The organism is Nocardiopsis sp. NPDC006832 (assembly GCF_040635885.1).
In the GTDB taxonomy this organism is placed as follows: domain Bacteria; phylum Actinomycetota; class Actinomycetes; order Streptosporangiales; family Streptosporangiaceae; genus Nocardiopsis.
On record NZ_JBEYLC010000013.1, the window covers coordinates 1 to 57,524 of the forward strand.

At 70.5% G+C, this 57,524-nt stretch carries 52 protein-coding genes, 1 pseudogene and 2 riboswitches (1 of these 55 running past the window's edge); of the genes and pseudogenes, 38 read left to right on the top strand and 15 right to left on the bottom strand.

Features of this window, described 5'->3' with window-relative positions:
* Window positions 1-229: 229 nt before the first annotated feature.
* From ABZ717_RS08845 to ABZ717_RS08860, 4 genes are all read left to right on the top strand, one after another.
* Window positions 230-1,624 carry a GH1 family beta-glucosidase gene (locus ABZ717_RS08845; protein WP_358507459.1) on the top strand — a complete coding sequence of 465 codons (1,395 nt, stop codon included), beginning with the start codon at window positions 230-232 and terminating at the stop codon, window positions 1,622-1,624.
* A 144-nt stretch (window positions 1,625-1,768) separates the two neighbouring features.
* On the top strand, window positions 1,769-2,800 hold the full coding sequence (locus tag ABZ717_RS08850; RefSeq protein WP_358507461.1) for a LacI family DNA-binding transcriptional regulator: 1,032 nt from the start codon (window positions 1,769-1,771) through the stop codon (window positions 2,798-2,800).
* 128 nt (window positions 2,801-2,928) lie between these two features.
* Window positions 2,929-3,153, top strand: coding sequence for a hypothetical protein (locus ABZ717_RS08855; RefSeq protein WP_358507463.1), 225 nt, complete (start codon window positions 2,929-2,931; stop codon window positions 3,151-3,153).
* An 87-nt stretch (window positions 3,154-3,240) separates the two neighbouring features.
* A complete protein-coding gene (locus ABZ717_RS08860; protein ID WP_358507465.1) occupies window positions 3,241-3,906 on the top strand; it encodes a hypothetical protein in 666 nt (221 codons plus the stop codon).
* A gap of 8 nt (window positions 3,907-3,914) precedes the next feature.
* Here ABZ717_RS08860 and ABZ717_RS08865 read toward each other — a convergent pair whose 3' ends face one another.
* On the bottom strand, window positions 3,915-5,039 hold the full coding sequence (locus ABZ717_RS08865; protein WP_358507466.1) for a D-alanyl-D-alanine carboxypeptidase family protein: 1,125 nt from the start codon (window positions 5,037-5,039) through the stop codon (window positions 3,915-3,917).
* 642 nt (window positions 5,040-5,681) lie between these two features.
* Here ABZ717_RS08865 and ABZ717_RS08870 point away from each other — a divergent pair.
* The 13 genes from ABZ717_RS08870 (at window position 5,682) to ABZ717_RS08930 (ending at window position 19,228) form a co-directional block, all read left to right on the top strand.
* On the top strand, window positions 5,682-8,918 hold the full coding sequence (locus tag ABZ717_RS08870) for a nitrate- and nitrite sensing domain-containing protein (RefSeq protein ID WP_358507625.1): 3,237 nt from the start codon (window positions 5,682-5,684) through the stop codon (window positions 8,916-8,918).
* 232 nt (window positions 8,919-9,150) lie between these two features.
* Complete coding sequence (locus ABZ717_RS08875; protein WP_067600806.1) at window positions 9,151-9,552, top strand: roadblock/LC7 domain-containing protein; 402 nt, start codon at window positions 9,151-9,153, stop codon at window positions 9,550-9,552.
* Between the two features lie 98 nt (window positions 9,553-9,650).
* Window positions 9,651-10,067, top strand: a complete 417-nt coding sequence (locus ABZ717_RS08880; RefSeq protein ID WP_223809137.1) for a DUF742 domain-containing protein — start codon at window positions 9,651-9,653, stop codon at window positions 10,065-10,067.
* 34 nt (window positions 10,068-10,101) lie between these two features.
* Window positions 10,102-10,698 carry an ATP/GTP-binding protein gene (locus ABZ717_RS08885; protein ID WP_067600800.1) on the top strand — a complete coding sequence of 199 codons (597 nt, stop codon included), beginning with the start codon at window positions 10,102-10,104 and terminating at the stop codon, window positions 10,696-10,698.
* An 88-nt stretch (window positions 10,699-10,786) separates the two neighbouring features.
* Entirely contained in the window at window positions 10,787-12,484 is a 1,698-nt protein-coding gene (locus ABZ717_RS08890; RefSeq protein ID WP_358507468.1) for a DUF885 domain-containing protein, read from the top strand.
* 121 nt (window positions 12,485-12,605) lie between these two features.
* Window positions 12,606-13,175, top strand: a complete 570-nt coding sequence (locus tag ABZ717_RS08895) for an HIT domain-containing protein (RefSeq protein WP_358507470.1) — start codon at window positions 12,606-12,608, stop codon at window positions 13,173-13,175.
* 135 nt (window positions 13,176-13,310) lie between these two features.
* Entirely contained in the window at window positions 13,311-13,946 is a 636-nt protein-coding gene (gene pgsA, locus ABZ717_RS08900) for a phosphatidylinositol phosphate synthase (RefSeq protein WP_358507627.1), read from the top strand.
* Between the two features lie 55 nt (window positions 13,947-14,001).
* On the top strand, window positions 14,002-14,901 hold the full coding sequence (locus ABZ717_RS08905) for a phosphatidylinositol mannoside acyltransferase (RefSeq protein WP_358507472.1): 900 nt from the start codon (window positions 14,002-14,004) through the stop codon (window positions 14,899-14,901).
* Window positions 14,894-16,090 carry a glycosyltransferase family 4 protein gene (locus tag ABZ717_RS08910; RefSeq protein ID WP_358507474.1) on the top strand — a complete coding sequence of 399 codons (1,197 nt, stop codon included), beginning with the start codon at window positions 14,894-14,896 and terminating at the stop codon, window positions 16,088-16,090. The genes ABZ717_RS08905 and ABZ717_RS08910 overlap by 8 nt, the downstream gene beginning before the upstream one ends.
* 17 nt (window positions 16,091-16,107) lie before the next feature.
* A complete protein-coding gene (locus tag ABZ717_RS08915) occupies window positions 16,108-16,623 on the top strand; it encodes a hypothetical protein (RefSeq protein WP_358507476.1) in 516 nt (171 codons plus the stop codon).
* 232 nt (window positions 16,624-16,855) lie between these two features.
* The gene (gene pdxS / locus ABZ717_RS08920; protein WP_358507478.1) at window positions 16,856-17,767 is read left to right on the top strand and encodes a pyridoxal 5'-phosphate synthase lyase subunit PdxS; all 912 of its coding nucleotides are present in this window, start codon (window positions 16,856-16,858) and stop codon (window positions 17,765-17,767) included.
* A 109-nt stretch (window positions 17,768-17,876) separates the two neighbouring features.
* On the top strand, window positions 17,877-18,485 hold the full coding sequence (gene pdxT / locus ABZ717_RS08925) for a pyridoxal 5'-phosphate synthase glutaminase subunit PdxT (protein ID WP_358507479.1): 609 nt from the start codon (window positions 17,877-17,879) through the stop codon (window positions 18,483-18,485).
* On the top strand, window positions 18,482-19,228 hold the full coding sequence (locus ABZ717_RS08930; RefSeq protein WP_358507481.1) for a YebC/PmpR family DNA-binding transcriptional regulator: 747 nt from the start codon (window positions 18,482-18,484) through the stop codon (window positions 19,226-19,228). Before pdxT ends, ABZ717_RS08930 begins: the two co-directional genes overlap by 4 nt.
* A 72-nt stretch (window positions 19,229-19,300) precedes the next feature.
* On the opposite strand, the gene ABZ717_RS08935 is transcribed toward ABZ717_RS08930, so the two are convergent.
* The 5 genes from ABZ717_RS08935 to ABZ717_RS08955 are packed head-to-tail and all read right to left on the bottom strand — an operon-like array spanning window position 19,301 to window position 24,025.
* Window positions 19,301-19,726: a PPOX class F420-dependent oxidoreductase gene (locus ABZ717_RS08935; RefSeq protein WP_358507483.1), complete on the bottom strand. Its 426-nt coding sequence runs from the start codon at window positions 19,724-19,726 to the stop codon at window positions 19,301-19,303.
* A gap of 4 nt (window positions 19,727-19,730) precedes the next feature.
* Window positions 19,731-21,086, bottom strand: coding sequence for an adenylosuccinate synthetase (locus ABZ717_RS08940; protein WP_358507484.1), 1,356 nt, complete (start codon window positions 21,084-21,086; stop codon window positions 19,731-19,733).
* Window positions 21,083-22,069: a hypothetical protein gene (locus ABZ717_RS08945; protein ID WP_358507486.1), complete on the bottom strand. Its 987-nt coding sequence runs from the start codon at window positions 22,067-22,069 to the stop codon at window positions 21,083-21,085. The genes ABZ717_RS08940 and ABZ717_RS08945 overlap by 4 nt, the downstream gene beginning before the upstream one ends.
* Window positions 22,070-22,115: 46 nt before the next feature.
* Window positions 22,116-23,213 carry a molecular chaperone DnaJ gene (locus ABZ717_RS08950; protein WP_358507487.1) on the bottom strand — a complete coding sequence of 366 codons (1,098 nt, stop codon included), beginning with the start codon at window positions 23,211-23,213 and terminating at the stop codon, window positions 22,116-22,118.
* A gap of 35 nt (window positions 23,214-23,248) precedes the next feature.
* On the bottom strand, window positions 23,249-24,025 hold the full coding sequence (locus ABZ717_RS08955) for an NUDIX domain-containing protein (RefSeq protein ID WP_358507488.1): 777 nt from the start codon (window positions 24,023-24,025) through the stop codon (window positions 23,249-23,251).
* 191 nt (window positions 24,026-24,216) lie between these two features.
* Here ABZ717_RS08955 and ruvC point away from each other — a divergent pair, with 191 nt between their 5' ends.
* From ruvC to ABZ717_RS08990, 7 genes are all read left to right on the top strand, one after another.
* A complete protein-coding gene (gene ruvC, locus ABZ717_RS08960; RefSeq protein ID WP_358507490.1) occupies window positions 24,217-24,765 on the top strand; it encodes a crossover junction endodeoxyribonuclease RuvC in 549 nt (182 codons plus the stop codon).
* Between the two features lie 48 nt (window positions 24,766-24,813).
* A complete protein-coding gene (ruvA, locus tag ABZ717_RS08965) occupies window positions 24,814-25,431 on the top strand; it encodes a Holliday junction branch migration protein RuvA (RefSeq protein WP_358507492.1) in 618 nt (205 codons plus the stop codon).
* Between the two features lie 18 nt (window positions 25,432-25,449).
* Window positions 25,450-26,523 (top strand): Holliday junction branch migration DNA helicase RuvB, encoded by a 1,074-nt coding sequence (ruvB, locus tag ABZ717_RS08970; RefSeq protein WP_358507494.1) that lies wholly within the window; start codon window positions 25,450-25,452, stop codon window positions 26,521-26,523.
* A 314-nt stretch (window positions 26,524-26,837) separates the two neighbouring features.
* A complete protein-coding gene (gene yajC, locus ABZ717_RS08975; protein WP_067600762.1) occupies window positions 26,838-27,206 on the top strand; it encodes a preprotein translocase subunit YajC in 369 nt (122 codons plus the stop codon).
* A gap of 143 nt (window positions 27,207-27,349) precedes the next feature.
* The gene (locus ABZ717_RS08980) at window positions 27,350-27,898 is read left to right on the top strand and encodes an adenine phosphoribosyltransferase (RefSeq protein WP_358507496.1); all 549 of its coding nucleotides are present in this window, start codon (window positions 27,350-27,352) and stop codon (window positions 27,896-27,898) included.
* 659 nt (window positions 27,899-28,557) lie between these two features.
* Window positions 28,558-30,738, top strand: a complete 2,181-nt coding sequence (locus ABZ717_RS08985) for a bifunctional (p)ppGpp synthetase/guanosine-3',5'-bis(diphosphate) 3'-pyrophosphohydrolase (RefSeq protein ID WP_358507629.1) — start codon at window positions 28,558-28,560, stop codon at window positions 30,736-30,738.
* 98 nt (window positions 30,739-30,836) lie between these two features.
* Window positions 30,837-31,748 carry a GNAT family N-acetyltransferase gene (locus ABZ717_RS08990; protein WP_358507498.1) on the top strand — a complete coding sequence of 304 codons (912 nt, stop codon included), beginning with the start codon at window positions 30,837-30,839 and terminating at the stop codon, window positions 31,746-31,748.
* Between the two features lie 84 nt (window positions 31,749-31,832).
* Here ABZ717_RS08990 and ABZ717_RS08995 read toward each other — a convergent pair whose 3' ends face one another.
* The 4 genes from ABZ717_RS08995 to ABZ717_RS09010 all read right to left on the bottom strand — a co-directional run bounded on the left by ABZ717_RS08995 (window position 31,833) and on the right by ABZ717_RS09010 (window position 35,345).
* Window positions 31,833-32,300: a nitroreductase/quinone reductase family protein gene (locus ABZ717_RS08995; protein ID WP_358507500.1), complete on the bottom strand. Its 468-nt coding sequence runs from the start codon at window positions 32,298-32,300 to the stop codon at window positions 31,833-31,835.
* A gap of 140 nt (window positions 32,301-32,440) precedes the next feature.
* Complete coding sequence (locus ABZ717_RS09000; RefSeq protein ID WP_358507502.1) at window positions 32,441-33,631, bottom strand: acyl-CoA dehydrogenase family protein; 1,191 nt, start codon at window positions 33,629-33,631, stop codon at window positions 32,441-32,443.
* Between the two features lie 43 nt (window positions 33,632-33,674).
* Window positions 33,675-34,958 carry a CoA transferase gene (locus tag ABZ717_RS09005; protein WP_358507504.1) on the bottom strand — a complete coding sequence of 428 codons (1,284 nt, stop codon included), beginning with the start codon at window positions 34,956-34,958 and terminating at the stop codon, window positions 33,675-33,677.
* Between the two features lie 3 nt (window positions 34,959-34,961).
* Window positions 34,962-35,345: a DUF3870 domain-containing protein gene (locus ABZ717_RS09010; protein ID WP_358507506.1), complete on the bottom strand. Its 384-nt coding sequence runs from the start codon at window positions 35,343-35,345 to the stop codon at window positions 34,962-34,964.
* 215 nt (window positions 35,346-35,560) lie between these two features.
* A riboswitch (SAM riboswitch) is annotated at window positions 35,561-35,675 on the top strand.
* A gap of 64 nt (window positions 35,676-35,739) precedes the next feature.
* Between ABZ717_RS09010 and ABZ717_RS09015 the strand changes: the two genes are divergently transcribed.
* From ABZ717_RS09015 to ABZ717_RS09030, 4 genes are all read left to right on the top strand, one after another.
* Window positions 35,740-37,131: an aminotransferase class V-fold PLP-dependent enzyme gene (locus ABZ717_RS09015; protein ID WP_358507508.1), complete on the top strand. Its 1,392-nt coding sequence runs from the start codon at window positions 35,740-35,742 to the stop codon at window positions 37,129-37,131.
* A gap of 134 nt (window positions 37,132-37,265) precedes the next feature.
* Window positions 37,266-38,066 carry an SAM-dependent methyltransferase gene (locus ABZ717_RS09020; RefSeq protein WP_358507510.1) on the top strand — a complete coding sequence of 267 codons (801 nt, stop codon included), beginning with the start codon at window positions 37,266-37,268 and terminating at the stop codon, window positions 38,064-38,066.
* A gap of 293 nt (window positions 38,067-38,359) precedes the next feature.
* Window positions 38,360-39,076: an SAM-dependent methyltransferase gene (locus ABZ717_RS09025; RefSeq protein ID WP_358507512.1), complete on the top strand. Its 717-nt coding sequence runs from the start codon at window positions 38,360-38,362 to the stop codon at window positions 39,074-39,076.
* Entirely contained in the window at window positions 39,067-39,597 is a 531-nt protein-coding gene (locus ABZ717_RS09030) for a DinB family protein (protein ID WP_358507514.1), read from the top strand. The genes ABZ717_RS09025 and ABZ717_RS09030 overlap by 10 nt, the downstream gene beginning before the upstream one ends.
* On the opposite strand, the gene ABZ717_RS09035 is transcribed toward ABZ717_RS09030, so the two are convergent.
* Window positions 39,594-41,756: a primosomal protein N' gene (locus ABZ717_RS09035; protein ID WP_358507516.1), complete on the bottom strand. Its 2,163-nt coding sequence runs from the start codon at window positions 41,754-41,756 to the stop codon at window positions 39,594-39,596. The two genes, ABZ717_RS09030 and ABZ717_RS09035, sit on opposite strands and share 4 nt — an antisense overlap.
* A gap of 125 nt (window positions 41,757-41,881) precedes the next feature.
* On the opposite strand from ABZ717_RS09035, the gene fmt reads away from it, so the two are divergent.
* From fmt to ABZ717_RS09085, 10 genes are all read left to right on the top strand, one after another.
* Window positions 41,882-42,817 (top strand): methionyl-tRNA formyltransferase, encoded by a 936-nt coding sequence (gene fmt, locus ABZ717_RS09040; protein WP_358507518.1) that lies wholly within the window; start codon window positions 41,882-41,884, stop codon window positions 42,815-42,817.
* Window positions 42,818-42,893: 76 nt separating this feature from the next.
* Entirely contained in the window at window positions 42,894-44,357 is a 1,464-nt protein-coding gene (locus tag ABZ717_RS09045; protein ID WP_358507520.1) for a transcription antitermination factor NusB, read from the top strand.
* A gap of 136 nt (window positions 44,358-44,493) precedes the next feature.
* Window positions 44,494-45,162: a ribulose-phosphate 3-epimerase gene (gene rpe, locus ABZ717_RS09050; RefSeq protein ID WP_358507522.1), complete on the top strand. Its 669-nt coding sequence runs from the start codon at window positions 44,494-44,496 to the stop codon at window positions 45,160-45,162.
* A 282-nt stretch (window positions 45,163-45,444) separates the two neighbouring features.
* On the top strand, window positions 45,445-46,446 hold the full coding sequence (locus ABZ717_RS09055; protein WP_358507631.1) for a phosphatase PAP2 family protein: 1,002 nt from the start codon (window positions 45,445-45,447) through the stop codon (window positions 46,444-46,446).
* Between the two features lie 67 nt (window positions 46,447-46,513).
* Window positions 46,514-46,644, top strand: a riboswitch (FMN riboswitch).
* Window positions 46,645-46,760: 116 nt separating this feature from the next.
* Window positions 46,761-47,399, top strand: coding sequence for a riboflavin synthase (locus tag ABZ717_RS09060; RefSeq protein ID WP_358507524.1), 639 nt, complete (start codon window positions 46,761-46,763; stop codon window positions 47,397-47,399).
* Window positions 47,400-47,464: 65 nt separating this feature from the next.
* Window positions 47,465-48,769, top strand: coding sequence for a bifunctional 3,4-dihydroxy-2-butanone-4-phosphate synthase/GTP cyclohydrolase II (locus tag ABZ717_RS09065; protein ID WP_358507526.1), 1,305 nt, complete (start codon window positions 47,465-47,467; stop codon window positions 48,767-48,769).
* Between the two features lie 75 nt (window positions 48,770-48,844).
* Window positions 48,845-49,318 (top strand): 6,7-dimethyl-8-ribityllumazine synthase, encoded by a 474-nt coding sequence (ribH, locus tag ABZ717_RS09070; RefSeq protein ID WP_358507528.1) that lies wholly within the window; start codon window positions 48,845-48,847, stop codon window positions 49,316-49,318.
* A gap of 94 nt (window positions 49,319-49,412) precedes the next feature.
* Window positions 49,413-49,874: a PH domain-containing protein gene (locus ABZ717_RS09075; protein ID WP_358507530.1), complete on the top strand. Its 462-nt coding sequence runs from the start codon at window positions 49,413-49,415 to the stop codon at window positions 49,872-49,874.
* 185 nt (window positions 49,875-50,059) lie between these two features.
* Window positions 50,060-51,226: an XdhC family protein gene (locus ABZ717_RS09080; RefSeq protein WP_358507532.1), complete on the top strand. Its 1,167-nt coding sequence runs from the start codon at window positions 50,060-50,062 to the stop codon at window positions 51,224-51,226.
* 140 nt (window positions 51,227-51,366) lie between these two features.
* Entirely contained in the window at window positions 51,367-51,990 is a 624-nt protein-coding gene (locus ABZ717_RS09085; RefSeq protein ID WP_358507633.1) for a nucleotidyltransferase family protein, read from the top strand.
* A 39-nt stretch (window positions 51,991-52,029) separates the two neighbouring features.
* On the opposite strand, the gene ABZ717_RS09090 is transcribed toward ABZ717_RS09085, so the two are convergent.
* The 4 genes and pseudogenes from ABZ717_RS09090 to ABZ717_RS09105 all read right to left on the bottom strand — a co-directional run.
* Window positions 52,030-52,956 carry an aldose 1-epimerase family protein gene (locus ABZ717_RS09090; protein WP_358507534.1) on the bottom strand — a complete coding sequence of 309 codons (927 nt, stop codon included), beginning with the start codon at window positions 52,954-52,956 and terminating at the stop codon, window positions 52,030-52,032.
* Between the two features lie 98 nt (window positions 52,957-53,054).
* Window positions 53,055-55,769 (bottom strand): protein kinase, encoded by a 2,715-nt coding sequence (locus ABZ717_RS09095; protein WP_358507536.1) that lies wholly within the window; start codon window positions 55,767-55,769, stop codon window positions 53,055-53,057.
* Window positions 55,770-55,983: 214 nt separating this feature from the next.
* Window positions 55,984-57,189 carry a transposase gene (locus tag ABZ717_RS09100; protein ID WP_358507538.1) on the bottom strand — a complete coding sequence of 402 codons (1,206 nt, stop codon included), beginning with the start codon at window positions 57,187-57,189 and terminating at the stop codon, window positions 55,984-55,986.
* 72 nt (window positions 57,190-57,261) lie between these two features.
* Window positions 57,262-57,524 (bottom strand): annotated as a pseudogene (locus tag ABZ717_RS09105) (hypothetical protein) (it continues 3 nt past the right edge of the window).

Consider the following 57,524-nt stretch of genomic DNA (forward strand, 5'->3'; position numbering starts at 1 on the left):
TAGTTTTCTTTTTTACATCGTTGTGCCCCTCCTTTCTGCTAATCAGGGGGAGCTTGGGGTGGTGTGGGCGGCCCTCGAAGGCGGATCCGCCTTCGACGCCCGAGCCATGTCGGTAACGGTTGGGTTTCGGGGGCCTACTGGCGAGTTGACTTGACCCGTGGCTTCTGCTTCCGTTATGGGAGCGCTCCCAAGCTGATTTCGCTCGTCATGGAAGGTGCGTAACAAAGCAGTGAGTAACCCGAACGATTTCCCCGAGGGCTTCCTCTGGGGGGCGGCCACCGCCTCTTTCCAGATCGAGGGCGCCACCACCGCCGACGGCCGAGGCCGCAGTATCTGGGACACCTTCGCCGAGACCCCGGGCAAGGTGCTCAACGGGGACACCGGTGACCCCGCGGACGACCACTACAACCGTTACACCGAGGACATCGCGCTCATGAAGCGCCTCAACCTCGGCTCCTACCGCTTCTCCGTCGCCTGGCCGAGGATCCTGCCCGAGGGCGGTGGCAAGGTGAACCAGGCGGGCATCGACTTCTACGACCGCCTCGTCGACGGTCTCCTCGAAGCCGGCATCCAGCCCTGGGCCACGCTTTACCACTGGGACCTGCCCCAGCCCTTGGAGGACGCGGGCGGCTGGCCCGAACGTGACACCGCGTTGCGCTTCGCCGACTACGCCAAGGTCGTCGCCGACGCCCTCGGCGACCGGGTCTCCCACTGGATGACCATCAACGAACCCTGGTGCTCGGCCTTCCTGGGCTACCACAACGGCCACCACGCCCCCGGACACCGGGACGCGGAGAAGGCCCTGGCCGCCACCCACCACCTGCTCCTCGGCCACGGCCTGGCGGTCGAGGCGATCCGCTCCACGGGTCACCCGGCCACCGTGGGCCTGGCCCACAACCAGGCGGTCATCCGACCGCACGGGGCCAACGCCGCCGACACCCGGGCCGCCCGACGGGCCGACGGCGTGCGCAACCGCATCTTCACCGACCCCCTGTTCAAGGGCGCCTACCCGGCGGACGTCCTGGAGGACCTCGCCGACATCAGCGACTTCTCCTTCGTCAAGGAGGGGGACCTGGCCACCATCTCCGCCCCCCTGGACTTCCTGGGGGTCAACTACTACTCGCCCGAGTTCGTCGCGGGTTCGGCCAAGGGCCTCGACCCGGCCCTGGTCAGCGGCGAGGGCGAGGCCTGGCTGGGCGCCGACCCCGAGGAGGTGCACGTCTCCCAGGGGCTGCCCGTCACCCACATGGGATGGGAGATCGACCCCAGCGGCCTGTTCGACGTCCTCCAACGACTGGCGGGCGACAGCGGCGGCATCGACCTGTACGTGACCGAGAACGGCTGCGCCTTCGAGGACACCGTGGTCGACGGCGCCGTCCACGACGTGGATCGCACCGACTACTACGAGGGTCACCTGCGGGCCGCCAAGGAGGCGATCCACGCCGGGATCCCCCTGCGCGGCTACTTCGCGTGGTCCCTACTGGATAATTTCGAATGGGCGTGGGGGTACTCCCGCCGATTCGGCATCGTGCACGTGAACTACGAGACGCAGGAGCGCATCGTCAAGGACACGGGCCACTGGTACGCCGAACTGGCCAGGACCGGGAGGTTCCCCACACGGTGAACCACGAGAGTTCGTGGGGTGTCCCTCCGGGGCATCCCACGCGCTCCGGGACGGGTTCGGCCCCGGGCACGGGACCGAACCCGTCCACGCCCGCCGTCCGGAAGGTCCGGTCGGATCGGTAGAGAACGCGCAAGGAGCCTCGAAGTGGCCAAGAGCGGCGGTCGACAGCGACCGACCCTGGAAATGGTGGCGCAGCGGGCCGGGGTCGGCCGGGGGACCGTATCCCGGGTGATCAACGGATCCTCACAGGTCAGCCCTCGTACCCGCGAGGCGGTCCACGACGCGATCTCGGAACTGGGCTACAGCCCCAACCATGCCGCGCGCACCCTGGTCACCCGACGCACCGACATGGTCGCGTTGGTCGTCTCGGAGTCCAGGGACCGACTGTTCGAAGACCCGTTCTTCGCCGACATCATCCGCGGCGTGAGTTCGGTGCTGCACGAACGCGACCTGCAGTTGATGCTCACCACCGCCCGGGGCGACGCCGAGCACAAGCGGGTGGGCGAGTACCTCAGCGGCTCGCACGTGGACGGCGCCATGCTCGTCTCCCTGCACCGGGACGACCCCCTCACCTCTCGGCTGGCCGACTCCGGCGTGCCGGTCGTGCACGGAGGCCGGCCCTACTCCGAGGCGGTGCCCGCGCGCTTCTTCGTGGACATCGACAACGTGGAGGGCGGGCGTATGGCCACGCGCCGGCTGCTGGAGACCGGACACGAACGCGTGGGGACCATCACCGGCCCCCAGGACATGAACGCCGGCATCAGCCGTCTGCGGGGCTTCCGGGAGGCCATGGCCGAGAGCGGCCGTGAGGTCGATCCGAACCTGGTGGTGCAGGGCGACTTCAGCGTCGATGGTGGGGCCGTGGCCATGGCGGAGATGCTCGACCAGGGCGGGAACCCGGACGCCCTGTTCGTGGCCTCGGACATGATGGCCATCGGCGCCATCCGTACCCTGCGCGAGCGCGGCCTGAGCGTGCCCGAGGACGTGGCCCTGGTCGGGTTCGACGACAGCATCATGGCCCAGCACAGCACCCCGGCGCTGACCACGGTCCACCAACCCACCGTCCAGATGGGTCAGGAGATGGCCCGACTCCTCGTGGACGTGGCCATCCCACGTGCCGCCGACTCCGAACGGGTCACGCTGGAGACCCACCTGGTGGTTCGCGAGTCGGCCTGAACCGGGGTCCGGATCGGTACGAGAACCCCGACAACGCCGCTGACCCGGACTTTCGTCCCTTTCGTCCCTCTGGACTCGCCGGTCCGGCCTGTGCGAGGCTGGTCCAGGTTTCGGGACGGTGGGAGCGCATGGATTCGACGGGGGAGCCCACCCACGCCCGATGCGCCATCGCCGGGTGCGGTTGGTGCGATCGGGACGGGCTGGAATGCCGGTACTGCCGTGGCACCGGATGGTGGCGGCCGGAACGGCCGTATCGGGAGCTCAGCGGTGTGATCGTCTGGTCGCGGATCGACGAGCCCTGTCGGGGCTGCGCCGGGACCGGCAAGGAACACGGCCCGGTGGTCGCCACCTGAGGGCGCGGTGGGACCATGGCCGCGTGGGATGGACGACCGCGGGGACCGACCTCGCGAGGAGCCTGACCAGCACGGGGAGTGGGCGCATTGCGTTGGGTCACCTATCTGTCGCCGAGCGGCGGCGGTACCCGAGTGGGCGCGCTCGACGACGGCGACGTGATGGGCAGCCCCGACGAGGGCGCCCTGGACCGGCTGTTGGAAGGCGGTCCGGCGGTCCTGGAGGCCGCACACGAGCGCGCCGTGGAGCACGCCATCGAGATCATCGTGGAACCGGAGACGCGAATGTGCGCCCCGGTCGCGCCCACCGCCCTGGTCCCGGTCCGGATCGGCGACCGCGAGCTGGAGATCCACCCTGAGATGGTGCGCGGCGTCGACGACGCCGTGCTCTCCGAGGCCCGCACCGCCTGTGTCGGCGTGGCCGCGCTCACCGTGGGCCGGGGCGAGGCCTTGGCCTACACGCCCGCGTGCCTGTGGCTGGACGCCACCGGGGACGCGGTGCAACTGATGTTGGGCCCGGTCCTGACCACCGCCGACGAGATCGTCGGTGGCACGGTGGAGATCGCCACCTCGGTGGAGGACGAGGAGAACGGCCGCGGCCTGGTCGACCTGGAGGACGAGGGGCTCGCCCATGGTCCCGGTCGGGTGCGGGCGCTGCTCACCGTCGTCACACCGGCTCTGGAGGTCGACGACGAGCTGTTCGTCGACGTGGGCGAGCTCGGCACCTTCGAGGTCAGGGTCGGCTCCCAGGTCTGACCGAGGGGTCAGGGCGTGTACTCCCAATGCCAGGGCTCGAACCCACCGCGCGCCCAGTCGGGGTTGTCCCATCCGTGCTCGGGGGCGTGTTCGAGCATCCAGCGATGCTCGACGGTCTCGGGTTCGTTGACGCCCCCGCACAGGTCCACGGCCATGCCCATCCCGTGCGCGCTGGTCCCGGGGTGGGCCGCCATGCCGGGCAGCATCTCCTCGAAGAGTCGCACCTGCTCGTGGTAGGGCCGGTAGGAGTCGGTCACGCACATCGGGCGGCCGAACTCGGACCGGTAGGCGCCGTCCAGTTCGATGAAGGCCTCCGCTGCGTCGGAGCGCAGGCTCTCCCCGGTCTGGGGGAGCGGGCACAGCATCGTGTCCGGGACATGACCGTTCGCCGGCCCGGTGGTGTCGCCGGGATCGCAGGCGCCCTCGCGGGCCGGCGGGGTCCCGTCACGGCGCCCCTTCTCGCCCGAGCCCCGCCCGTCGTCGGACGCGGCCAGGGCCTCCTCCAGCTCCGTCTGCTGTTCGAGTAGATCCCGAGCGCGCTCCTCCTGCCTCTCGATCGCCTCCTCGGCCTCCTTGCGGGCCTCGTCGGCGGCGTCGGTCGCCTCGGCCTGTTCCTCCTCAGCGGTACCGGCGGCCTCGGCCAGAGTGGTGGCGGCGACCTTGGCGGCCTCCGACCGGCTCACGTCGGCGGAGCGGTGCTCGCCCAGGAGGGTGAGGTAGGCGCCGCGTTCCAGGAGCCCCACGGGACCTTCGGGGCCGGCCCAGGCGCGGGTGATGCTCAGGTCGGCCCCCTTGTAGGCGCCGGCGGCCTGGCGGGCGGCGCCCAGGCGTCGGTCGTCGTGGCGCTCCGCCGCGGTTCGCGAACGTCGGTCGGCGGCCCTTCGTGTTTCGGTGGCCTCCTCCAGCCGCCCGGCCTCCTCCCTGTAGAGGTCGATCTTCTCCGTGGCCTCGTCTCGGAGGGTGGCCACCTCCGATCGGGCGGTGGCGAGTTCGACGCGCAGCGTCCGGAGCTCGTCGGCGGGCTCGGCCACGGCGGGGGCGGCGAGGGAGAGCGCGCACAGCAGGGTGACGCTCAACGGGAGCAGGCCTATGACCGAAATATGTTCGAGTGTGCCGGCCCGATCCGATTCCATAGTAGAGCCCAGAGTGCCAGAAGCATCACTCTGAGTGTTCGCATTTGAGCGTCGTGTGGTGCGCATTCCCGAAAACTCCCCCGGACCTGCATATGTGTCCTGTCAGGATGTCACGAGTCGTCGCTCTTGGTAATGGAGTGGGGGTGTGTCCAAATAGTTACCTCAATGTCTGAGGTGGTTTCGGTCTCCCCGTCTGACCTGGGTGATTGGTCATAATGTGGACGTAGGGGGCATTATGTCCCTGGGTGAACGATGATGATCTTGCGGATCGGCACCAAACGACCGAAGCGAGTGCTTCGCGCCCATTGATACGCTATCCACCGCACGCGCACCTCGAAGTTTCTAGGTGCGCGGCTCCTCTCCTCCCAGGCGAGTCCGGCGGACAGTCTTCACATCTCCCCACACTCCCACCGTTTTCTCTATCTGGTGGACCACGTGGTCTCAACCGATTTTCCGGTCCGGAGCGGTCCAACCCCTGGGTTCAACAGCCGTTCGAGGCGGTGACACGAAAGGTTGCGAGGGTCCGTGTCGACACGAGCGACGAAAAACGGGGCCGGCGCGCAGAGCGAGGCCGCGCAGGCCGACAGCGCCGATGCCAAGCCCCGGCGCAGAGCCAATTGGTGGCGGCCACGTAACTGGCGGGTGCGCTCCCGACTGGTGGCCCTCATCGTCATTCCCACCGCCGTGGCGCTCGCGCTCGGTGGTCTGAGGGTTTACGAGGCCTCGGTCTCGACCGTCACCCACGCGCACATCGAGGACAGAGCCGAGGTCGGCGTCCTCATCGTGGAGTTGGCCAACCAACTGGGCCGTGAGCGCACGGCCAGCGCGGTCTACATCTCCGACAGTGCGGACCCGAGCAATCGTTCGGACTCCCTCCGTCAGGAACTGGACGAAGAGCGGGACTCCTCCCGCGACCTCCAGAGCACACTGACCGCTCGCCTGGACGACATGGGCGAGATGGACGGGGACCTGGCCCAAGGCCGGCTCTCCACGATGCGCAGTCAGCTCGCCACTCTCGAAGCCCTGCGCACCGAGGTGGACGAGACCCGCATCACGGTCCTTCCGGTGGTCACCAAGTATCGCACCATCGTCCGGTCCCTCGCGGACTTCAACCAGACGATCGCGGACGAGACCAACGACACCGACCTGCGAGAGAGCGTCCGCGCCCTCACCGCGCTGTCGAACGCGCGAGACCAGCTCTCCTACGAGACGGCGCTCATGGGTCACTCCCTGGCGCGGAACTCGATGACCGGCGGTATCTCCGAGGCCATCGACTCCAGCCGGGCCCGCTACGAGAACGAGATCTCCAACTTCGTTCAGGCGGCCAACCCGAACCAGCGCGCGATCTTCGACGAGAACTTCACCGGTCTGGAGGTCAGCCAGGTCTCCACCATGCGCATGCGCGTCATGTACCGCGCCGAGCGCGGGGACGACCTCACCGGTGTGACCGCCAACGACGGTCCCGAGGACTACAAGGCCATCGCCGACGTCGCCCTGGAACGTCTCCAGCTGGTCGAGACCGGCCTTGCCGAGGGCATCGCCGAGGACGCCAACGACCTGCGCGGCACAGCCCTGCTGCGTACGATCATGGACCTCGTCATCGTCGCCGGCGTGCTCCTGGCCGTCTTCATCCTGACCTCGCTGGTGGTCCGCTCCCTGGTGCGCCCACTGCGCATCCTGGAGGACGGCGCCCGTCGAGTCGCCGAACGCGACCTGCCGGACGCGATCAACCGGATGCAGGAGGCCGGAGCGGTCCCCGACACCGTCAAGGTGACGCCCATCGAGGTCGACACCCACGACGAGATCGGCGAGGTGGCCCGTGCCTTCGACGACGTTCACCGCGTCGCCCTGACACTGGCCTCCGACGAGGCCGCGCTGCGCAGCAACGTCAACGCGATGTTCGTCAACCTCTCGCGTCGAAGCCAGACCCTGGTGGAACGGCAGCTGCGTCTGATCGACGGTCTGGAGCAGTCCGAACAGGACTCCGACCGCCTGTCCGACCTCTTCCAGCTGGACCACCTCGCGACGCGTATGCGTCGTAACAACGAGAACCTCCTGGTTCTGTCCGGCCAGGACAACACCCGTAAGTGGGCTCAGCCCGTCCCGCTGGTCGACGTCCTCCGTGGCGCCGTCTCCGAGGTCGAGCAGTACGAGCGCGTCAACGTGCGCGCCCCTTCCCACATCTCGGTCCTGGGCCGTCCGGTCAACGACGTCATCCACCTCGTCGCCGAGCTGGTGGAGAACGCCACCGCGTTCTCCCCGCACGACACCGAGGTGCTCGTCAGCGCCAAGAACCTGGACAGCGGAGCCGTCCAGGTCGACGTCACCGACAGCGGCATCGGCATGGCGCCCGAGGACCTGGCGGGGGTCAACGCCCGACTGGCGGCCCCGCCGGTCATCGACGTCGCGGTCTCGCGCCGCATGGGTCTGTTCGTGGTCTCGCGCCTGGCGCACCGCCACGGCATCAAGATGAGCCTGAAGGAGGCGCACGGCGGCGGCACCACCGCGGTCGTGACCTTCCCGCCGGACCTCCTCATCACCCCGGTCGACGGTCAGCACGCCCTGGGCGGCCCCGACGCCCGTCCCGAGCTCTCCGCGGGAACGCCCGACACCTTCGCCGACGCCCAGGCGGCCTTCGCGGCCACCCCGGCGGCGCAGGAGCCCGGCGACCCCTGGGAGAACCAGGACGGCGCGGGTCTCTCCCCGGGCGAGCTGGGCGGCCTGCCCAAGCGCACGCCCGGCGCGGGTACCCGCGACGAGGAGCACCCGCCGAGCGGACAGGACCTGTGGAACACCGACAAGAGCGGTGACACCGGTTCGGTCTGGGAAGCACCCAAGCGGGCCGAGGGGATCTCCCCCACCAACGGCGCCTTCGGCGACAACGTCGGCTCCGTGGTGGACCCCTACGACACGCCGGAAGAGGACGAGCCGAAGCCGGAACAGACCGGTCGCAGCCTCTTCGACCCGGCGCCGCGCAACACCGACACCGGATCGTTCTCCGCACCGGACACCGGTGCCTTCCGTCGACCGAGTGCCGACACCGGCGCCTTCCGTCGGCCCACCGAGGCCGAGCGGCGGGAGACCGACTCCTACGACGCGTTCGGTGGCCGTACCGAGGCCGCTCCCACGGACACCGGGACCCACCGCACGAGTGCGTTCGACACCGGCTCCGGCCGGGGCGCGGGTCGGTACGACGAGGCCAGCACCGAGTCGTTCCCCGCGGTCTCCGCCTGGGATCCCGCGCCGGCCGGTCCGGAGCAGTCGCAGCAGCCGGCCCAGGCCGACCCCAACGAGACCGGTGGTCGCCGCAGCGGTATCGGTGACAGCCGTGAGGGTTACGGCTCCACCGCCTACCTCTCGCGCCGCTATGGTGGGGCTCAGGGACCGAACAACACCGTTGTTCCCCCCACGCCCGCCGGTGAAGGCTCCGACTCGCTGCCGATCTTCGACGCGATCGAGTCCAACTGGTTCAAGCGTCGCAGTGGTGGACCCACCGTGGACGCCACCGAGACCGGTCCGATCCCGCAGGTCCCGCCTGCGGAGGGCCGTCCCACGGCCGGCGAGGTCGCTCCGCGCGCCGAACAGGCCCCGCGGGCCGAACCGGCCCAGGGTCCCGACCAGGACTGGAACTCCGCCGCGGACCGTGGTTGGAAGGCCGCGCGTACCGCCGCCGAGCCGCTCGCGGGTGGTCTGACCACCTCGGGCTTGCCAAAACGAGTTCCCAAGGCAAACCTTGTCCCAGGGACCGCACCCAAGCCGGAGAACTTCAAGCAGATGCCCACACGAAGCGCGGACCGAGTCCGCAACCGCTTCACGGGCCTGCAGAAGGGCGTCCGGGACGGGCGTACCCGACTTGGCGACAATCCGGCGGAGGAGTGACTCACGTGGCCAGTGGTGGGACGGGGTCCCTCTTATTCCGGGAAGCAGGATGCAATAGCATCTATCGAGCTTCTCGGACGCACCACACCCGTCACTTGACGAGAACACAACACCAGACTCCCGGCTTCCCCCACGGGAGGGGCCGGGCAGTTCGCAGAGGCAGTGCTGTCACATGCCGTGCCGGCGGTAGCAGTGCCAAAAGACCAGCCGGCGAACTTGGACAGGAGATCAGATGAGTCGACAGGTCAATGAACTCAACTGGTTGATCACTGACTTTGCCGACCGGGTACCCGATGTCGCCCACGCGATCGTCGTCTCCTCGGACGGCCTTCCGTTGGCGTCATCCTCGGGCTTCCCCACCGACAGGGCGGACCAGCTGGCGGCCATCGCCTCCGGCCTGTCCAGCCTGACGCAGGGAGCGTCCCGGGTGTTCGAGGGTGGAGCGGTCGCCCAGACCGTCGTGGAGATGGAGCGGGGGCTGATGCTCATCATGGCCATCAGCGACGGCTCCTGCCTCGCGGTCCTCGCGGCGGCCGAGAGCGACCTCGGTCTGGTCGCGTACGAGATGACCCTGCTCGTAGAGCGGGCCGGGAGGGCGCTGACACCAACGGCGCGTACCTCGGGAATCCACTGATCCACCACCGACAGGAGGAAGTGGTGGCACCTCACAGTAGAGATGCCGGGAGCGCCTCGTGGTTCGGTCAACAGCCGGGCCATCCCCCCACGGGAGGGATGCCGGCCGTGCCGGGCGGCGGAGATGTTCCTCGACCAATCCAACAACCGTATGACCAACGACCCGCGTCGAGCAGCGCGCCCAGTTCGCTGGTGCGTCCGTACGCGGTCACCAAGGGCCGTACCAAGCCGAAGTCTCAGCTTCCACTGGAAGCGCTGATCTCGGCCACGGAGGCGGCCCGGAACGAGTCGGGCATGCTGACGCCTGAATGGCAGGCGATCAGTGACCTGTGCCGGGAATGGCGTTCCGTCGCGGAGATCTCCGCGTTGTTGCGGATGCCTCTCGGCGTGGCGCGGGTGCTTGTGGCGGACATGTCCGAGCAGGGACTGGTCCAGATCAGGTCTTCGCTCAACAACGAAGCTCGCCCCAACACCAACCTGCTTGAAAGGGTGCTCAGTGGACTTCGCAAGCTCTAGCCCAGCCGAGGAAGGCGGTGCTGGGGGGAACGCGATGACGTCGGTCAAGATCGTCGTCGCCGGGGGCTTCGGTGTCGGGAAGACGACATTCGTCGGCTCTGTCTCCGAGATCGTGCCGCTGACGACCGAGGCGGTCATGACCAGCGCCAGCGTCGGTGTGGACGACCTCGCCAAGACGCCGGACAAGCAGACCACCACCGTCGCCATGGACTTCGGTCGTGTATCCCTCGACTCGGACCTGATCCTGTACCTGTTCGGCACCCCCGGACAGCACCGGTTCTGGTTCATGTGGGACGACCTGGTCAAGGGCGCCATCGGTGCCGTCGTGCTGGTGGACACCCGCCGGCTGGCGGACTGCTTCCCCGCGATCGACTACTTCGAGGAGGCGCGTTTGCCCTTCATCGTCGCGATCAACGGGTTCGACGGCTACTACCCCCACGCCGCGGACGAGGTCCGGGACGCGCTCACGCTCAGCCCGGAGATCCCCATCGTCCAGGTGGACGCCCGTGACAAGGGCTCCACGAAGTCGACGCTCATCACCCTCGTCGAGCACGCCATCACGGTGGGGGACCCCGAGGGCGCCGCAGGGCAACAGCCCACCTCCACCGGGGGTCAGAACTCCTGGCGGTGACCGGAACCTCCCGGGCCGGGGTCCCGCACGAGCACGGCCCGGTTCCCGTCTGACGGGAACCGGGCGTCCGTGCCGGCATCATGGCCGGATGAGCTCTTCCTCCGACGCCGCCGCGATGACCCGACGGTTCCGTGAGGTCGCCGAGCGGGTGCTCGACGCGTTGCTGGAGGACGCGCCCGAATGGGCGTTGGACCTCGGCGACGTCCGTGGCGCCCACCGGTTGACCGATCACACGGTCGAGGCCGACACGCGCCGTGTGGCGACCCTCACCGACGCACTCGGTTCCCTCGACGAGATCGACCAGGACCTGTTGCCGACCGAGGACTCGGTCGACCTGGAGGTCCTGCGTTCACGCGTGTCGGCCGATCTCTGGCACACCACCGAACTGCGGCCGCACACCTGGGATCCCCTGACCTACGCGCCGGGCGAGGCCCTGCACGTCCTCCTCGAACGCGACTCCCTGCCGTTGCCGGAGCGCCTGGAGGCCTTGGCCGCCCGCTGCGCGGCCCTTCCCGACCACCTGGCCACCGCCCGTGAGCGACTCTCGGAGGGGCCGGGTATCCCGCGTGCGCACGCGGAGACCGCGTTGGCCCAATTGGCCGGCGCCCGCACGCTGCTCACCGACACACTTCCGGTACTCGCCGCGACCGCGTCCGCCCCGCCCTCCCGGTTGGAGGGATCCCGTGAGGCGGCTCTGGCGGCCGTGGACGAGTACACCTCGTGGCTGCGGGCGGAGAACGAGTTCGCCACCGCCGATCCCCGTCTGGGGGAGCGGGTCTTCGCCGCTCGGCTCTGGTACACCCTGGACTCCGAACTCTCACCCGAGGCCCTGCGCGTGCGCGCCGAGAGCGACCTCATCGCCACGGAGGAGGAATTGGCGGAGGTCGCCGCCGAGTACGAGGGCCGCCCCCGACATCGGGGGCAGGCGACCGAGGTCCTGGCCGCCCTGGCCCGGGAGAACGCCACCGACGCGGACACGGTCCGACCCATCGCCGAACGGGCCCTGGCGCACCTGAACGAGCGGGTGCGCGAACTCGACCTGGTCACCGTGCACGACGACCCGGTGCGGGTGGTGCCGATGCCCGAGTCACGCCGTGGGGTGGCCGTGGCCTACTGCGAGCCGCCCGGCCCGTTGGACCCCCGCATGGCCGAACTGCCCACCCTGGTCGCGGTCGCCCCGCCGCCCGCGGACTGGCCCCGCGAACAGCGGGAGTCGTTCTTCCGCGAGTACAACGGGATGCTGCTGCGCAACCTGATGGCCCATGAGGCGCTGCCGGGGCACGCCCTCCAGCTGGCCCACGCCGCCCGCCACGATGGTTCCACCCGGGTGGGACGGGTCCTGTGGAGCGGCACCTTCGTCGAGGGGTGGGCGGTGCACGCCGAGTCGGTCCTGGCCGGGCACGGTTGGACCGATGGAACCGACGAGGCCTCCCGCAGGGAGAACCTGGCGCTGCGCCTGGTCCAGCTCAAGATGCGACTGCGCATGATCCTCAACGCCATCCTGGACGTTCGAGTGCACACCAAGGACATCACCGAGGCCGAGGCGATCGCCCTGATGGTCGAGCGCGGCCACCAGGAGGAGGGTGAGGCCCGCGGCAAGTGGCGCCGGGCCGAACTCACCAGCGCGCAGCTGTCCACCTACTACGTCGGTCAGGCGGAGGTCGCCGACATCGCCCACGACCTGAAGATCGCCCGGCCCGGGGCGTCGGAGCGAGAACGCCACGACGCGATGCTCTCCCACGGGGCCCCGCCCCCGCGTCACCTGCGAGCCCTACTGGGGCTCTGAGCGGCGGGTTCGTTCACCGCGCGGTCATCGGAGCGCCCGTGGCCCACGACACGGGCGCTCCACCACGCTTCTATGCTGGGACGAGACGCAAGAAAACGGTCATCGAGGGGACGGACGAGTCATGCGCGGCGCCGACGACGAGCCCGACAACGCGACCCCGACCGGGGTGGGGACCGGCGTCCCCGACGGTCGGGAACGGCTCTGGACCCCGCACCGCATGGCCTACATCAAGGGCGAGGGCAAGCCCACCGGCCCGCGGGCCGAGGACGGTTGCCCGTTCTGTCGGGCCCCCGAGGTGACCGACGTCGAGGGCCTGGTCGTGGCGCGCGGCGAGACCGCCTACGTGGTCCTCAACATCTACCCCTACACCAGCGGCCACCTGCTGGTCTGCCCCTACCGTCACGTCTCCGACTACACCGCGTTGGATGAGACCGAGACGGCCGAGATCGCCTCCCTCACGCAGGCGGGCATCCGAGCGCTCACCGACTCCCACCGACCGCAGGGCTTCAACGTCGGCCTGAACCTCGGTACGGTGGCCGGAGCCGGGATCGCCGCCCATCTCCACCAGCACGTCGTGCCCCGATGGGGTGGCGACACCAACTTCATGCAGGTGATCGGCGACACCGGGATCCTGCCCGAGATGTTGGAGCAGACCCGGACCCGCCTGACCGAGCACTGGCCGCGAGGGTGAGCCCGATCGGTCCCGGGCCCGAGCCGTGAGACCGCCGTCCCGGTGACGCGCCACCCCCAGCGGACAGCGGCTCCCACCCCCATGACCGTTCCCGTCCTACGATCACAAGAAGACATGCTGAGAATCCTTCGCCCCATGATCTCCCGGGTCACCGCTCCGCTCGGCCGGAGCCTGGCCCGGATCGGCCTGACCCCCAACATCGTCACGATCGTCGGCGCCGCGGGTGTCGTCATCAGCGCCCTCTACTTCTATCCCCGCGGCCAGCTCTACGCGGGGTCGGTGGTCATCACCGTCTTCGCGCTCTTTGACATGCTCGACGGGGCGGTGGCCCGGGCCAGGGACAGTGCCAGCGCCTTCGGGGCCTTCCTGGACTCCAGCCTCGACCGGATCGCCGACGCCGCCATCCTGGCCGGACTCATGTGGTGGTTCGTCGGTGAGGGCGACGACCCGCTGCTCGCGGGACTCACGCTGTTCTGCCTGATCAGCGGGTTCATGGTGTCCTACATCAAGGCGCGCGCGGAGGGTCTGGGCGTCAACTGCGACGTCGGTGTCGCCGAACGCACCGAACGGCTGGTCATCATCCTGATCGCGGTCGGCGTGAGCGCGCTCGGGGTGCCCTACATCCTCGCCGGCGGCCTGTGGCTCCTGGCCGGGATGAGCCTCATCACCATCCTCCAACGGCTCATCGAGACGCGCGCCCGTCTCAACGACCCCGACTTCGCCCAAGAGCAGGGTGAGGACGCCGACCACAAGACCGACAACGACGTCTGAGCCACACGGCCGGGCACCGTAACGACGAAGAAGCAGCGGGACGAGGAAGCGCGACGTGGACGAACGCATGGCCGACCTGGCCTACGCGGCCGGGTGGTCACTGGTCCGCCGCTCACCGGAGAGCGTGGGGCGGGCGGTGTTCCGCCGGATCGCCGACCGCTCCTGGCGCACCCACGACGGCGGCACCAGGGGACTGGAACGCAACCTGCGCCGGCTGATGGGCCCCGATGCCCCCACCGTCCGGCTCAGGGCCCTGTCCAAGGCCGGTATGCGCTCCTACATGCGCTACTACTACGAGCTCTTCCGCCTGCCCGCCATGGGGCGCGACCACATCCTCTCCCACACCCGACAGAGCGGTGTGGAGGTTCTGGAGGAGCACATCCGCTCCGGCAGGGGAGTGGTCGCCGCCCTACCGCACATGGGCAACTGGGACCACGCCGGCGCCTGGATCGCGGCCCGCGGCACCCCGCTGACCACCGTCGCCCAGCGGCTGAGTCCGGAGAGCCTCTACCGGCGCTTCACCTCCTACCGCGAGTCCCTGGGCATGGAGGTGCTGCCGCTCACCGGAGGTGGCGCCAACACCGTGGGCGTGCTCGCCCGGCGCCTGCGCGAGGGCGGCCTGGTGTGCCTGCTCGCCGACCGCGACATCCACGGAAACGGCCCGGAGGTGGACTTCTTCGGGGAGAAGGCGCGCATGCCCTCCGGTCCGGCGGCCCTGGCCCTGAACACCGGCGCCGCCCTGATGCCGGTCTCCCTCTGGTACGACGGCCCGTACTGGAACATCCGTGTACACGAGGAGATCCCCGTCGTCGAGGCGCCCACCCGAGCCCAACGGGTACAGGAGACCACCCAGGCACTGGCCCGGGTGTTCGAGGGCGCCATCGCCGAACACCCCGAGGACTGGCACATGCTGCAGCCGGTCTTCAGCTCCGACCACGAGGCGGACCATGGGTAGGGCCACGACCGCGCCGGAGGAGTCCGTTGAGGGTGGTGGTGGGCGACGGGTGGGCATCGTCTGTCCCTACTCCTGGGACGTTCCCGGCGGGGTCCAACAGCACGTGGGCGACCTCGCCGAGGCGCTCATCGGGATGGGCCACCACGTGTCCGTCCTGGCCCCCGTGGGCGACCCCGAACACCCGACCCCGGCCCACCTCGTCTCGGCGGGGCGTCCCGTGCCCGTTCGCTACAACGGCTCGGTGGCCCGCGTCCGCTTCGGCCCCCGGGCCTCCACGCTTGTGCGCCGTTGGATCGCCGAGGGGGACTTCGACCTCGTGCACGTCCACGAACCGGCCGCGCCCAGCCTCTCCCTGCTGGCCTGTTGGTCGACGGACGGTCCCATCGTCGCCACCTTCCACACCTCCAACCCGCGCTCCCGGGCGATGTCGGCCACCTCCACCGCCCTGCGTTCGGCCATGGAGAAGGTCAACGCGCGCATCGCCGTGTCCGAGGCCGCGCGACGCACCCTCGTCGAACACGTGGGCGGTGACGCCGTACTGATCCCCAACGGGGTGTCGGTGCGTCGTTTCGCGCACGCCGACCCGCTCCCCGGATGGCCCGGCGAGGGCGGCTCCATCGGTTTCCTCGGCCGCCTGGACGAACCCCGCAAGGGCTTGGGCGTGCTGCTGGAGGCCTTCACCCGCCTGGCCCCGCACCGGCCGGGTCTTCGGCTGCTCGTCGCAGGACCGGGTCACCCCGACCTGTCCGGTGTCCCCGACGATCTGCGCGAACGTGTGGTCCTGCTCGGTCGACTCGACGACGCCGACAAGGTCCGCGCCTACCATTGCGCCGACGTCTTCTGCGCGCCCAACCTGGGCGGGGAGAGCTTCGGCATCGTCCTCACCGAGGCGATGGCAGCGGGCGCCGCCATCGTCGCCAGCGACATCCCGGCCTTCGACGCGGTCCTGAACGGAGGCGAGGCCGGGGAGCTCTTCCGGGCCGGCGACGCCGAACACCTGGCCGAACGTGCCGCCGCCCTGCTCGACGCCCCCGACCGGCGCGCGGAACTCTCCCGGGCGGCCCGCGCCGCCGTGCGCGCCTATGACTGGGACGCCGTCGCCGCCGACATCGCCCACGTGTACGAGACGGTCCTGGCCGGAAACAGGCCCCTGACCGCCGTCTCGTACCGCCGGGGTGAGCGGCCCTGATCGGTGACGCCTCCTTCGTGGGCACGGTGGCCGCCGTCCTGCTGGTCCTGGTACTGGCCGGCTTCTACCTGTCCTGGCGGGCCACCCGGTTGGACCGGCTCCACCATCGCGTGGAGACCGCGCGAGCGGCGCTGGACGCCGCCCTGCTGCGCCGGGCCGCGGCCGTCCTCGACCTCGCCGCCTCCGGTCACCTGACCTCCGAGGCGTCGATCGGGCTCGCCGAGGCCGCCAACCGGGCACGCCGCGCCGACGACCACCGTGAGCTGGCCGAGAGCGCGCTGTCGGCGACCCTGCGCGAAACCCTGGACACACGCACCGACATCACCACCGCCCCGGAGCTCCAGGAGGTGCGGGTCGCCGCGCGCGGGGTCCACCTCGCCCGCGTCTTCCACAACGACGCGGTCGGCGACACCCGTCGCGCACGACGTTCCCGCCTGGTCCGGCTCCTGCGTCTGGCCGGCACCGCCGCCCTGCCCGAGTTCTTCGAGATGGACGACCAGACGCCCGGAGCCGCCGCCCCGGGGCCCCGCTGAACCCGTCGTGTTCCACCGTGGAGTGCACGATTCGCGACAATCGACCATCTGGCCAAAAGTCCCGAAAGGGGCCTGACTAGGATGGTGGCCTGGTCGACCCAGGGTGCGCGGCGCCGACGGTGTCCGCGTGACCTTCGCGCGTGCGCCGGTGAGCCGCGGGCCCAGGGTGCACCGAGGCCCGCACGTAGGGGCCGAGCCCCTAACCGGAAAACGACAACGGGAGCCCATCACCGTGGCCGAGAACGCAACGAACAACGCCGAGAACGCCGTCGGCACCCAGCGCGTCAAGCGCGGGATGGCCGAGCAGCTCAAGAACGGCGTCATCATGGACGTCGTCACCCCCGAGCAGGCGAGGATCGCGGAGGACGCCGGTGCCGTGGCGGTCATGGCCCTGGAACGCGTCCCCGCCGACATCCGCAGGGACGGCGGCGTGGCCCGCATGTCCGACCCCGACATGATCGACGGCATCGTCGAGGCGGTCTCCATCCCCGTGATGGCCAAGGTCCGCATCGGCCACTTCGTCGAGGCCCAGGTGCTGGAGTCCCTCGGCGTGGACTTCGTCGACGAGTCCGAGGTCCTCACCCCCGCCGACGAGGCCCACCACATCGACAAGTGGGCGTTCACCGTCCCCTTCGTGTGCGGTGCGACCAATCTCGGCGAGGCCCTGCGCCGCATCTCCGAGGGCGCCGCGATGATCCGTTCCAAGGGCGAGGCCGGTACCGGCAACGTCGTCGAGGCCACCCGCCACATGCGCTCCATCAGGGGCGAGATCAAGCGCCTGGGCACCTTGGACGAGGCCGAGCTGTTCGGCGCCGCCAAGGAGCTGCGCGCCCCCTACGAGGTGGTCAAGGAGGTCGCGCGACTCGGCAAGCTGCCGGTGCCGCTGTTCTCCGCCGGTGGTGTGGCCACCCCCGCCGACGCCGCCCTCATGCGGCAGCTGGGCGCCGAGAGCGTCTTCGTGGGCTCGGGCATCTTCAAGTCCGGTGACCCGGCCAAGCGGGCCGACGCCATCGTGCAGGCCACCCTGCACTACGAGGACCCCGCCGTGATCGCTCGTGTCTCGCGAGGCCTGGGCGAGGCCATGGTCGGCATCAACCTGGAAGAGCAGCCCGACTCACAGCGTTACGCCGGTCGAGGCTGGTAGGGACGCACCCGAGAACGAACGGGGGCGGCGGGGCCCACGGAGGCCCCGCCGCCCCCGTCGCCACTCCGGCTCCCACCGCCCCTCTCCATCGGACGAGAAGGAACCGCACTTGAGCGCCGCACCCACCATCGGAGTCCTCGCCCTACAGGGTGACGTCGCCGAGCACATCGCCGTCCTGCGCTCCCTGGGCGTGCACGCGGTGAAGGTGCTCTCGCCCGAACGGCTGGACGCCGTGGACGGGCTGATCCTGCCCGGCGGCGAGTCCACGACCATGTCCAAACTGGCACTGCGCTACGGGCTCATGGAGCCGTTGCGCGAACGCGTCGAGGCGGGCATGCCCGCCTACGGGACCTGCGCCGGCATGATCATGCTCGCCGACGAGATCCTCGGTGGTACCCACGACCAGCGAACGGTCGGCGGGATCGACATGACCGTGCGCCGCAACGCCTTCGGCCGCCAGACCGAATCGTTCGAGGCTCGCGTGCACGTGGACGGGATCGGCGAGGACCCCTTCGACGCGATCTTCATCCGCGCCCCGTGGGTGGAGAGGGTCGGGCCGGAGGTCACGATCCTCGGGAGAGTAACCGGCCCGGACGAGGCCGGTAGGATCGTCGCCGTACAAAAGGGCGGCCTGATGGCGACGTCCTTCCACCCCGAACTCACCGGCGACGCGCGCATTCACCGCCTCTTCGTCGACATCGTGAAAGGACACGCATGAGCGGCCACTCCAAGTGGGCCACCACCAAACACAAGAAAGCCGTCATCGATGCCAAGCGGAGCAAACTCTTTGCGAAGCTGATCAAGAACATCGAGGTGGCCGCGCGTACCGGTGGTGGGGACACCGAAGGGAACCCGACGCTCTACGACGCCATCCAGAAGGCGAAGAAGAACTCGGTGCCCGCCGACAACATCGAGCGCGCCCGCAAGCGCGGCTCCGGTGAGGAGGCCGGTGGCGCCGAGTGGCAGACCATCATGTACGAGGGCTACGCCCCCGGTGGTGTCGCACTGCTCGTCGAGTGTCTGACCGACAACCGCAACCGCGCCGCCTCCGAGGTGCGCGTGGCGGTCACCCGCAACGGTGGCAACATGGCCGATGCCGGTTCGGTGTCGTACCTGTTCAACCGTAAGGGTGTCGTGCTCGTGCCCAAGGAGGGCACCACCGAGGACGACGTGACCCTGGCGGTCCTGGAGGCCGGCGCCGAAGAGGTCGAGGACCTCGGTGAGTCCTTCGAGATCATCTGCGAGGCCACCGACCTGGTCCCGGTCCGCACGGCGCTGCAGGAGGCCGGCATCGACTACGACTCGGCCGACTCCAGCTTCCTGCCGACCATGGAGGTCCCGGTCGACGCCGAGACCGCCAAGAAGGTCCTGCGGGTCGTGGACGTCCTGGAGGACTCCGACGACGTGCAGAACGTCTTCACCAACGCGAACATCCCCGACGAGGTCCTGGCCGAGCTCTAGGGTTCGCCCTTCCTCCTCAGCACCTGTGGCCGCACCCCGGGGTGCGGCCACAGGTGTTCCCGCGTCGTCTCGTCAGTCGGTCAGGTTCATCACGGCGACCACCTTGGTGGGCCGCAGCCGCACCACCAGTTCGCCGGGCACACCGTTGCGGCGGCCGAACTCCTCGGCGAGTTCCGCGCCCATGTAGCGGCGGGCGATCTCCGTGGCGGTGCGGAGCAGGTCGCCGGGGTCCTCGGACACCAGGGCCTCACCCTGCACCTGGACGAACCCGAACGGAGGCTCCTCCAGGTCGACCACCAGGGTGACGCGCGGGTCCCGGGCGATGGAACGTGCCTTGGCGGTGCCTTGGCCGGTGTTGAACACCAGGGTGTCGCCCTCCAGAACGAACCACACCGGTACGACCAGGGGGCGACCATCGGCGGAGGTGTAGGCGATCTTGCCGGTACGGGTCCCCTCGGTGAGGAACGCGCGGACCTCGGGGTCGGTGATGGAAGCCATGCCCTCACGCTAGACCGACACGCGCCCGCGCCCGCGCGCTCGACACGCCGGGTCCCGGTCGTCCCCGGGCCGAAGGGCCCGAGGCGGCGCGGCCCCTTTCGGTGACCACGCGCGCGTCGGCTCGGGTCGGGCCGGAGAACACCGCGGCCAGTGGCACCCCGAGGGCCTGGGAGATCGCCTCGGCCGGTTCCTCGGGGATCGGCGCGAGCACCGGGCGGGCGTCGGCCAGCCTCCGGGTGAGCGAGGCCTGCCGGTCCAGGTCACCGGTCGGGCCCGGAGCGATGTCCAGTGGCGCGCCCGCGCCGTCCCGGTAGTCCGTGCACCAGCGCAGGTCCCGCCCGAGCCGCTCGGGGGCGTCGGCGTGCGTCACCACCAGGGCGTCCACCCCGCCGGTCGCGGCCAACGCGTACCGGGCCGCCACCAGGTCCAGGTGCCCCACCCGGAACGCCCCCTGCCAGGGGTGGTCGCGGTTGTGCCGATCGGGCAGTCGGGCGGTGAGCACGGGGTCCTCGGTCACCAGCGGACCGGCGCCGTGCCTGGTGGTGAAGGTGCGCAGCACCCCGAGCCGGCGGGCGTCTCCCGACCGGCCCGCCTCGTCGAGCAGGGTCAGCGGGTTGGCGGTCGTGGTCGTGGACCAGGTGGTGTGCGGGTGGAAGCCGTGCCACTCGTCCAGCAGCACGCCCTGGGCCCCCTCGAACACCACCGGGGTTCGAGCCAGCAGCCGGGGCAGGTACGTCTCGTCCACCAGGCGCACTCGTTCGGCGAACGCGGCGTAGGCCTCCAGGCACTCCTCCAGGTCGAGCCCCTCCGCATCCGGGTCGGACGGTCCGAGCGCCTCGGCCAGGGCGACCAGCTTGCGGCGCAGCCGCGCGGGTGTGGCGCAGTCGCCCACGGTGGGCGCCAGGTCGGGGTGATCGAGGGCGTAGGCCATGGTCTCGCCCACACCCATCCCGCAGGATCCGTGCCGGTCCGCGCCCCGGGCCCGCTCCCGCGCCCGGTTGGCCGCCCGGTGCCACGGGGTGCTGATCAACGCCCGCCGGTCCACGGTGATCAGGGACAACGGATCCGCGATCCCGAGCGACGCCAGGTGCGCGGCCTCCATCGCCAACGCGAACGGGTCCACCACCATGAACCGGGACAGGTGGGTGGGGGCCGGACCGCCCGGGGCGAGTGTGCCCGCCCCGAACTGGGAGAACGTGTGGTGCCGTCCATCGGGGGCGACCACGTTGTGCGCCGCCTGGGCGCCCCCGTTGGCCCGCACGACCGCGCCGTAGTCACCGGTCGCGCACAGCAGGTCCACGGTCACCCCCTTCCCGGCGTCGCCGAACCCCAGGTCGACGACGATCGCGTGCGAGGTCACAGCCGGTCCACCCCCGGTCCGTCACCGGCGAGCCCGCTCACGTCCGAGTCGGAGACGACCGACCCACGGCCCCGCGACAGTGGCTGCAGCGCCTTGCCGACGGCCTCGCCGGCGTTCGACCCGGATTCGGCCAGGTCCCGAAGCCCCTCCTCCAGGTCGATGGCCTCCTCGCCCAGGCCGACGGTGACGGCGATGGTCTCGCACACCGCGTCCAGGTCCTCCAGCAGGATCAGGTTCTGACCCAGGTGCTTCTCCCAGAAGGTCCGGACCCGGTCGTCACGGAAGTGGGCGCTGCCGGTCGGCATGATGAAGAAGACCTCGAACCGGCGTCGCAGCTCGTCCAGGATGGCGGGGAAGGCGATGTTCTCGTCCAGGTCGTCGCCGATCACCTCGCGCACCTCGCGGGCCTTGACCGCGCCGTAGGCCATCTCGTCGCCGACGATGAACAGGTAGCCGCGTCGGCCGCGCTCGTCCAGGCAGTCCATGGCGGTGTGCCGGGCCATGAAGTACATGGCGAGCTCGTAGGACTCGGTCATCTGGCCTCCGCCCCCGCCCTCCAAGAGCAGGTTGCCGAGGTCGTCCTCCAGTTCGTTGCCGGACTCGAACTGGCCGACCTGCAGCGGAACCCGGTCGCACGTGGCGTCACCGACGGCGCCGAACAGGATCTGCGGGTCCTCCACGTACCCCTTGCGCAGCAGCAGACCGAACAGGTCGGGCAGCTTGGTGCGCAGCACGCGTGGAACGCTTCCCATGGAGCCGGTGACGTCGAACAGCACCGACACCGCCAGCGAGTTCGGGTGGGCGTCGGAGTCGCGGCTCTCGCGGACGGTGACCCCGTGCGGGTCGAGGGTCGGGTGCGGCTTCCAGCCGGCGCGCGCCTTCTTGGTCGCGTTGTCGTGGTAGTCGAACGCTCCGATGCCGCGCGAGTCCCGGAAGGCCTGGCGGGCGTGGTAGGCGTCGGTGGACCAGTGGCTGCTTCCCATGTCTGTCTCCGTGGATCGTGATGAGGGTGGGTGCGGGGGCGAGATTTCAGTCGGGCATGTGGAAGGGGTGGAACCGGGGTGGCCCGAAGGTCCGCTCCAGGGCCTGGTCCAGCTCGTCCAGCAGGGCGAACGCGTCGGATGGTCGCCGCTCGGGCGCCGGCAGCGAACTGCCTCGTGCGAACGCCGCCAACTGACGCGGTAACCGGCCCGCGGTCACGAACTCCACGCACCTGGTCGCCATGTACACGTCGGTGGCGGGTCGCGCGGGGCGCCGGGCGGCGACCTCGGGTGGATACACGTCCTTGCGGTGCGGCACCATCGCCGGGACATGCGGGGCGGTACGGGTCGCGTCGAAGGTCACCGAGTAGCACCAGTCCACGAGCACCAGACCGTGCTCGTCCGGGTGGATCAGCACGTGTTCGGGCACCACGGCCCCGTGCACGACGCCGGCCCGGTGGGCGTCGCCGATCGCCACCAGCAGTCGGCGCCACATCCAGGCGGCGTCGCGGGGGCCGACCCCGTCGGGGTAGGCGCGCCGCACCTCGGTCAGGTCGTAGAACCCCGACAGCCGCCGCAGGACGTTGCCGTGCCGCTCCACCCGCGTGGCCGGGTCCCGGTGTCGGAGCGTTCCGACCAGTTCGGGCCTGAAAGCGCGGTAGCGGGGCGCGCCGCGTTCGTGGATACGCCGCAGCGCGCCGGCCTCGGCCCGCACCAGGTCGTTGTCGCGGGGCGCGCGGGGAAGTTTGAGCACCGCGTCCCGCCACCGGTCCCCGTCCCGGTAGCGCACCGCGCGCAGGTCGGCGATGTCGCCCTCGGCCACGGGGCGGCCGCGGTCGACGTGGTAGGTGCGCTCCTCGGTGGTCAGCACCAGGTCGTCCAGGCCCGGACCGCCCTGGACCGCGTTCCGGTAGCGGCGCCAGGCGTCGGTGAGACGGGCGAACCCGTCGGCCGCGTCGTCCCGTCGCCGCGTGGGCGCGGTGTCGGGGTGCAGGAGCCTGGCGAGCCGGCGGTAGACGGCGGTGGCGTCCGGCGGGATCCGGCCGTCCCGGGGCGGTGCTCCGAACAGGTCGGTGGGCCCGGTGGCCATGTCGACCCCGCGCAGGGCCGAGTCGAAGTCGTCGTGCGTGCGCGATTCGCCGTCCATGTCGTCCTCCCTTCGGGGGTGTGGGTCGGGGCCGGTCATTGGGCGCCGCGGAGCAGCGGTGGGTGCAGCAGGGCGGCCTCGCCCGCCCGGTACAGGCGGGCGCGTCGTCCGCCGCCCGAGCCGCCGCGGTCGGCCAGTTCGCCGGTGTCCTCGACGAAGCCGGGTGTGGCGAGGATCTTGCGGTGGAAGTTGGCGGCGTGCAGGGTGCGCCCCCAGATCGCCTCGTACACCCCGCGCAGGGCGGTGATGGTGAAGGTCGAAGGGAGGAACGCGGTGGCCAGCGACGTGTACTCCAGCTTGGAGCGGGCCCGTTCGACGGCGTCGTCGAGGATGCGGGCGTGGTCGAAGGCCGTCTCCTCCTTCGTCGTCCAGGGCACCCACGCGGCTTCGGAGATGTCGCGTCCGGTCCCGGGATCGGGCAGGTCGGGGGCGAACACCATGTACGCCACCGAGATCACCCGCATGCGCGGGTCGCGGTCGAAGGCGCCGTAGGTCCCCAGCTGTTCCAGGTGGATCTCGGTGGGCATCGGGGTCTTCTCGGCGAGGACCCGCAGCGCGGCGTCGGGAAGGTCGAGGTCGGCCGGTCCGGCTTCGGAGTCCTGGGCACGGACGAATCCGCCGGGCAGTGCCCACAGTCCGCGTTGGGGGTGCGCGGCGCGGCGGGCCAACAGGACGTGGGGGAGGCCCTCGCGGATGGTCAGGGCGACCACGTCGACGGTCACCGCGGCGGGTGCGAAGGCGTGCGGGTCGTAGGAGGAGAGGAAACCGCGCTCGTCCCCGTCGTCGTATCGCCCATCGATCCCCTCGGACACCGTTGACCCCTCTGGTTGTTCTCAATCTGAGTAATTCTCGATTCGAGAACAACATAACCCGAGCTTCGTCCGCTGTCCAGTCCCGGGACGGTGGCGTCGACACGCCCGAAGGGCGGCGGGCGCTGTCACTCCGCGCCGCTAGCATGGTGCGAACGAACGTTCGATGAATCGATGGAAAGCAGGGTGACCACGTGCGCGTGCTGGGGATCGACCCGGGACTGACCCGCTGCGGCATCGCCGTGGTCGAGGGATCCATCGGTCGCCCACTGCGCCTGATCGCCGCCGACGCGATCCGCACCAGCCCCGACACCGACCTGCCCCAACGCCTCCTGGGCATCGAACGCGGCATCGAGGAGTGGCTCGACAAGTACGAACCCGAAGCCGCGGCCGTCGAACGCGTCTTCGCCCAGCACAACCTGAGCACCGTCATGGGCACCGCCCAGGTCAGCGGCCTCGCCCTGGTCTGCGCCGCCCGCCGCGGCCTGCCCGTCGTCACCCACACGCCCAGCGAGGCCAAGGCCGCCATCACCGGCAACGGGCGTGCCGACAAGGCGCAGGTCGGCACGATGGTGGCGCGTATCCTCGGTCTCGATGGCCCGCCCAAACCCGCCGACGCCGCCGACGCCGTGGCCCTGGCCATCTGCAACATCTGGCGCGGCGGTGCCCAGTCCCGGGCGGCCCAGGCCCAACAGGACTTCGCCCGCAAGGTGGAACTGGCCCGCCGAGCGCGCGGCCGCTGACACCGCCCCCAGGAAGGAGACGGACACCCCTCCGGGTGTCCATGACAGATGATCGCGTTCCTCACCGGCCGGGTGGCCGCACGCGGCGCGGGCAGCGCCGTCATCGACGTGGGCGGGGTCGGCATGTCCGTCCAGTGCACCCCTTCCGCCCTGTCCCGACTGCACGTGGGGGAGGAGGGCACCGTGGCCACGAGCATGGTCGTGCGCGAGGACTCCCTCACCCTGTTCGGGTTCGTCGACGACGACGAGAAGCACCTGTTCGAGCAGTTGCAGACCGCCTCGGGGGTGGGCCCCCGTCTGGCCCTGGCCATGCTCGCCGTGCACAGCCCCGACAGCCTCCGCCAGGCCGTCCACACCGAGGACACCGCCGCCCTGACCAGGGTCCCCGGCATCGGCAAGAAGGGGGCCCAACGCATCGTGCTGGAGCTGAAGGGCAAGCTGGAGGCGCCGATCAGTACCGACGGCACCCTGCCCGGCGCGGACCCCACCGCCACCGCCCGACCCAACGGCGCATGGCGGGGACAGGTGGTCTCCGGACTGGTCAACCTCGGCTGGTCCGGCAAGGACGCCGAGGCCGCCGCCTCCGCCGTCGCCGCCGAGGCCGAGACCACCAGCGACGTCACCGTCCTGTTGCGCAGCGCCCTGCGCAAACTCAGCCGCGCCTAAGGCCCGAAGGAGAACCCCGTGCACGAACGTGATGCGGTCTCGCCCGAGGCCGACGTCGACGAACTCCGGATCGAGGGGGCACTGCGCCCTCGAATACTGGACGAGTTCGTCGGCCAGGAACGGGTCCGCGAACAGTTGTCCCTGGTCCTGCACAGCGCACAGCGTCGCAACCGCGCTCCCGACCACATCCTCATGTCCGGCGGTCCAGGTCTGGGCAAGACCACCCTGGCCATGATCATCGCCGCCGAACTCGGTGCGCCGTTGCGCATCACCTCCGGCCCCGCCATCGAACGCTCCGGTGACCTGGCCGCGGTGCTCTCCACCCTCCAGGAGGGCGAGGTCCTCTTCCTCGACGAGATCCACCGCATGGCCCGGCCCGCCGAGGAGATGCTCTACGTCGCCATGGAGGACTTCCGGGTCGACGTCATGGTCGGCAAGGGCCCCGGAGCCACCGCGATCCCCCTGGACATCGCCCCGTTCACCCTGGTCGGGGCCACCACGCGGGCCGGGATGCTGCCCGCCCCGCTGCGTGACCGGTTCGGGTTCACCGCGCACATGGACTTCTACGAACCCGCCGAACTGGAGCGCATCCTGCACCGGTCGGCGGGGCTGCTCGGCGCGCCCCTGGACGAGGACGCCGCCCGCGAGGTCGCCGGGCGTTCGCGCGGTACGCCTCGTATCGCCAACCGGCTGCTGCGTCGGGTCCGCGACTACGCGGAGGTGCGCGGCGACGGACAGCTCACCCTGGCCAACGCGCACGCCGCCCTGGAACTGTACGAAGTGGACGAGCTGGGCCTGGACCGGTTGGACCGGGCCATCCTCGACGTGCTCATGAACCGCTTCCGTGGCGGACCGGTGGGACTGTCCACCCTGGCGGTATCGGTGGGGGAGGAGGCCGAGACCGTGGAGGTGGTCGCCGAACCCTTCCTCGTCCGCTCCGGTTTCCTGGCCCGCACCCCACGGGGGAGGGTCGCCACTCCGCAGGCCTGGGCGCACATGGGACTCACCCCGCCACCCGACGCCGCGTTCGGCGCCGCCCAGGCGGCCGCGAACACCGGCGGCACCACGGGCACCAACGGCGCCACGCCCTGAAGCCCGGGCGTCGACCGCTTCCACCTGTCACGATGGAGCCCACGAACGAAAACGGGGCCGAACCGTTAGCCCTCCGAACCCGGGGAGCTGGTGACCGGTGACTCATGCCACGTAAACTGGGACGTACCGGCCAAGAGCGGGGCACCACCCCGTGAGGTGTCGTTTCGACATCGGCGGAACGAGTTGGCACTCTGGTGCGTTGTATACGCCGGGTGCGAATCCGGCCGCCGTGGTCGGGCGACCCGCAAGGTGGTCGTCACGGGTGTCACGAGCCGACAGCCGTCGTCCACGAGAACCGTCAGGAAGGACGCCCCGTGCAGGGCCTTATCAATCTCGCAGCGGACGCCCCCCAGGGTGAGGGCAGCATCATCGGCATGTTGCTTCCCTTCGTACTGATCCTCCTGGTCTTCTGGCTGCTGTTCTGGCGCCCGAACCAGAAGCGCCGCCAGCAGGAGATGCAGATGCAGACCTCCCTGGTTCCCGGCGTCGAGGTCATGACCAAGGCGGGTATCTTCGCCACCATCGTCGAGATCCACGACCAGGACGTGCTGCTGGAGATCGCTCCGGGCACCCGTATCCGTATGCTCAAGGCCGGTGTCGGGGAGGTCATCACCCCCGCGGCCGACGACACCCCGGTCGAGGACCGTCCGGACTTCGGGGACGACGACAAGCCCAAGGGCTAGGATCCCGGAGGGCCCGTTCCCTCCCGCGCCCGTGGCGCACCACAGACTTCGGTACCGGCCCCCGAACACCGGGGCCGGTACCGCTGCTTTTCGGTGACTTCAGCCGAACCCGCTTCCCATCTGAAACGAAGGCCTGAGCCGCCATGACCAACGACACTGTGACGCCCGACGCGGACCTCGCCTTGATCGAGGCCAACATCCGCGACGTCCCGGACTTCCCGCACGAGGGCATCCTGTTCAAGGACATCACCCCGCTGCTGAACCACCGGGAGGCCTTCGCCGCCACGGTCGACGGGCTCAGCGCCCCCTACCGCGGGGCCGGCGTCGACCACGTCGTCGGACTGGAGGCGCGCGGCTTCATCTTCGGCGCCCCCGTGGCCATGGCGCTGGGCGCGGGCTTCGTTCCGGCGCGCAAAGCCGGGAAACTGCCCGCGGACACCATCGATCAGGCCTATGATCTCGAATACGGCACCGCGACCGTCGAGATCCACGCCGACGCGATCACTCCGGGCAGCCGTGTCCTCATCGTCGACGACGTACTCGCGACGGGTGGCACGGGCAGGGCCGCGGTGGAGTTGGTCCACAAGGCTGGTGGTACGGTCGTGGGATTCTCCGTTCTGATGGAGCTCTCCGCGCTCCGAGGACGCGAGAAGCTGCCCGACGTGGAGCTGCACACCCTCCTCTCGGTCTGACCGGACGACCTCGCGCGCACGGTGGGAATAGCGCGAAGGTTCCTCCTCGTTGACCTACACCAGCACTCGGTGTGACGCAATCGGTGACCAGGGTCACTACGCGTACCATCGGGCCGCCGGAGTACGGCGACGCACGAGGGGTCAGGTTCCGCCACCCCGCCCCACCTGGGCGGGCGCCACTAGACTGGTGGGAGAGGTGACCGCGGCGGCCACGTCGGTGACCGGCCCTGATGACACGCACGCGTTCCGGAGGCAGCCGATCCTTGGACTGTCGGCTCCACCGGGCGGATCCGCGGGAGGTAGGCATGCCAAACGAAGTGGTCTCGACCGGAGCGGTGTCCGCACGGGAGCAGGGGTCGAAGGCCCCGCGGGGTTCGGCCACCGAACGGGAGACGACCGCCGACGAGGGACGTGCCTCGCGGGGGGACGCCGACACCGGTATGCCACAGGGGCGTAACGACGGGGACCACACCGGTCCCAATGACAGACCACGTGACGAACGGCCGGAGGGCGCTGCGGAACAAGCGGCGCCCTCCGACGTATCCGAGCAGGACGTCTCCGGGCAGGGGGCCCAGGGGCGGCAGCCGGCGACCACCACGCCCTCCACCGTGCGAGTACGCAGAAGGCTCGCCCGACTCGGCGCCCAGCGGGGAGTGACGATGAACCCGGTGCTCGAACCACTGATCAAGACGGTGCGCGCCACCCACCCCAAGGTGGACGTCCGTCTGATCGAGCGCGCCTACGAGGTCGCCGCACACCACCATCGCCACCAAAAACGCAAGAGCGGCGACCCCTACATCACCCACCCGCTCGCGGTGGCCACCATCCTCGCCGAACTCGGCATGCAGGAGGCCACCCTCGCCGGCGCCCTGCTGCACGACACCGTCGAGGACACCGACTACTCCCTCGACGAGCTCCGAGCCGACTTCGGCGACGAGATCGCCCTCCTGGTCGACGGCGTCACCAAGCTGGACAAGGTCAAGTACGGCGAGGCCACCCAGGCCGAGACGGTCCGCAAGATGGTCGTGGCCATGGCCCGCGACATCCGCGTGCTGGTCATCAAGCTCTGCGACCGCCTGCACAACATGCGCACCCTGCGCTACCTGCCCAAGAAGGCCAAGCGCGAGAAGAAGGCCCGCGAGACCCTGGAGATCTTCGCGCCGCTCGCCCACCGCCTGGGCATGAACACCATCAAGTGGGAGCTGGAGGACCTGGCGTTCGCCACCCTCTATCCCAAGCGCTTCGACGAGATAGCCCGACTGGTCTCCGAACGCGCCCCCCGGCGCGACGTGTACCTGCAGGAGGTCATCGAGGCGGTCTCGGGCGACCTGCGCGAGTCCAAGCTCAAGGCGACCGTGCGCGGGCGGCCCAAGCACTACTACTCGATCTACCAGAAGATGATCGCCCGCAACTGCGGCTTCGACGAGATCTACGACCTCATCGCGGTGCGGGTCCTGGTGGACAGTGTTCGGGACTGCTACGCGGCGCTGGGGACCATCCACGCGCGGTGGAACCCGGTGCCGGGCCGGTTCAAGGACTACATCGCGATGCCGAAGTTCAACATGTACCAGTCGTTGCACACGACGGTCATCGGTCCCTCCGGCAACCCGGTCGAACTCCAGATCCGCACCCGCGCCATGCACCGGCGCGCCGAGTACGGCATCGCCGCGCACTGGAAGTACAAGGAGGACCGCAACTCCACCGGGACCGAGACCAAGCCCAAGGGCACCACCGACATGCAGTGGCTGCGTCAGCTCATCGACTGGCAGCAGGAGACCAAGGACCCGGGCGAGTTCCTGGAGTCGCTGCGCTTCGACCTGTCGGTGCAGGAGGTGTTCGTCTTCACCCCGCAGGGTGACGTCATCTCCCTGCCGGAGGGCGCCACCGCCGTGGACTTCGCCTACGCCGTGCACACCGAGGTCGGCCACCGCACCGTCGGCGCTCGTATCAACGGCCGTCTGGTGCCGCTGGAGAACGAGCTGCACAACGGCGAGGCCGTGGAGATCCTCACCTCCAAGGACCCCGACGCCGGGCCCAGCCGCGACTGGCTCAACTTCGTCAAGAGCGCTCGTGCCCGCAACAAGATCCGGCACTGGTTCACCAAGGAGCGCCGCGAGGCCGCGATCGAACAGGGCAAGGAGGAGATCGCCAAGATCATGCGCAAGCAGGAGCTTCCGGTCAAGCGCCTGTTCAGCGGAGAGGCGATCATCGCCCTGGCAGGCGATCTGCGCTACACGGACGTGGACGCCCTGTACGCCGCCGTGGGCGAGCACCAGGTGAGCGCACAGAGCATCGTGAGCAAGCTCGTGGACTCCATGGGTGGGCTGGACAGCCACACCGAGGACATCGCCGAGTCCTCGCTGCCCACCAAGGCCGCCACCACGCGCCAGCGCTCGGGCAACCCGGGCGTGGTCGTGGCGGGCGACGGTGACGTGTGGGCGCGCCTGGCCAAGTGTTGTACGCCGGTGCCCGGTGACGACATCGTCGGTTTCGTGACCCAGGGGCATGGGGTTTCGGTGCACCGCGCCGACTGCGCCAACGCCGCCAGCCTGGACCAGGAGCGCATGGTCGACGTCGAGTGGCGGCCCACCGAGGACTCCATGTTCCTGGTGGCCCTGCACGTGGAGGCCCTGGACCGCTCCCGGTTGCTGTCCGACATAACACGCGTGTTGTCCGACCAGCACGTCAACATCCTTTCCGCCACGGTGCAGACCAGCCGCGACCGGGTGGCGCAGAGCCGCTTCACCTTCGAGATGGCCGACCCCACCCACCTGGGCAGCGTGCTGCGCGCCGTGCGCGGCGTGGACGGGGTCTACGACGTCTTCCGGGTGCGCAACTGACCCGCCACCCGGTTCGTTGGAAAACCGATGGCACCCTCGGGACACCGGTGGTTAGCGTGTGCGCGTACACGACCCCCCACCGGTGAAGGCAGGCCCTCGTGCTCGAACTCCGTCCCCCGCGCCCCGAGGACACTCGCGCGCTCGAACTGCTCGCCCGGCGCTCGTGGCCGGTGGGGACCCACCCCGGTGGTCTGGGTTGGCAAGCGGCCACCGAGGACATGCCCCGGCCGATGGCGGTGGCCGAACGAGACGGTGAGATCGTCGCCTGGGCCGGGGTCACCGGCGCCAACGCCATCTCCGAGCACACCAGGGTCACCCTCGAAGGGGCCCGGACCGACCCCGAGGCCGGGGCCGCCCTCCTGGATTGGGCCCTGGCGCGTACCGAGGGTGGGACACACCTGCCGGTCTTCCACGGTGACGAGGAGCTCCGGTTCCTGGCCGAGAAGGCGGGCTTCGCACACGAAGGGACCCTGGACACCTGGATGCGTCGTGCCGCCACGGAGGAGTCCCCGGCCCTGCCCGAGGGGTACGTGATCCGGCCCGTCCGCGAGGGCGAGGAGGAAGCCCGGGTGGAGTGCCACCGCCTCGCCTGGAAGCCCGCCGACCTGCCCTGGCCGGAGAGCGTGGGTCCGGTGGACCCATCGCTGAACAGCCGTTTCTCCCGGACCTACTACGACGCCACCCGTGCGTCCCTGCTGTACGACCCCGAACTGGACCTCGTCGTCCAGGCCCCGGACGGCTCCCTGGCCGCCTGCTGCGTGGTGTGGTTCGACGCAGAGAGCGGCACCTCGGAGGTCGAACCCCTGGGAGTGGTCCCCGTCCACCGCCATCGAGGCCTGGCGGCCGCCCTGGTGCTGGAGGCGTGTTCCCTGACCGCCCACCGAGGCGGCGACCGCGTGTTCATCAACACCGCACCCAACCCGCTGTATCCGGCCCCGGCGAGGACCTACGCGAAGGTCGGCTTCGAGGAGGTCGACCGCGGCCGCGTGTACGTGCGTCGCGCCCCGTGAACACCACGGCCCCGGACCCCCTCGACGGGGTGACCGGGGCCGTTTCTGCTCAGGCCCTTCCTGCTCGGGCCGTCCGCGCTCGGGTCAGATCCGGATGGTCGTGGACCGCACGACGCGGAAGACCGGGTGACGATCCGCCTCGGCCACGAAGGCCTCCACCGGGGCTTCCGGCGGCGCCTCGAAGTACGGGCCGACGATCGCCGAACGCGGGTGCTCCAGGTACTCCTTGAGCGCCGTTCCGGCCTCCTCGGGGTCCACCTCCAGCACGCTCACCAGTTCGATCCAGCCGCCCTGGCGCAGGGTCGCGAACCCGTCCTTGCGGATGTTGTGCACCCAGTTCACCTCGCCGTACGGGGAGACCAGATACCGGCCGCGCTCGCTGTCCAGCACACTCACCGGGGTGGTGCGCAAGAATCCGGACTTGCGGCCCCGGGTGGTCAGCAGGTGCATCTCCTGCGGGCAGACCCCGTACTTGACGAAGTTGCTGACGACCGCGTCCGAGACGCGGCGCAGCTTGGTCGCCTCGAACCGCTTCGTCGGTTCGTTCACCATCTTGGGCAACTCCCTCACTCGGCTGCTCTCCATTGTGGTGGCTGGGAGCACCCGTTGGCACCCGGGATACCGGCGAGATCCGGCACACGTCGCTCACCTGCGACCCGTCGCCACACGGGCCTCCCGGGCCGTCTCGGTCGTTAGCGGAACGCGGAGATCCCCGTGACGGACTGGCCGATGCTCAGCGCGTGGATGTCCTCGGTGCCCTCATAGGTGGCCACCGTCTCCAGGTTCACCATGTGCCGCATCACCGGGTACTCCAACGTGATGCCGTTGGCGCCGTGCAGGCCGCGCGCGGTCGCCGCCACCCGCTGGGCCGCGGCCACGTTCGCGAACTTGCCGAAGCTGACGTGGTTGTGGTGGCATTCGCCCCGGTCCTTGAGACGACCGATGCGCAGGGCGGTCATGCCGGCGTGGTTGACGTCCACGACCATGTCGGCGAGCTTGCGCTGGGTGAGCTGGAAACCGGCGATGGGTCCGCCGAACTGCTCGCGGGTGAGCGAGTAGTCGCGGGCGGCCGCGTAGCAGGCGCGGGCGGCACCGGCCGCGCCCCACACGATGCCGTAGCGGGCCTCGTTGAGGCAGGAGAGGGGAGAGCCGAGCCCCTTGGACTCGGGCAGGATCGCGTCGGCGGGCAGACGCACGCCCTCCAAGACCAACTCCGCGGTGATGGAGGCGCGCAGCGACAGCTTCTTGTGGATGACGTTGGCGCTGAACCCGGGGGCGTCGGTGGGCACGACGAACCCGCGGACGCCCTCGTCGGTGGCGGCCCACACCACGGCGACGTCGGCCACCGAACCGTTGGTGATCCACATCTTGGTGCCGTCGAGCACCCAGTCGGAGCCGTCCCGGCGGGCGCGGGTGCGCATCGAACCCGGGTCGGAACCGGAGTCGGGTTCGGTCAGCCCGAAGCAACCGATGGCCTCGCCCGCGGCCATGCGCGGCAGCCACTCGTTCTTCTGATCCTCGGACCCGAACTTGTGGATCGCCGTCATGGCGAGGGAGCCCTGCACGGACACGAAGCTGCGCAGCCCGGAGTCCACGGCCTCCAACTCGCGGCAGGCCAGGCCGTAGGCTACGGCGCTGGAACCGCCGCAGCCGTAGCCTTCCAGGTGCATGCCGAGCACCCCGAGGTCGCCGAAGGCCTTGGCCAGGCCGCGCGGGTCGGGCAGGGTGCCGGCCTCGAACCAGTCGGCGACCTCGGGCAGCAGTTCCGCGGCGGAGAACTCCCGCACGGCGTCGCGGATGTCGCGTTCGGTGTCGGACAGTTCGGCGTCCACCGCCAGGAAGTCGAGCGGGTCGGGGGCGGCGGCCTTGCGGGAGTCGCTCATGGTGGGTGTCCCTTCGGGGTACGTGGTGTACGAAGTCCGTTGGTCAGTCGACGTCGGTCTGTTGGGCGGCGCCGCGCTCGAACAGTTCCTCGATCCGGTCGGGGGCCAATCCCAACTCGGTGAGGATCTCTCGCGAGTGCTGGCCGAGCAGTGGGGGAGCGGACATGGGGACGGGGGTGTCCGCCATCCGGAAGCCCGCCCGGACCTGTTCGAGGGGCCCGGCGGTGGGGTGTTCGACGGTGCGCAGGACGTCGTCCCCCGAGGCGTCGGCGGTACGCAGCGCGTCCAGGACACCGCGCACCCGACCCACCGGGACCCCGGCGGTGACCAGGACGTTCATCCAGTGGTCGGCGGGGCGGGAGGTCAGCGTCTCGGTGAGTTCGCCGACCAGCTCCTCGCGGTGCGCCACCCGTTCGGGGTTGGTGGCGTAGCGGGTGTCCTCGGCCAGGTCTGGGCGGTCGATGGCCGCGCACAACCGTCGGTACAGGGCGTCGTTGCCCGCGGCCACGACGATCTCCGCGTCGGCGGTGGGGAAGACCTGGTAGGGGACGATGGTGGTGTGCGCGTTGCCCACCCGGGCCGGTTCCGTCCCCGTGATCAGTGCCTGCTGGGTGAGATTGACCAGGCTCGACAGCGTGGAGTTGACCAGCGAGACGCTGACGTCCTCACCGCGGCCGGTGGCCTTGGCCCGCATGAGCGCGCCGAGGATGCCCACGGCGGCGTTGAGGCCGGTGAGCACGTCGGTCAGCGCCACACCGACCTTGCTGGCCGGTCCGTCGGCCGGGCCGGTGGTCGCCATCAGCCCGCTCTCGGCCTGCACGACGATGTCGAAGCCGGGGCGGCCCTCCGGTCGGTGTTCGGGCCCGAAGCCGCTCACCGAGCAGTAGACGACCGCCGGGTTGCGCTTGCCGATCTCCTCGTAGCCCAGCCCCAGCCGGTCGATCACTCCGGGTCGGAAGTTCTGGATCACCACGTCGGAGCCGGCGCACAGTTCCCGGACCGCGGCGAGCCCGTCGGGGTCCTTCAGGTCCACGGCGAGGCTGCGCTTGTTCCGGTTCACCGACAGGAAGTAGGCGGCCTCGCCGGGGGCGTGCGCCGCGCGGTGCTCTTCGGTGGGCTCGGCGTAGGGAGGTCCCCAGGAACGAGTGTCGTCGCCTCGCCCGGGTTGTTCGACCTTGATGACCTCGGCGCCCATGTCCGCCAACAACATGGTGGCGTAGGGGCCGGCCAGGACCCGGGACAGGTCGGTGATCCGCACACCGGCCAGGGGGAGTGGGGCACCCCCCGTCCCGGGTTCCTCTGTGGATTCGTGACTGGAAGGGTTCAAGGGTCACTCCTCGCCGTGGGGGGAACCGGGCAGTTGGTCGCCGTCACGCAGTTGGTAGTAGGTCTCCAGGCAGCGGCGCAGCGCGGTGGTGAGCGCGGCGCCCGATTGGCCCGCGTACCGCGTCTGCACCCGCTGGACGATCTCCGCGATGTCCTCGGTCACCGAGGCGCCCTCCACCAGGGCACGGAAGAAGTCCTTGGCCAGGTCGGTGAGCAGGGTGGTGTCCGCGGCGACGATCCGGTCGTCGGCGGTGTCCACGGCGAGCACGACACCGAGCCGCTGGTACTGGGAATGGCTCGCCACCGAATCGGGGAGACGGGCGTAGCCGGATATGAGGACAACCCGGGGGTTGCGGAAGAGCTGCTGAACGCGGTCGTCGCCGGGCAACGGACACACCTCTCGTCTGCGGGCACGCGAAAACTCCTACCGACTGGAGTCTCGCGTCTGAAGGGTTACCGGGGGAACCGGACACCCGCGACGTGAGGGCAGTTCGAGACCAGTATGTCGTCACCGTCGCGCCGACTGTCAAGCGGGGGCGTGTCCCAGAGCACACGAATCCCGTGGGTGCGTCGCGCACGAGCCATGTGTTACATTTCGGCACAGGTCACGAGTACCAGCGTCAAGCCCCGGCTAGCTGGTCGGCAACCCTCCTTCCGCGGTGGGGTGCCCCGGGTGAGGACCAGGTCCCGACACGACCGTGTCGGACAAGCGCGGACCCAGGAAGACGCGGCCGTCGAGCGGCGCACCCCGTGGGTCCCACGACCCACCGAAGAGGTGCCCCATGACCACCGTCATCCCGTTCGACTCCACCCGTCGCCCCCGCACCCGCCAGGCCGTTCGGGACGCGCGTGCGCGCCGGGCGTCGTACCCCGTCGGCGCCGCCCCGGACTGCTCGATCGTCACCCCGGACCGCGGGGTCCAGCTGGTCACCGGCGAGTACGTCGACTACGCCAACTTCGACTACGCGGCCAGCGCGCCCTGCCTGACCGCGGTCGCCGACGCCCTCTCCGCCGCCCTGCCCTACTACGCCAGCGTGCATCGGGGCGCGGGCCACCACTCCCGGATCAGTACCGAGGCCTACGAGGAAGCCCGTCGCGGCGTCGCCGGTTTCCTGGACGCCCGCCCCGACACCGACGCCGTGGTGTTCGTGCGCGGCACCACCGACGCGCTCAACCTGCTGGCCCGTTGCGTACCCGACGGTTGCACCGTGGTGGTGTTCGAGTCCGAGCACCACGCGAGCCTGTTGCCGTGGGAACACCCGGCCGCCCGCGCCGCGAAGGTGGTGCGCCTGCCGCTGCCCGCCACCCCCGACACCGCCGTCGAGGCCGCCCGCGCCGCCCTGCGCGAGGCCCCCGAGGGTCCGAAGCTGCTGTGCGTGACCGCGGCCTCCAACGTCACCGGTGAGATCTGGCCGGTCGAGGAGTTGGTCGAGGCCGCCCACGCCGAGGACGCCCGCGTGGTGGTCGACGCCGCCCAGTACGTGCCGCACCTGCCGTTCAGCCTCACCGAGACCGGCGCCGACTACGTGGCGCTTTCCGGACACAAGCTGTACGCGCCCTTCGGTTCGGGTGTGCTGGCGGGCCGCGCCGATTGGCTGGCAGAGGCCGCGCCCTACCTGTCCGGTGGTGGCGCGACGCGGAAGGTCACCGACCACGACGTGTTCTGGAACGACCTTCCGGCCCGGCACGAGGCGGGCAGCCCCAACGTCTTGGGCGCCGTGGCGTTGGCCGCGGCCTGCGCCACCTTCACCGAGGACACCCTGTACCTGCAGCACATCCGCGAGTCCGCCCTCCTGGAGCGCCTGCGCGCCGGGTTCTGCCAGATCGACGGCGTGCACGAGCTGACCCTGTGGGGGCCCGAACAGGCGCGGGTGGGCATCGTTTCGTTCGTGGTGGACGGGCTGCCCGCCGATCTGCTGGCCGCCGCCCTGTCCGCGGAGCACGGCATCGGGGTGCGCGACGGCCTGTTCTGCGCGCACCCGCTCACCGCCCACCTGCTGCCCGAGGGGCACACTCAGGCGGTTCGGGCCAGCCTGGGCGTGGGCACCACCGAGGAACACGTCGACCGGTTGGTCGGCGCCGTGGCGGATCTGGTCGCCCATGGGCCGCGTTGGGAGTACGTCGACCTCGACGGCCGGTTGGTCCCCGCCTCCGACCCGCGCGACGCGCTCTGAACGGAGCACGCCCGGAGCGGTCCCGTCGTCTATGATCAATGCGGAAAAACCGGTGGGAACGGGATGTTCTGCGCACGGTCGTCGAATTCCCGTTCCCTGCCGCGAACCCCCTGCGTATCGAGGTGGATGACCGCATGACCGACGATTCGACCGCCCCGGCCCCGGGGTCGAAGATCGACACCACCCGGACCCACTCGGCCCGGATCTGGAACTACTGGATGGGTGGAAAGGACCATTATCCGGTCGACCGTCTGGCGGGAGACGTGGTGGCCGAGTCCTTTCCGGAGATCCGGGACCTGGCCCGCACCAGTCGGGAGTTCCTCGTCCGCGCGGTGACCCACCTGACCCGGGACGAGGGCATCCGCCAGTACCTCGACATCGGTACCGGGATGCCCACCGCCAACAACACGCACGAGGTCGCCCAGTCGATCGCGCCGGAGACCCGGGTGGTCTACGTCGACAACGACCCCCTCGTGCTGACGCACGCCCGCGCCCTGCTGGTCGGCACCCCCGAGGGGGCCACCGACTACGTCGACGCCGACCTGCGCGACCCCGACGCGATCCTGGCCAAGGCCGCCGAGACGTTGGACTTCGACGAGCCGGTCGGGCTCATGCTGATGGGGATCCTGGGCCACGTCCCCGACGAGGAGGTCCAGCCGATCGTGCGCAGGCTGTTGGACGCCCTGCCCTCGGGTAGCTACCTGGTCAGTTACGACGGCGCCGACACGAGCGAGGACTACAACCAGGCCATCGAGGAGGGCAACAAGCACGGGGACGTGCCTTACCTGCTGCGCAGCCCCGAGGCCATCGCCGAGCGCTTCGAGGGCCTGGAGCTGCTGGAGCCCGGTGTGGTTCCCTGCCCGTTGTGGCGGCCCCCGATCGCGGGTGCCCGGCGCGGACTGGACCAGTACGGCGGGGTGGCTCGCAAGCCCTGACGGCCGGTCTCCGGCCGGTGCCCGAAGTCCCACCGCGGGCCGACCCGGAACCTCCGGGTCGGCCCGCGGTGTTCGTGGATGGGAGTTCGGGACCTTGGACTCACAAGAACTTGCGACGCAGGTCGTGACAAACGGCGCGATAGGGCCCATTTCACTTGGGTGTGTGCGGGGTATCACGTTCACAAGCGGTACTATCTGGCCCTGACGGCAGGGCACACCGTCGCGGACCCGATCGGTCCACCGACAACGGACGTCCTGCCTCCCACGAGCGAACCGGCTGGGGGAGCGTGAACGTGACGGACGTCCGAGGACCTGAGGCAGGCCCCCTCACGGCCGTGTTCCGACGGAGGACATCCTTTCGAAAGCCCGGGCGGGGACCACGCGTGGTCGACCTCGGCGACAGTAGCCGCGCCCATGTCCCCCACGACCCGGCCCTGGCCGAACACGTCCGTTTGCACCAGGCCTTCCTCGGTCGGGTCGTCGACTACCTGAGCGTCGACGCGGGCATCCGCCAGTTCGTCGATTGGGGCAGTCCCGTCCAGGGAACCGCCGAACGCGTGCACGGCGCCGACCCCGACGCCACCATCGTGCACATCGCCCCCGAGGGCGCCGCGGGGATCCTGGCCTCCCCGGACGACTCCGCCGTGCCGTCCGGCGACGGCGTGTGCTCCGAAACGCTCCTGCGCCGCCTTCACGCCGGTGGGCTCGTCGATCTCGACGAGCCCATCGCCGTATTGATGACCCGCACCTTCGGAGCCGACTCCCCGCCCACGGGCCTGGACACCCTGCACCGACTCATGCGCGGCGGCGGCTACCTGGCCCTCACCTCCACGGCGCCCCGAGCCGACGTCGAACGCGCCTTCGGCCCCTTCCTCCCCCTCGAACCCGGCGTGGCCGACCTCACCTGGTGGCCCTACCCCGACGAGGACGTCGCCGCCCAGGGCAGCGGAGTTCTGGCAGGATTGGGCCGCGCGTCGAGACGAGGAGGGGGAACGACCCGATGGCGGTGAACTGGAACGGCGAGATCCTCGCCCAGATGCAGTTCTACTGGGATTTCTCGTTGTGGCCACGCCTGGAGGGGCTCACCGACGAGGAGTTCTACTGGGAACCGGTGCCGGACTGCTGGACGGTACGTCGGCGCGAGGACGGCCGACACGCGCCCGATGGCGCCTACCCCGAACCCGTCCCACCACCGGTCACCACGATCGCCTGGCGGCTGGGCCACATCATCGTGGACGTGCTGGAGACCCGGATCAACTGGCACTTCGGCGACCGCACCGCGAGCCGTGACACCATCGACTGGCCCTCCACCGCCGCCGAGGCGCGCCAACGCCTGCGCACCGCCTACCTCACCTGGTCCGAACACGTGGGACGACTCGACGACGACGCCCTGGCCGTACCCGTGGGCGGGGCCGAGGCCGCCCAGTGGTCGGAGTTCCCGATGGTGGTGCTGGTCCTGCACCTGAACCGGGAGTTCATCCACCACGGAGCCGAGGTGGCCCTCCTCCGGGACCTGTACCGTGCCCGCTAAATGACGCGGAGGGGGTCCACGCGGACCTGGGCGAGGTGCTCGTCGCGGCGGGCGCTGCGGGCCACCGCCGCCGCCTTCAACGCACGCGCCAGCTCACCGATCCCGTTGCGCGGGACTCGCAGCAGCGCGCGCTCGGTCACGTGGGACCCGTCGTCGGCCGTCTCCGACCCGACCGGGACCGGACCCAACAGCTCGACACCCGTGGGCAGGGCGATCTGATCCAGCAGCTCGCGCACGTGCTCGGGGCCGCCGGTGATGGAGGCCATCGACACCGCGGGCGGGAAACCCAGCTCGCGACGGTCGGCCAGCTCGCGTTCGGCGAACCCGGCCGGGTCCCAACGCACCAGTGACTGCACCAACGGCAGCGAGGCCTCGGCGGACACCACCACGGTGCCGCCGGGGCGCACCAGCGCGGCGGCGTTCAGCCACCGACGCAGCGTCTCCTCCGAGGCCCGCAGGTCGGCCCGGTTGAGGAGCGCCCACCCGTCCAACAACACCGCCGCCGCGTAACCGCCGCCCTTGGCCACGGGTTCGGCCCCCGGGGTCGCCACCACCAGGGCCGGTTTGCTCGAAACCTCGGGCAACACGTCCTCACGTCCGGAGGTGCGCACGGCCAGCGCGGGGAAGGCCCTCCCCAGCTCCTCGGCGGTACGCCGGGCGCCCACCACCACCGCGCGCATTCGGGTCACCCCGCACTCGGGGCAGGCCCACTGGCCGGCCACCCGGCCGCACCAGCCGCATGAGGGCAGGGCGTGCGACCCACGGACCGCGAGCGGGCCGCGACAGCCGTCACAGCGAGCGGGTTCGCGACAGCCCGCGCACGCCAGGCTGTTGAGGTAGCCCCGGCGCGGCACCTGGAAGAGCACGGGCCCCACCCGGGCGGCCTCCCGGGCCGAACGCAGGGCCACGCTGGGCATGCGCGCCGAACGCGCCGCCTGGTCCCGGGCCAGTTCACGGTCGTCCCCGGCCGCTCGTACCAGGGGGGCGCGTCGACGCAGCGTCGCGCGGTCGGCGATCAACGGGTGCGCCCACCCCGATTCCAGCAACAGTTGGGCGTCGGTGGTGCGGGTGTGCCCGCCGATGAGCGCACCGGCGCCCGCCTTGTGGGCGCGCATCGCCAGTACCGTGCGCGAGTGCGGGTAGGGCGCGTGCGGGTCCACGTGCACGTCGTCGCCGTCGTCCCACAGCACCACCAGGCCCAGGTCGCGCACGGGGGCGAAGACCGCGGCGCGGGTTCCGACCACGACCCGGATCTCGCCGCGCAGGACCGTCAGCCAGCGTCGGTATCGTTCGGCCGGCCCCAGGTCGGCGGTGAGCGCCACGTGCCGTCCCTCGCCCAACCGGCGGGTGAGCGCCTTGTCCACCCGGGCCACGTCCCGACCATCCGGGAGCACGATCACGCCGCCGCGCTCGGCGGCCAGGACGGCTTCGGCGGCCACCGCGATCGCGTCGGTCCAGTCGGTGCCGGGCAGGGCGTTCCAGATGGCGCGCGCGGGGAGTCCCTCGCGCAGCGCACGCACGTACGCCGGACCCTCCGTGTAGGCGTCCCAGGGGCCGGGGTCGACCTCCAGTACGGCGGCCTCCACGGTCTCCTGCACGGCGGAGGCTTCGCCGGGCGGCGCCTCACCGGGCTCGTCCTCCTCGGCCCCTTCCAGGTCTTGTGCCCTCTCCCGCGCGCGCCGGTCGGCCTCCTTCTCCACCCGCGCGTGCCGGGGTGGCACCGCCAGTCGCAGCACGTCGCTCAGGGTGCCCGCGTACCGATCGGCGACGGCTCGGGACAGCGCGAGGACCTCCGGGGTGAGCACCGGCTCGGGGGAGACCACCGTCTCCAGGTAGGCCAAGCGTCCGGCGAACTCCGAGCTCTCCACCCGCTCCGCCAGGAAACCGGCGAGCAACCGACCGTTGAAGCGCACCTTCACCCGGCAGCCGGGCACGGCCGTCTCGTCCATGTCGGCCGGTACGCGGTAGTCGAAGTAGCGGTCCAGGTGCGGCAGCGGGGTGTCCACCACGACACGCGCGATCGGGAGTCGGTCGGCGGGCCTGCGCTTGGCGGGCGGACGGCTCTTGGCGGAGGCGGCCCTGGCCTTCGCCGTTTCCTTCGGCTCCCCCGCAGGCAGGTCGAAGAGGGCCGCTTCGGGCTGGTCGGGCTGCGCTGTCATCACCTTTGGTCTATCAGATGACCACGACGGTCCAGGGACCCGAGAAGCCCGACACAGGCGCGTTCTCGGTGGGGAGTGCGGTAGAACAGTGACGTGTGGTCGCAGTCGAGGGGGAATGGTCGAACATGAAGCTGGTCTTTGCCGGTACACCCGAGGTGGCGGTGCCCTCACTCCGGGCCCTGATCGACTCCGAACACGAGGTCGCGGCCGTCGTCACCCGGCCCGACGCCCGCTCCGGGCGCGGGCGCAAGGTGTCGGCCAGCCCGGTCGCCGAGCTCGCCGAGAGCGAGGGCATCGAGGTCCTCAAGCCCGCCAAGGCCGGTGACCCCGACTTCCTGGCCCGGCTGACCGAGATCGCCCCCGACTGCTGCCCGGTGGTCGCCTACGGCGCCCTGCTGCCCCAGTCCGCCCTGGACATCCCCGAGCACGGCTGGGTGAACCTGCACTTCTCCCTGCTGCCGGTCTGGCGCGGCGCGGCCCCCGTCCAGCACGCCGTCCTGCACGGCGACGACGTCACCGGCGCCTCCACGTTCCGCATCGTCAAGGAACTCGACGCCGGGCCGGTCTTCGGCACCGTCGCCGAGACCGTGCGTCCCACCGACACCAGCGGCGCACTCCTCGCCCGCCTGGCCGAGTCCGGGGCCGGTCTGCTGGCACGCACCATCGACGGCATCGCCTCCGGTGGCCTGGTCCCCGTCGAACAGCCCGCCGCCGACGTCTCCTACGCCGGCAAGCTCACCCCCCTGGACGCCGAACTCGACTTCACCTGGACGGCCCTGCGTCTGGACCGGGTCGCCCGCGCCTGCACCCCGGCCCCCGGCGCCTGGACCACCTTCCGCGGCACTCGTCTGAAGGTGGGGCCGGTCCGCCCCGTCACCGACGCCGACCGCCCCGACCTGGACCCCGGCCACCTGTTCGTGGACAAGAAGCGGGTTCTGGCGGGCACCAGCACCCACCCGGTCGAACTCGGTGAGGTCCAGCCCCAGGGCAAGAAGGCCATGTCCGCGGTGGACTGGGCGCGTGGGGTGCGTCCCACCGAAGACGACCGGATGGGCCGCTGACCTGTCGTAGTCTCAAGGCCGGTGGGCGCGGTCGCTCGCCGACAAACGTCCCCGGCTTGTTGAGGCAGAGCACACGTTGAGCGAGCAGTCCCGTTCCCAGAACCGTCGTCCGAGCCGGGGCGGTGGATCCCGCCAGGGCGGTCAGCGGTCCGGGCCGCCCCAGCCGCGCGACCCCGCGCGCAGGGTCGCCTACGACGTGCTGCGCGCGGTCGAGCAGCGCGACGCCTACGCGAACCTGTTGTTGCCGGCCCTGCTGAACGAGCGTGGCATCCACGGCCGCGACGCCGCGCTGGCCACCGAGCTCACCTACGGGACCCTGCGTCGTCAGGGCACCTACGACGCGATCCTGCAGACCTGTGTGGACCGCACCTTGGCCTCGGTGGACGTCGAGGTGCTTCCGCTGCTGCGGATGGGTTCCCACCAGTTGCTGTCCACCAACATCCCGCCGCACGCCGCGGTGGGGGAGTCGGTGGAGTTGGCCCGCAAGGTGGTGGGCCATCACCGCTCCCGTTTCGTCAACGCGATCCTGCGCAAGGTGAGCGCTCGCGACCTGGACGCCTGGCTCCCGATCGTGGCCCCCGAGCGCGACCGAGACCCGAGCGGATACCTGTCGGTGGTGCACAGCCACCCGCGCTGGGTGGTCAAGGAACTGGCCCGGGCCCTGGGGGAGCGGGCCAAGGACGCCGGTCTGCCCCGTACCGAGGAGCTGCTCCAGGCGCACAACGAACGTCCCAAGGTGACCCTGGTCGCCAAACCGGGCCGGTCCAAGGTCGCCGACCTGGAGGAGCACGGCGCCGAGCCGGGCCGCTACTCGCCCTTCGCCGCCTACCTGCCGGAGGGTGACCCGGGCGCGATCCTGGAGGTACGCCAGAATCGGGCCGCCGTCCAGGACGAGGCCAGCCAGCTGGTCGCGTTGGCCCTGACCCGGGTCGACGTCCACGGGGACGACGCCCGTTGGTTGGACGTGTGCGCCGGCCCCGGTGGCAAGGCGGGCCTGCTCGCCTCCCTGGCGGGGCAGCGCGACGCCCGCCTGGTCGCCTCCGAGATGCAGCCGACCCGGGCCGGGCTGGTGGCCGGCGCGGTGCGCCGGGCCCCGCGTGACGCCGGTCGCGCGATCGCCGCCGACGGCACTCGACCCGCCTGGCGGCCGGGTGTCTTCGACCGGGTCCTGGTGGACGTGCCGTGTACCGGTCTGGGGGCCCTTCGGCGCCGTCCCGAGTCGCGTTGGCGTCGGGGCCCGGAGAACGTGACCGAGTTGGCCCCGCTCCAGCGCGAGCTGCTCGTCAACGCCGTGTCGGCCGTGCGTCCGGGCGGGGTGGTGGCGTACGTGACGTGCTCCCCCCACCTGGACGAGACCGACACCATCGTCCAGGGCGTGCTCGCCGAGCGGGACGACCTGGAGCTGTTGCGAGCCCCCGACTATCTCGACGAGGTTCCCGGCCTGGCCGCCGGACCGGAGGGAAGGTACGCGCAGTTCTGGCCGCACGTCCACGGCACCGATGCCATGTTCCTGGCCCTGCTGCGCCGCAAGGTCGGATAGCGTCACCCGTCGTTTCGCCCGACGCCCTCGGTGTCGGGCGAAACGGGCATATTCGGATCTACCTCGTAAAGGTGGAGGTATGGCGGTGTTCCAGTCTCGGGGGCCGACCACCGGACAAGGCCTATACACTGCTGACGTGGCAATTCAGATCTCTCCCAGCATCCTGAACGCGGACTTCGCGCACCTCGCGGACGAAGCCGCCGCCGTGCCGACCGCGGACTGGCTGCACATCGACGTCATGGACGGACACTTCGTCCCCAACCTGACGCTGGGTCTGCCCATCGTGGAATCCCTGGTCAAGGCGACCCCCACCCCACTGGACTGCCACCTGATGATCGAGGACCCCGACCGCTGGGCGCCCGCCTACGCCGAGGTCGGGGCCGGCAGCGTCACCATCCACGCCAAGGCCGCCGGCGCGCCGGTGCGCACCCTGCGGGAGATCCGCAAGCGGGGCGCTCGCGCCGGACTGGCCCTCAACCCCGCCGAGCAGGTCGAACCCTATGCGGACCTTATCGGCGAGATGGATATGCTGTTGTTGATGACCGTCGAACCAGGGTTCGGCGGACAGAAGTTCCTTGACCTGGTTCTGCCCAAGATCCGCCGAGCTCGTGAGATCCTGGACAGCAGGGAGGCCTCCGTCTGGCTACAGGTCGACGGAGGGGTCTCCGATGAGACCATCGAACGCGCCGCCGAGGCCGGAGCCGACGTCTTCGTCGCCGGATCGGCCGTCTACGGGGCACAGGACCCCGCGAGCGCCGTCGAGTCCCTCCGGGCCCAGGCTCGCAAGGCGAGCGGTCGGGACTAGAACCGAAGAGACCATCTCCGAAGGGGCGCGGCCGCCCGCACCCACCACCCCGGTGCGGCCGCGCCCCGCCCCATTCCCTTCCCAGGATCCCGCCCCGCCTTGAGGACCGGGTCTGGCCAGGGGGCGCGAAGGCGTTTAGGCTTTCGGCGGTAGTCGTAGAACCTTCGCTTGGTCGCGGCTCCGTCTTCCCCCGCACCACCTTGTGACCCAGGGAGCGGCGCGGCGTGAGCGCGTTGCCAGGCCGGACCCCGTGGAGCACGCGTGCAAGCCCAACACCTGGCCATGGACACCCTCTGGGAGGCGGAGAGCGTCGCCATCCGCTGGTTGCAGGGAGCCGGCGATCCGCTCTCGTATCCACTCGGGTTGATCACCCACCTGGGATCCCAGGGCGTGATCATCGTGCTGATGGCCGCCGTCTTCTGGTGCGTGAACCCCGGTCTGGGCGCTCGACTGCTCGTCGCGGTCATCGCCTCGGGCGCCGTCAACGGTCTGCTCAAGTCGGTGTCCTACACGCCGCGTCCCTACTGGTTCGACGCCCAGATCACCGGCCACAGCCACCACGGGAGCTTCGGAATGCCGTCCGGGCACAGCCAGGCCGCCATGGTGGCCTGGGGTTACCTGGGGATCCGGTCGGGCCGCCGCGCCCTGATGTGGGCGGCCGTGGTGATCATCCCGTTGGTGGGGTTCTCCCGGATCTACCTGGGCGCCCACTTCTTCAGCGATGTCGTGGTCGGGTTGTCCATCGGCGCGCTCATCCTGTGGCTGATGCTGCGCTACGAGGACCGGGTGCTCACCTGGTGGAGTTCGCTGGACACCACGCGTTGGGTCTCCTATCTGCTGCTGATCACCCTGGTGCCGTGCGCGCTGGGGGCGGCATGGCAGTTCGGGGTGCGCGGGGACTGGGTCCTGCCGGCCACCGAGTGGATCGGCGCAACCCCCGCCGACCCGGCCGGACACTCCCTGACCGGTCTGTACACGGCCTCCGGGGGGTTGCTCGGCGGCGTGCTCGGGCTCACCCTGCTCCACCGCTGGGGCTGGTACAGCGCCGAGGGCACCATCACCGCGCGGGTGTCGCGGTTCGCGCTCGGTATCTCCGTGGTCGTGCTCGTCGTGGTCCTGGACGAGGTCCTCTTCGGCGACCTGGGCGGGCCGATCGGTGCCCTGTTCTCCTTCGTCGTCTACGCGGTCCTGGCGTTCTGGGCCACCTACGGCGCGCCGCGGATGTTCGTCGCCGGTGGACTCGCCACCAAGGCGCAAGAGGCCGAGCGCATCGACCAGGGGTGACACCCCTCACAGCGGCTAGGCGTCCCGAGCGGCAAGGGGTTAGGATCGGGATCGCTGTAGTTATCGAACGCGTGCTCCGGGGTCGGTGAAAATCCGAACCGGCGGTGATAGTCCGCGACCCGGTCGAATCCATCGACCGGTTGAACCGGTGGAATTCCGGTACCGACGGTTAAAGTCCGGATGGGAGGCAGTACGCGTTGGGACGGTTTCGAGCGTCGCCGACCATCGGCGTACCCACTCGGACCCGGACTCGTCGTGGACCCGTTCCCACACCCTTTTCCCCGGAGCCTGAAGCAGGCGAAGGGACGTAGGGCGTGTTCACCGGAATCGTGGAAGAACTCGGCGAGGTCATCTCCGTCGAACCGGCCGGAACCTCCGGCGAGGCCGTGCTGCTCACCGTGCGCGGGCCACTGGCGAGCTCCGACGCGGGGCACGGCGACTCCATCGCGGTCAACGGCGTGTGCCTGACCGTCGTCGAGCTCGGTGAGGGAACCTTCACCGCCGACGTCATGAAGGAGTCGCTGGACCGGTCGAGTCTGGGGTCCCTCGTCCCCGGATCACCCGTCAACCTGGAGCGCGCCGCGCGCAGCGACGGCCGTCTGGGCGGGCACATCGTCCAGGGACACGTGGACGGCACCGCGGTCCTCCTCTCCCGAGACCCGGGCGACAAGTGGGACGTGCTCCGCTTCGCCCTGGCCCCGGAGCTGTCCCCCTACGTGGTGGAGAAGGGCTCCATCACCGTGGACGGCACCAGCCTCACGGTCTCCGCGGTCAGCGAGCCCGGAGCCCTGGAGGAGTCCTTCGAGGTCAGCCTCATTCCGGCCACCCTGGCCGCCACCACCCTGGGCGGCCTGGCCGTCGGCGCCGTCGTCAACATCGAGGTCGACGTCATCGCCAAGTACGTGGAGCGCATCACCGCCGTCGCACGCGCTCGCGAGAGCGCCCGTACCTGAGGCACCCGCGCCCTAGAGCGCCCACCACCCACCACTCAGCACCGACGTACCTTCAGGGAGCGGGAATGACCGTCACCGACACCACCCCGTCCGCCGACACCACCGACTCGCAGGACTCCGCGGGCACCGTGGTCCTCGACCCGATCGAGGACGCCATCACCGAGTTCGCCGCCGGACGCGCCATCGTGGTCGTGGACGACGAGGACCGGGAGAACGAGGGCGACATCATCTTCGCCGCCGAACTCGCCACCCCCGAACTCTTGGCCTTCATGATCCGCCACACCTCCGGCGTGGTGTGCGTGCCCATGGAGGGCGAGGAACTGGACCGCCTCGACCTGCCGCTGATGACCGCGCGCAACGAGGAGAGCCTGCGCACCGCCTACACGGTCACCGTCGACGCCCGAGAGGGCGTGACCACCGGGATCTCCGCCGCCGATCGCGCGCGTACCGTCCGGCTGTTGGCCTCCGCCGAGAGCACCGCCACCGACTTCGTGCGCCCCGGCCACGTCCTGCCGCTGCGCGCTCGACCGGGCGGTGTCCTGGCCCGTCGCGGGCACACCGAGGCCTCCATCGACTTCGCCCGCCTGGCCGGGCTGCGCCCCGCCGGTGTCCTGGCCGAGGTGGTCAACGACGACGGCACCATGGCCCGTCTGCCGCGACTGCGCCGGTTCGCCGACGAACACGGCCTGAAGTTGGTGTCGGTGGAGCAGTTGGCCGCCCACCGCATCGCCCTGGGGGAGACCCTCACCGCCGAGCAGGCCGCACCCGCGTTGGTCACACGCCAGGTGGAGACCCGCGTGCCGAACCGGCACGGTGAGTGGCGGGCGGTCGGCTACAAGGGCACCACAGACGGCGCCGAGCACGTCGCCCTGGTCCACGGTGACCTCACCGACGGCGTCGACGTCCTGGCCCGCCTGCACTCGGAGTGCCTGACCGGGGACGCCTTCGGTTCGCGGCGCTGCGACTGCGGCGCCCAACTGGACGCCGCCATGGCCGAGATCGTCGAGGAGGGCCGCGGTGTCGTGGTCTACCTGGGCGGCCACGAGGGGCGCGGGATCGGCCTGCTGCACAAGCTGCGCGCCTACAGCCTCCAGGACCAGGGCGTGGACACCGTCGACGCGAACCTGCGGCTGGGGCTGCCCGCCGACGCGCGCGAGTTCGGCGCGGGAACACAGATCCTCACCGACCTCGGGGTGTCCTCGGTGCGGTTGTTGAGCAACAACCCCGTCAAGGCCGAGGCACTGGAGAAGTACGGGGTGCGGGTGAGCGAACGGGTTCCCATGCCCACGTTCGTCACCGACGACAACCTCGCCTACCTGCTGGCCAAGCGGGACCGGATGGGTCACGACCTGGCCGGCGTCGCCCGCTAGCGGGCCCCACCCCCTGTTCGGGCCCGCCGTCGGGCGGGCCCATCGCATGTTCGTCATCACGTGGAAAGGCCGGTCATGAGTGGTACAGGACGTCCCGAACAAGAGCGGGTCGAGGCCGACGGGCTCTCGGTGGGCATCGTCGCCACCAAGTGGAACGCCCCGATCATCGAGCCGATGCTCGCCAACGCCCTAGAGGTCGTCAAGGAGTCCGGCGTCTCCGATCCGGTGGTGATCCACGTGGCCGGCGCGGTGGAGATCCCCGTCGTGGCACAGGAACTGGCCCGAAGGCACGACGCGGTGATCGCCTTGGGCGCCGTCATCCGCGGCGGTACCCCGCACTTCGACTACGTGTGCCGATCGGTCACCCACGGGTTGACGGAGGTGGCCCTGCGCGAATCCACCCCCGTGGGCAACGGTGTGCTCACGTGTGACACCCTGGAACAGGCGCGTGACCGTGCCGGCCTGCCGGGAAGCGCCGAGAACAAGGGCGCCGAGGCTGCGTTGGCCGCCCTGGACACGGCGGTGGCCCTGCGCGGGCTACGTCGCTGAACCACACCCTCCTCGTCGGCGCGCGCCGCAGTCGTATCCCAGCAGGACCGTGTGGTCACGGATGGAGCAGTCGGTGCGGACGAAGGAACAACCTGTGGACGAGGCGTCGAAGCGGCCCGAGCTGCCGAGGACCTGGCGTCCCCGGGCGGTGCGCTGGGTCGCCTACGGGATGTGTGTGCTGATCGTGGGGACCATGTTGGTGCTCGCGATCGTCCTGCCCGGTGACTGGCGACCACTGGACCGGATCATGATCGTCGGACTGGGGTTGGTCATCGCCGCCGGGCTGCACATGCTGGGTCGTCCGCGGCTGATCGCCACCGAGGACAACGTGGTCGTCATCAACGGGATCCGCACCCACTACCTGGCGTGGCCCGAGGTGTTGGACATCCGCATGCCGGTGGGGGAGCCCTGGCCGTGCGTGGACCTGTCCGATGGCACCTCGCTGCCGGTGATGGGGATCCAGAGCGCCGACGGTGACCTGTCCCGGCGCAACCTGGAGGAGTTCCGTTCGATGCTGGGCCGGGGCGAGGCCGCCGAGCCGAACCGGCCCGCCTAGTCGCCGGTCTCGATCACCGGTCGCCGACCGCCGTGACCGGGCCTCTTCGTAGAAGCAACCGAATCGAGCCCTCGTTTCCTGGAGGAACGGGGGCTCTTCGGTGTTGTGTGGGGCACATAGGTTGGTACCGAGTCCGGCGGATCTCGGGATCGACCCGCCGGGAGGAAGTCTGGAAGAGGTGCCGTGTGCGTGATATCCGAGCGACCGTGTCCGACCTGTACGCCTCAGGTGAGACGTTCGCGATGGCCACGGTGATCGACACCTACAAGAGCGCGCCCCGGGACGCCGGGGCGGCCATGCTGGTGAGCACCTCGGGTGAGGTGACGGGCAGCGTGTCCGGGGGCTGCGTGGAGGGCGCCGTCTACGAGGAGTCCCTGGAGGCCATCCGCACCGGAGACCCGGCGCGCCGCACCTACGGCGTGAGCGACGACGACGCCTTCAGCGTGGGGCTGACCTGTGGCGGAACCCTGCACATGTTCGTGGAGGCGATCAGCAGGGACACCTACCCGCAGCTGGGCGCCGTGTTGGCCGCCATCGACGAGCACCGGCCGGTGGCGGTGGCCACCATCGTGTCCGATCCCTCGGGGCCCGGGAGGGTGGGCCATCGCCGAGTGGTGTGGCCCGACAACGCAGAGGGCGACCTGGGCCCGGGAGGGGAGCGCCTGGCCGACGCCTTGGACGACGACGTGCGCGGCATGCTCGCCCAGGGCAGCACCGGCCTGTTGCACTACGGCGTGGACGGGCAGCGTCGCGGCGACGAGCTGGAGGTGTTCGTCCAGTCGTTCGCCCCGGCCCCTCGCATGCTGGTGTTCGGCGCGATCGACTTCGCGGCGGCCGTCGCCGACCTGGGTACCTACCTGGGCTACCGGGTGACGGTGTGCGACGCTCGGCCGGTCTTCGCCACCGCCAAGCGTTTCCCCACCGCCGAGGAGGTGGTGGTCAAGTGGCCGCACGTGTTCCTGGACGAGATCGCCGAGGAGATCGACCGGCGCACCGCGATCTGTGTCCTGACCCACGACCCCAAGTTCGACGTGCCGGTGCTCAAGCGGGCGTTGAGCACCGAGGCCGGGTACATCGGTGCGATGGGTTCACGCCGCACCCACGAGGACCGGTTGGACCGACTGCGCGAGGCCGGAGTCCCAGAGGAGGCCCTGGAGCGGTTGCACTCGCCGATCGGGCTGGATCTGGGAGCGCGCACACCCGAGGAGACCGCGGTGTCCATCGCGGCCGAACTGGTGCAGAGCCGGTGGGGCGGCAGCGGGCGCGCACTGCGTGAGACCACCGGACGCATCCACCGGGACACCCCGGTGCCCCCGCTGGTTCCGGCCGGATTCGGTCACCCTCGAAGGTGAACCGAAACGCCTCGGGTGGTGAACGCGCAGCTCAGCGCGGTGATCGCGACGCGGGGTAGCGAAAATCCTCCACCGGCTCTTGAAGGCGCCCCATGCGCGGCTTCGACGCGTGGCATCATCGCGTCATGGCTACAGGGGAAATGGCTATAGGAGAAGAAGCGGAGGGCGGAGGGGTCGAGTACAGGGGGAACGTCGCCGGGCTGCTGTTGGCGGCCGGCTCGGGTAGCAGACTCGGTCGACCCAAGGCACTGGTCGAACTGGGTGGCGAACGTCTGGTCGATCGCGGGGTGCGCACCCTGGCGGAGGGAGGCTGTGCCTGCGTCATGGTGGTCCTGGGAGCCGCCGACACCACGGTCGACGGCGCCGTGACCGTGCACAACCCCGACTGGTCCACTGGAATGGGCTCGTCGGTGCGGACGGGTATCGACGCCCTCCCCGACACCGTCGACGCCGTCCTCGTCGCTTTGGCCGACCAACCGTTGGTCACCCCCGAGGCGGTCCGCCGTCTGGTGGAGGCCTTCGAACAGGGAGCGCGCGCGGCCGCGGCCACTTACAACGGCAACCCCCGCAACCCGGTGCTGCTGGGCCGTGAACACTGGTCCACGGTCTACTCCATGGCCGAACGCGACGTGGGGGCCCGTCCCTTCCTGCGCGCCTACTCGCACGTGGTGACGACGGTGCCCTGCGACGACGTGGCCAGCCCCGAGGACATCGACACCGCCGAGGACCTGGCCCGACTCAGTGAGGTGCTCGACCGCGCCTGAGGGCCCGGGCGCGACCCGCGGCCCGGGCCCCGGCGTGGCTCAGCCCACCAGCGGTTCGGCGAGGACGCCGAAGTCGTGTTCCACGGCCTGACCGGGGGACAGGACCAACAGGTCGGTTCCGCCGTTGAAGGCGTCGGGCGGACAGGTCATGGGCTCGGCCGCCAGGTGGGCACGGTGCGCGTCCCCGCCCAGCGTGTCGGCGCTGAACAGTTGCAGCCAGTCGTATCCGGGGCCCGCCCACAGCGCCACCCGGTGCTCGGGTCCGCCGAGCCGCACCCAGGCGCGTCCGCGCTCGTCCCGCAGTAGGTCGGTGAAGGCCGTGTCCAGCACGGTGACGCCCAGATCGCGGCCGGGCGGGAGCAGGTCGAACCCGCCACCCTCCACCGGCACGGGCGCGCCCGTGGGGATGAGGTTCTCGTCGGTGGGCTGGCTGCTTCCGGCGTCGGCGGACACGGTGAGCACGCCGCGCGCGGACAGTTCGTCCAGGGGCCTGCCCAGGGTGAGGTAGGGGTGGAATCCCACACCGTAGGGAGCGTCGCCCTCCCCTGTGTTGACTGCCCTCACGCTCACGGTCAGCCCCTCGGAGGAGAGCCGGTGGCGGGCGGTCAGCTCCAGCGGGAAGGGGTAGCCGGACGTGCCCTCGAAGGCCAGCCGCAGGGTCACCTCGTCCTCGCGCGCGTCGACCGGGCTCCAGTCCTGGTCGTGCACCAGGCCGTGGATCGCCGAACCGGTCCCGGGGTCGTCGACCGCCAGGCGGTACTCGGTTCCCTGGAAGGTGTATCGCCCCCCGGCCACACGGTTGGGCCAGGGAGCCAACAACTGACCCTGGAACGCCTGGGGCCCCTCTCCCCGGGTGTAGGGCCACACCAGGTCGTGGTCGCGCCAGGTGAGGGCCTGCAAGCCCGCACCGACCCGGTCCACTCGCGCTCGGTAGTCACCCGAGCGCAGTTCGAACACCTCGCCCACCTGTCCGCCTTCCTCATCGTGGTCCGGCCCACGCCGAACCCGGCGATCTTAGCGTGACCGGTACGGACCGGCGGAGACGCGGGTCGGCCCGGACCCGGTCATCCGAGGAGGGTGTCCAGCGGGATGAGGACCCCCGACCCGAGGGCGAGCAGGCCGGTGGACATCAAGACGACCACCATCAGGATCGAACCTCCCACGGCCAGTCGGAAGGCGGCCAGTCGACGACGCGCCTTCACCTTCTCCTTCGCGGAGGTGCGTCCCAGGTACAGCAGGACCACGGCCAGCAGGACCGGGAACCACCAGGAGGCGCCCATCCCACCCGGCAACAACCCGGTCAGGGCGGCGGCCCCTTCGCTCAGCGGGTTGGCGCTGAAGTCCAACAGCCCGGTGTAGGCGTCCACCACCATGGGGCTCTCGGGGAAGAAGCCCTCCTCTGGGCGCAGTGCCCGCCCCAACCCGTCGACGAGGCCGAACAGGGCGGCCGGGTAGGCGAACCGGCGACAGCGTCCGGCCCGCATGGCCCGCTGGATCTGCCCCATGGTCCGTTCGACCCGGCGGGAGTCGCGTTCCTGTCGACGCGCCAGCCTGCGCTGTTCCTTGGGGGTGACGGCCTCTTGTGGGCGGGTGGGGTCGTGCGGAACGGCCGGGTTGTCGGGGCGGGTGGCCGCCTCGGCCCGACGTTGATTGGCCGAGGCCGCCTTCTCCTTGGTGCTGTCCCACCTCTCGCGTGCCGAACCGGCGAGGGAGGCCCACCGGTCCTGGCGGCGGGCACGGCCGTCGGCGCGCTCGCGTTCGGCGACGGCCGAGCCGATCCGGTCCGCCTCGGGCAACAGGAGCAGGGCGGTGAGCATCGCAGAACGCGAGGTCAGCGGGTCGCCGCCGTCACGCAGCGCGGCGCGGCGCTGCTCCGTCCACCAGGGCGCGTTGGGCGCGGAGCTGCGCTGCTGCGGGTGCCAGGACTGGCGGCGTAGCAGCGACCGGTTCTGGGACTCGGTCTCCGGGGCCAGGACCAGCTCGACGGCGCGTGCCCAGGTGGTGTCGATCTCGTGTGCGGCGGGGCGTCGGGGCGCGTCGGGCCCCGAACCCACCAGTCCGTCGATGGTCTCCTGGACGCGGCGCACCAACAGGGGAACCTCGTGTTGGACGCGTTCCAGCAGCGCGCAGCGGCCGGAGCCGCCCGAACGACAGGTGGGGTGCGGGCACCAGTGTTGGGAGCCGAGCCCCACCACGCCCGACTCCACGGCCTCGCGCACCACCGAGTGTCGGCTGGCGTCTCCGGTGGCCAGGGTCAGCAGTCCGTCGGCGCTGATCTCGTGGCCGCGGAACCTGGGCGGCATGCCGGGCACGTAACGGGCGGCCAGGGCGCTGATGGCCACGTGCGCCAGGTCGGGGCGCTCGTCCAGGCCGGTGAGGTAGGAACGGTCGAAGGTGTAGTCGTTGACCTCGCGATCCAGCCAGGTACGCAGTTCCGACCAGTGGCTGCGCAGCCACAGCGCGCCGGTGTCGGAGCGGTCCAGCAGGTCGAAGGCCAGGCTGGGCGGGTCCTCGTGGGTGGCCCCGGCGAACGAGATCGGGCGCAGCCTGCGTGCCGTACGGATGCGGGGCCGCTCGCCGGCCAGCCACGCGGCGACCTCGTCGTGTCCCCAACGGGCCGCCGGCGCGGGCGCGAGCAGGCCTCGGGCCAGCAGCCGCCAGCGTTCGTCGGTGATCGCCGAGATGTCGACCTCGGTGTTGCGGGCGGTCAGCCAATTGCCGCCGCGCTCGGGGCGGCGGCCGGTGATCAGCTCGTGCACCATCACACCCAGCGACCACCAGGCGGCGGGCGCCTCGCGCCGACCCTCGATGACCTCGGGGGCGGCGTAGTCCTCGGTGATGGCCTGTCCGCCGTAGACACGGCTCATGGTGGCACGCACGGCGCCGCCGAAGTCGGTGAGCGCGACCACCGGTGGGTCCAGGTCGCGCACCAGAAGGTTCTCCGGCTTGACGTCGGTGTGGTTGTGCTGGAGCTCGGCCTGCCAGTGGTGCAGACAGTCGGTGACGGAGCGCACGACGGCCTCGGCGCGTGCGTCGTCCAAGGGCGCCTCGTCGATGATCTCGCGCAGGGTTCCGTGGGCGAAGTACTCCTGGGCCTCCCAGGCCAGGTCCTCGCCCCAGGAGCTGGCGGCGGTGCCGTATCCCTGGATGGCGGGTGTGTGGGGGGAACCGGTGCCGCGTGCGCGCAGCCGGTCCAGGAGCTCGCGGTTGATGTCGTGGCCGGGCCGGTACACCTTCAGGGCGAGTCGGCGACCCGGGGAATCGGTGGGTTCGGCCAGGTAGACGACGGCCTCACCACCGGCGCCGAGTCGGTCCAGGACCTGGTAGCGGCGTCGCAGCTCGGCGGGTACGGCGTAGTCGAGGTCACCGGCGGGGCCGATGACCACACGCGAGGCCAGGCGGGCGACCCAGTCCAGCAGGGGGCCGAGGAGCACACGCCACCAGGAGCTCCGGTCGGAACGATCGGAACCGGTCGGGGACACGGAGCCCGCGGAGGCGGGTCGTCGGACCCGGGTGGCGTCGGCTCCGGGGGGAGAGGCGGCGGGGGAGTGGCCCGCGGCCTCGGGTGAAACGACCCGGGTGGCGCCGGCGCCGGCCGGAGGGACGACACGGGTGGGGGACTCGTCGGGTCCCTGCTCCGGGGGGCGGGCCGCCCCCGGTCGGAACACACGTGTGACCCAGCGTGTGGCCCCCACCGCCGGGTTGACGCGGGTGGTGGGCGCGACGGGGTCGATCCGTCGGGTCGGTGCGTTGTCGTCACCGGGGTCGGGCGTGACCATCGAGGCCGGATCCATCCTTCGAGCGGCGTGGCTGTACGGGCGTCCGGGGGAGGGAACGTCCCTTCCAGACTAGGCCGTACGTGTGCCCGAGCGGAGGGGTGTCCCCACCCCTTGCCGGCGGGGCGTGCACGCCCCTTCCCCCGTTTTCCGATTGGACTCCGCCGAGGCCGTTCCGGTTCCCGATCCTGTCCCGGGATTGACTTCCTCCCCACGCCTAAAGGCGGGAGATTCCAACCAACGGCAACGCCGGTTGGTGCGCCTGCCCTCGCGGGGGCGCCGGTTCCTGCTTCGTCGACCGGGTAACCCCGAGGTCTCCGCAGGCTGACACCGCATGCCCTGCGGCGTGAAGGATGTTCTTGGCCGCGTTCACATCGGCGTGATCGGTATGAGCACAAGAAGTGCACACGAACTCGGCTTGGCTCTTGCGCGAGTTCGCGTCCACCACCTTGCACCGATAACACGTCTGCGAGGTGTAGGCGGGGTCGACCAGCACGATCCGCGTGCCGGTCCTGCGCGCGCTGTTGCGCAGCGCGAGTTCGAGCCGGTGCCACCCCTTGTCCAGGATGGCCCGATTCAGACCGGACTTTTGACGCACCTGCTTACCGGGGGCTTCCAGGAACCCCTTGGCCGAGGCGGTCATGTCGGTGGTGCGCAGGCTCTCCAGCACCACCACGCTGTGGCGGGTGGTCAGCTGGTGGGCGAGCCGGCCACAGAAGTCGGCGCGCCGGTCCACCGCACGGGTGGCGATAGACCCCAGGGCCTGGAGGGTCTTGGCCCGGTTGGCCGACCCCTTCTTACGCTGGGACAGTTTGCGCTGAAGGCGTAGGTGTCGGGCCTTTTCGCCAGGTGTGAGGTAGGGGCGGTCGTGGAACTCGCCGGTGGACAGAGTCGCGGCGACCTTCACACCCCGGTCCACCCCCACCGGGGTACCCGGATGGTGCTCGGGGGTGAACAACCCGTCCTCCACAAGGAACGACACGAACCAGTGCCCGCCCTTACGGGACACCGTCGCCGAGCGGATCGTGCCCCCGATCGGTCGGGAGGAGCGCAACCGCACCCAGCCCAGTTTCGGCAGCTTGGCCCGCACCCACTTGCGGTTCAGCTTCTCCACGGTGATGAGGTTCCCGGCCGGGAAGCGGAACGAGGGCCTCCACCGGTACTTGGCCCGCCAGCGCACGTTGAAGGTGCCCTTCTCCCGACAGGCCCGGTCCAGGTCCTTCAACGTCTGCTGGAGCACATGCGAGGGGGCCGCCTTCAGCCAGGCCTCTTCGGTCTTGGCCTCGGCCAGCTGGGCGGCCTGGAGGTGGTAGCCGCAGAAAGGCCCCTGCCGGCCTCGGGTGTAGCGGTCCACGTACTGGCGGCGCTGATCCAGAGCGGTGTTCCACACCGCCCGGCACAGGTCACCGAACTCGGTACACATCGCGGCCTGTGCATCGGTCAGAGCAAGCCGGTAACGACGACCCGTCAACATCGTGCAACACCCCCTTCCCTCTCAGCGGCTCTCCTGGCCCCCCACATCACGCTCGATCGCTCCCAGCAGGGCGCCTCCGACGGTGGCCACGAAGTAGCCGTGGGTCCACAGCATCGGGCGGGCGGGACTTCAGGTGCCCGAGATCCCTCGCGCACGATCTCCTTCAGCCGTTCCTCGACACAGCCCCCCGGCACGCGGCGTCGGTGCATGGGGTGCCAGAGCACGTGGAGGGCTCGTGGGAAGGTGATGCCGCAGATCGAGCACGGAGTGACGGACGTGTGACT

Bases quoted from the DNA above. Each gene is read 5' to 3' on its own strand.
- ABZ717_RS08855 (WP_358507463.1), top strand. From the start codon at position 2,929: ATGGATTCGACGGGGGAGCCCACCCACGCCCGATGCGCCATCGCCGGG.
- ABZ717_RS08865 (WP_358507466.1), bottom strand. From the start codon at position 5,039: ATGGAATCGGATCGGGCCGGCACACTCGAACATATTTCGGTCATAGGC.
- ABZ717_RS08875 (WP_067600806.1), top strand. From the start codon at position 9,151: ATGAGTCGACAGGTCAATGAACTCAACTGGTTGATCACTGACTTTGCC.
- ABZ717_RS08880 (WP_223809137.1), top strand. From the start codon at position 9,651: ATGCCGGCCGTGCCGGGCGGCGGAGATGTTCCTCGACCAATCCAACAA.
- ABZ717_RS08885 (WP_067600800.1), top strand. From the start codon at position 10,102: ATGACGTCGGTCAAGATCGTCGTCGCCGGGGGCTTCGGTGTCGGGAAG.
- ABZ717_RS08890 (WP_358507468.1), top strand. From the start codon at position 10,787: ATGAGCTCTTCCTCCGACGCCGCCGCGATGACCCGACGGTTCCGTGAG.
- ABZ717_RS08895 (WP_358507470.1), top strand. From the start codon at position 12,606: ATGCGCGGCGCCGACGACGAGCCCGACAACGCGACCCCGACCGGGGTG.
- pgsA (WP_358507627.1), top strand. From the start codon at position 13,311: ATGATCTCCCGGGTCACCGCTCCGCTCGGCCGGAGCCTGGCCCGGATC.
- ABZ717_RS08910 (WP_358507474.1), top strand. From the start codon at position 14,894: ATGGGTAGGGCCACGACCGCGCCGGAGGAGTCCGTTGAGGGTGGTGGT.
- ABZ717_RS08930 (WP_358507481.1), top strand. From the start codon at position 18,482: ATGAGCGGCCACTCCAAGTGGGCCACCACCAAACACAAGAAAGCCGTC.
- ABZ717_RS08935 (WP_358507483.1), bottom strand. From the start codon at position 19,726: ATGGCTTCCATCACCGACCCCGAGGTCCGCGCGTTCCTCACCGAGGGG.
- ABZ717_RS08945 (WP_358507486.1), bottom strand. From the start codon at position 22,069: ATGGGAAGCAGCCACTGGTCCACCGACGCCTACCACGCCCGCCAGGCC.
- ABZ717_RS08950 (WP_358507487.1), bottom strand. From the start codon at position 23,213: ATGGACGGCGAATCGCGCACGCACGACGACTTCGACTCGGCCCTGCGC.
- ruvA (WP_358507492.1), top strand. From the start codon at position 24,814: ATGATCGCGTTCCTCACCGGCCGGGTGGCCGCACGCGGCGCGGGCAGC.
- ABZ717_RS08980 (WP_358507496.1), top strand. From the start codon at position 27,350: ATGACCAACGACACTGTGACGCCCGACGCGGACCTCGCCTTGATCGAG.
- ABZ717_RS08985 (WP_358507629.1), top strand. From the start codon at position 28,558: ATGAACCCGGTGCTCGAACCACTGATCAAGACGGTGCGCGCCACCCAC.
- ABZ717_RS08995 (WP_358507500.1), bottom strand. From the start codon at position 32,300: ATGGTGAACGAACCGACGAAGCGGTTCGAGGCGACCAAGCTGCGCCGC.
- ABZ717_RS09000 (WP_358507502.1), bottom strand. From the start codon at position 33,631: ATGAGCGACTCCCGCAAGGCCGCCGCCCCCGACCCGCTCGACTTCCTG.
- ABZ717_RS09015 (WP_358507508.1), top strand. From the start codon at position 35,740: ATGACCACCGTCATCCCGTTCGACTCCACCCGTCGCCCCCGCACCCGC.
- ABZ717_RS09020 (WP_358507510.1), top strand. From the start codon at position 37,266: ATGACCGACGATTCGACCGCCCCGGCCCCGGGGTCGAAGATCGACACC.
- ABZ717_RS09030 (WP_358507514.1), top strand. From the start codon at position 39,067: ATGGCGGTGAACTGGAACGGCGAGATCCTCGCCCAGATGCAGTTCTAC.
- ABZ717_RS09035 (WP_358507516.1), bottom strand. From the start codon at position 41,756: ATGACAGCGCAGCCCGACCAGCCCGAAGCGGCCCTCTTCGACCTGCCT.
- fmt (WP_358507518.1), top strand. From the start codon at position 41,882: ATGAAGCTGGTCTTTGCCGGTACACCCGAGGTGGCGGTGCCCTCACTC.
- ABZ717_RS09055 (WP_358507631.1), top strand. From the start codon at position 45,445: ATGGACACCCTCTGGGAGGCGGAGAGCGTCGCCATCCGCTGGTTGCAG.
- ABZ717_RS09065 (WP_358507526.1), top strand. From the start codon at position 47,465: ATGACCGTCACCGACACCACCCCGTCCGCCGACACCACCGACTCGCAG.
- ribH (WP_358507528.1), top strand. From the start codon at position 48,845: ATGAGTGGTACAGGACGTCCCGAACAAGAGCGGGTCGAGGCCGACGGG.
- ABZ717_RS09085 (WP_358507633.1), top strand. From the start codon at position 51,367: ATGGCTATAGGAGAAGAAGCGGAGGGCGGAGGGGTCGAGTACAGGGGG.
- ABZ717_RS09095 (WP_358507536.1), bottom strand. From the start codon at position 55,769: ATGGTCACGCCCGACCCCGGTGACGACAACGCACCGACCCGACGGATC.
- ABZ717_RS09100 (WP_358507538.1), bottom strand. From the start codon at position 57,189: ATGTGTACCGAGTTCGGTGACCTGTGCCGGGCGGTGTGGAACACCGCT.